The sequence below is a fragment of the Gordonia sp. PvP123 genome, from assembly GCF_040547295.1.
GTDB lineage: Bacteria > Actinomycetota > Actinomycetes > Mycobacteriales > Mycobacteriaceae > Gordonia > Gordonia terrae.
This window is the reverse complement of the sequence record NZ_JBEPPN010000003.1, coordinates 229435-287105: the sequence shown is the minus strand read 5'-3', so window position 1 is coordinate 287105 and position 57671 is coordinate 229435. Positions and strand designations below refer to the sequence as shown.

The window sequence follows — 57671 nt, the reverse complement described above, 5'->3', positions numbered from 1 at the left end:
CGCTCGCGGCGGGCCTGTTCGTCCTCGGCTTCACCGTCGTCTTCGTCGCCGCCACCGCCACCGTCCTCGGCGTGACGAGCACCTTCGTGCTGAATCGTGAACTGCTGCAACGCATCGGCGGTGTCGTCACCATCGCGATGGGCCTGGTGTTCATCGGTCTCATCCCGGCGCTGCAGCGCGAGGTCCGCTTCGAGCCGCGGCGGGTCTCGAACATCGTCGGGGCGCCGTTGCTCGGTGCGGTCTTCGCGCTCGGCTGGACACCGTGCCTCGGACCGACCCTGGCCGCGGTGATCGCCACCGTCAGCGGAACCGAGGGGTCGACGGCGGCCAAGGGTGTGACCCTCATCGTCGCGTACTGCCTCGGCCTGGGCCTGCCCTTCGTGGTGCTGGCGTTCTCCTCGGCGTGGGCCCTGCGCAGTCTCGGCTGGCTCCGTCGGAACGCCCGCGCGATCCAGGTGGTCGGCGGGGTCCTGCTGATCGGGGTCGGCGTCGCCCTGCTGACCGGCTGGTGGGACCAGTTCATCGTCTGGGTCCAGGTCCGCTTCGTCACCGACACCCAACTACCGATCTGAGTGCTGGACCCATGACCGATCTGACCGACCGCCCGCAGGTGGACACCCCCGAGCCGGCCCCGAAACCCCACTGGGCCCGTCGTCGTCTGCTGTGGCCGCTGCGCAACCTGTGGCGTTCGCTGACCTCGATGCGGACCGCGCTGATCCTGCTGTTCCTGCTCGCGCTCGCCGCGATCCCCGGTGCGCTGCTCCCGCAGCGTGAGCTCAACGAGCAGAAGACCCTCGAGTACATCGCCGCCCGCGGTCAGCTCGGTGTCTGGATGGACCGTCTGCAGCTGTTCGACGTCTTCTCCAGCGCCTGGTTCACCGCCATCTACGTGCTGTTGTTCATCTCGCTGGTCGGCTGTCTGACGCCGCGGATGGTCGAGCACTTCCACAGCCTGCGCGCGAAGCCCGTCGCCGCACCGCGCAACCTGTCCCGTCTGCCGCGGCACGTCACCCACACCGTCGACGGCGACCCCGAAACCGTCGCGCGCCGGATCGACGGCCGGTTGCGCGGCTGGCGACGCGAGGTCGTGGTCCGCGAGCCGAGCAAGGCATACCCGGACGGATGCGTCGAGGTGTCCGCCGAGAAGGGCTACCTCCGCGAGTTCGGCAACCTCGTCTTCCACTTCGCCCTGCTGGCGTTGCTGGTCTCGATCGCGCTGGGCAAGATGTACGGCTACGAGGGCACCCGCAGTCTCGTCGCCGACGGTGAGCAGGGGCTGTGCAACACCTCGACCGCCGTCTACGACTCGTTCCGCGCCGGCAACCTGGTCGACGGCACGGACCTGTCGCCCTTCTGCTTCCGCGTCGACGACTTCTCGGCGACCTTCTTGCCCAGCGGCCAGCCCGACATGTACGACGCCACCATCCGGTACGCCGCGGGCAGCGATGGCAGCGTGGGCAACCTCGGTGACCCCGCCGGCTGGGCGACCACCTCGGTGCGGGTCAACGAACCGCTGCGCGTCGCGGGTGATCGCGTCTACGTGCTGGGCAACGGCTTTGCACCGACGTTCACGGTGACCTTCCCCAACGGGGAGAAGCGCACGCAGACGACGCCGTTCGTCCCCGACGAACTCCAGACGATGCTGTCGTCGGGGGCTGCCCGCTTCGACACCCCGGCGGGCCTCTATCCCGACGCCGACACCCGTCGCAAGAACCAGATCGCCCTCGAGGGCCTGTTCGCGCCGACCGCGTCGTTCCACGGTTCGCTGCTGACCTCGTCGTCGCCGGAACCCGACGACCCCTTCGTCGCCATCCGGATCTTCAAGGGCGACACCGGTCTCGACACCGGCAAGCCCCAGAACGTCTACTCGCTCGACCAGGACCTCATCGAGCAGGGCCGTCTCCAGCGTCAGGCCCAGGTGAACCTCGGAGTCGGTCAGAGCCACACCCTGGCCGACGGCACGACGGTGACCTTCGACGGTTACGAGCGCTGGGTGTCGGTGCAGGTCTCGCACGATCCCGCCCAGGTCTGGGTGCTGGTGAGCTCGATCGTGATGCTCGGCGGCCTGCTGGTGTCGCTGCTGATCCGTCGCCGGCGCATCTGGGCGCGGCTGGTCCCGGTTCCGGCCGCGAGCTCGCAAGCCGACGGCGATGGTCGGGCCGATACGCAACGACGTACTGTAGTAGAGATTGCCGGGCTGGCGCGTACCGATCAGGCCGGCTGGGGTGAGGGCTTCGACGAGCAGGCGGCCGATCTCGTGGCTGGCGACGCCGACGCACCCGCCTCGCGGCGGACGACCCGGCGGCTCTAGCAGCCGGCGAAAGGAAGCACATGAACTCCGAAGCTCCGGCGATGCCGATCGACGAGACGCTCGCGCGGTACTCCGACCTGCTGTACGGCACCGCCATGACGGTCTATGTCGTCGCGGTCATCTTGTTCCTGGGTGCGCTCGCCGCGGTCCGGGGTCGGCGTCTCGAGCAGAAGCAACTGGTCAACGCCGGTGCGAGCGGGACGGAGGCCCGGATGCCGGGTCGCGTCGACGAGTCGTCGCGGCGGACTCTCGGTGAGAAGCTCGGCAACATGGGGCTGCCGGTCGTGGTCGTCGGACTCGTCGCCCACATCGGGTCGATCGTGCTGCGCGGTATCGCGACCGACCGCGCACCCTGGGGCAACATGTACGAGTTCATCTCGATGACGTGTGCCGCGGGCGTGCTCGCCGGACTGGTCATCCTGCGCAAGCGCGAACACCGTCCGCTGCTCTCGTTCGTGCTGTTGCCCGTGATCCTGCTGATGTTCATCGCCGGCCGGTGGCTCTACACCCAGGCGGCACCCGTCGTGCCCGCCTTGAAGTCGTACTGGCTCGCTGTACACGTGTCGATCATCTCGGTGTCGTCGGGCATCCTCTTGGTGTCGGGTGTCGCGAGCATCCTCTACCTGATCAAGATGCGCTGGGCGGCGAACTCGCCCGACGACTCCGCCGCGGTCTCCACCCGTCCGGGTCTCGCGGGTGCGGTCCGTCGTGTCGTCGAGCACCTGCCGTCGGCCGAACAGCTCGACCGGCTGGCCTACAAGTGCGTGGTGATCGGCTTCCCGCTCTTCGGACTCGGAGTCATCTGCGGTGCCATCTGGGCCGAGGCGGCCTGGGGCCGGTTCTGGGGCTGGGACCCCAAGGAGACGGTGTCCTTCATCGCGTGGGTGATCTACGCGGCCTACCTGCACGCGCGCGCGACAGCGGGCTGGCGCAACAACGCCGCGGCCTGGATCAACGTCGCCGGATTCGTGGCGATGCTGTTCAACCTGTTCATCATCAACCTGGTCGTGTCGGGCCTGCACTCCTACGCGGGTCTGTAGGAGGCCCGGGCGGCGCCGTCAGCCGGGGGTGTCGCTCGGGGTGTTCTCTTCGGCCTTCTTGGCCAACGCCTGCGCCTTGACCAGTTTGAGCAGATCGATGAGCGCGTCGATGGTGTCCGGGCAGAGCGAACCCATGTCGATCCCGGACAGATGGCTGCCGGTGACCTGGAGCATCTCGACGTAATTCTGTTGCTGCCGAACACGTTCGAGATCTTCGTCGGGGTTCGACAGGAAGTACGTGACGCTCACGTCGAAGGCGCGGGCGATGGCCTCGACCGTCCGGAACGACGGGGTGCGGGCCTTGCCGGTGCGTAGCTGGGAGATATAGGCGTCGGACAGCGAGTAGCCGAGCCGGTTGGCCTTCTCGGCGATCTTCTTGCCGGTATATCGAATGCCGTTCTCGTCACGACTGTGCTCGAACAGGTAACCGATCTTCTCGGCGAAGCTCAGGTCGTCGTCGGTCGACGTCCCTCGCGGAGATCGTCCCGGGTTCAACGGCGCCTTCTCTCGGATCAGCCATCGGGGAATCGATGGTGAAGTGGACGATACCCTACCCATGGGTATGTTCCGCAGAGGCGTTCTGAACCTGGTCTCAGCTTTTCTGCCGAGCGTCACGCCTCAGATCTCGTCCCCGTCGGTGCCGTTGGTGCCGCGGGTGCGATTGTCGAGGTCGCGGAGAAAATCGGGGTCGTCGTCGGGGCCGAGAGGGCCGCGCGGACGGGGGCGGCGGGGGCCGGACGAGGGGGTGTCACCGGACTCGTCGGAGTGGGGTCCGAAGGCGCGCCACATGAGGAAACCGATGGCGAGCAGACCCAGAACGGCGAACAGATAGATCATGACAACCTCCCGTCGTCCAGCGTACGTGAGATGCCTGCGAGGTCAGGGCGAACGCCCGGCGGCGAGCGGGCCGTACCCGCGGATCAGTGCGTGCGGCGGTTGAGCAGCGCGACGACGTCCTCTTCGCGAAAGCGTCGATGACCGCCCGGGGTGCGGATCGAGCCGAGGATGCCCGAGCTCGCCCAGCGCGCGACCGTCTTGGGGTTCACGTTGAACATCGCGGCGACCTGGCCGGGGGTCAGCGTGTGCTGGCTGGCGAGTCCCGGGGTGATGTAGGTGGCGGGCGGTGCGGTCTCGATGCTGGTCATGATTCCCCCTGGCGTGTTGGAGTGCTCGGTCGGTGCGCCGAAGCTGGCGAAGCGGCTCTGCACGTGGTGGATGAGTTCTTCATGAATACACGCAAATCGCCCAGGTACTCGAACCGTCAGCGGGAGGTAAAGAGCGTGCAAAGGCCCGCGACCTGCGGGAGCGCGACGACCGCCCAGTACGCTGAGGGGGTGAGTGAAGCGCACGACCCCACCCCAGGCAAGAAGGCCACGCCCGACGAGGCCACCCCCACATCGACCGCCGCGGACACCGCGCCTCAGGCGGGCGGGCGTCCGATGACCCTGGCGGTCGCACTGTTCCTGTACACGTTCGCGCGGCTGCTGCTCGTCACCGCGGTCGTCGTGATCATCATGGTCGGCGGCCGCCTGGTCGACGTCGAGGTGCCCTTCCTGGTGGCCGCGGTGTTCGGTGTGCTGATCGCTCTTCCGCTCGGCATGGTCCTGTTCAAGACCCTGCGTCTCAAGGTGAACAGCGAGATCGCGGCGCTCGAGGCCGGTCGCCGGTCCAAGCACGACGATCTGCAGGCACGGCTCCGCGGCGACAAGTGAGGCCGACGCGGCTCGTCGACCGCCGCGCCGACCGCGCCTGGACGCAGAACGCCATCCGCCTCATCGAGGCCGACGGCCGACGCAGTGCCGACACCCATCTGCTCCGCGTCGCGTTGCCCGCATGGTCGCGCTGGACCGAATCCGAGGACACCGGGCCCGCCGGGGACGCGGGTCGCGAGGTCGGCGTGGACCTCTACGTGAAGGACGAGTCGACCCATCCCACGGGATCGCTGAAGCACCGGTTGGCTCGCTCGCTGTTCCTCTATGCGCTGTGCAACGGGTGGGTCGTCGAGGGCACGCCGGTGATCGAGGCGTCGTCGGGGTCGACGGCGGTCAGCGAGGCCTATTTCGCCGAGCTGATCGGCGTGCCGTTCATCGCGGTCATGGCGCGCAGCACCTCGCCCGCGAAGACGGCGCTGATCGAACGCCACGGCGGGCGGTGCCATTTCGTCGACCATCCCGGTGAGGTCTACGCCGAGGCGCTGCGTCTCGAGGCCGAGCTCGGCGGCCACTTCATCGATCAGTTCACGATGGCCGAGCGTGCGACCGACTGGCGCGGCAACAACAACATCGCCGAGTCGATCTTCGCCCAGCTGGCCGAGGAAGAACACCCCGTGCCCACGTGGATCGTCGTCGGGGCCGGTACGGGTGGCACGTCGGCGACCCTGGGCCGATATGTGCGGTACCGACGCCACGACACCTGGCTGGCAGTCGTCGATCCGGAGAACTCGGTGTTCCTGCCGGCCTACGAGTCGGCCGACGGCACGCTGACCGCCGAGACCGGCTCGCGCATCGAGGGGATCGGGCGCCCGCGGGTCGAGCCGTCGTTCATCTCGCAGGTCATCGACCGCATGATCGGTGTGCCCGACGAGGCGTCCGTCGCGACCGCCCGCCGCGTGAGCGATCTCCTCGGCCGTCGCGTCGGCGGGTCCACCGGCACCAACATGTGGGGAGCCTTCTCGCTCGTGGCCGAGATGGTCGCGGCGCGTACGCCGGGCAGCATCGTCACGCTGCTCTGTGACTCCGGGGACCGGTACGCGACCACCTATTTCGACGACGACTGGCTGGCCGCCAACGCGTTCGCCCTCGGCCCCGCCGAGGCGGTGCTCGACGAGTTCTTCGCCACCGGTCGCTGGACCGCCTGAGACCCGGGCCGGACGCCGCGGGTGGGCTACGATCCGGGGGTGTCGAAGGAACCCGGGCGTACGCCCGGCACCGGAAGTGCCCTGGTGGAGGCGGTCGATCTGGTGCGCGAGTACCAGATGGGCGACGAACGGGTCCGCGCCCTGGACGGTCTGAACCTCTCGATCGACGGCGGACAGTTCGTGTCGGTGGTCGGCCCGTCGGGCGCGGGCAAGAGCACCCTGCTGCACGTGCTCGGAGCTCTCGACACCCCGACATCGGGGCGGATCAGCATCGACGGGGTCGACCTCGGCTCTCTCGACGACACCGCCGCCTCGGAGTTCCGGCGCAATCGCGTCGGGTTCATCTTCCAGTTCTTCAACCTCGTGCCGACGATGTCGGCGTGGGAGAACGTCGCGCTGCCGCGCCTGCTGGACAACCAGTCGTTGCGCAAGGCGAAACCTCTTGCGGTGGAACTGCTTCGGCGGGTCGGTCTCGGCGATCGGGTCGATCACCGGCCTTCGGAGCTGTCTGGCGGTCAGATGCAGCGAGTCGCGATCGCCCGCTCGCTCATCATGGACCCGACGATCCTGCTCGCCGACGAACCGACCGGCAACCTGGACTCCAAGACCGGTGAGGCGGTACTCGAACTGCTCTCCGAGGTCGCCCACGACACCCCCGACCGGTTGGTGGTGATGGTGACCCACGATCCGAAGGCGGCCGCGGTCGCCGATACCACCATCACGGTCCGCGACGGAAAGATCGCCTAGTGGCGGGACGGGGTTCCCCGGCGTCCGCCTTGGTCGCCGGCCTCACGCGGATCCGGCTGCTCAACCTCCGCGAGATCCGCACCCACCGGTTGCGCCTGCTCACCTCGCTGGCGGTGGTGGTCGTGTCGTCGGCGCTGCTGAACGCGGTGCTCGGGACGTACGGGTCGGCGTCGGAATCGGTGCGGGACTTCAACAATGCGGTGTCCGGGGTCGCCGACATCGAGGTCGCCGGCATCACCGACACCGGCATCGACGAGTCGCTGGCCGGCGAGATCCGACGCGATGTCGATGCGGCGGCCGCCGTCGTGCCGATGATCCGCGGGTCGGTCGTCGTCGACGGCTCCGCCGTACCGCTGCTCGGCTCCGATCAGCGCGTCACCCAGCTCTCGGGCAGCCTGCGAGGCGCCCTGCAGCAGGAGCGAGCCGGGGCCGGTCCGGGGACCGTCGATCTCGATCGCCTGCGAACCGGTGTCTTCGTCGGTCCCGGCCTCGGTCTCGAGCGCGGAGACCGGTTGACGGTCAACGGGATCGAGGTCGAGGTGCTCGAGGTCGTCGACAACGAGCAGGCCGCCGGTCTCAACAACGGCCGCTTCCTCTTCGCCTACGTCGATCTCGCGCAACGACTCGCCGGACTCGACGGCCGGCTCGACTCGATCCTCGTCGTGACCGAACCCGGCGCCGACGTGGGCGCGGTCCGCTCGCAGGTGCAGGGCATCGTGGACGGTCGCGCGGTGGTCGTCGATCCCGACTTCCGCGCCAAGCAGGCCGAGGTCGCGAGTTCGGTGACCCGCGATGCGACGCTGCTGGTCTCGCTGGTGTCACTGGTGATCGCCGCCTTCCTGGTGTTCAACACGATGAACATGGCGGTGGCCTCGCGGCGCCGGTCGCTCGCGATGATCCGTGCGCTGGGCGCCAAGCGATCTCACCTCGTCGGCGACATGCTCGGCGAGGCCGCGCTGATGGGTCTCGTCGGGGGCGTACTCGGCATCCCGCTCGGGATCCTGGCCGGGCGGGCCGTGATCAGCAGTCTGCCGGAACCACCCGCCGACTCCGTCGGCACCGTCATCGAGTATCACTTGCCCGGTTACGCGCCCGCGGCCGCGGTCATCGCCTGTGTGGTGGCGTGTGTCGCGGCCACGACGCTGGCCGCGCGGGCGGTGTTCGCGGTCTCACCGGTGGAGGCGATGGCTCCCGTCGAGGTGTCGGACTCCGCGTCGCGTCGTGGTCCCGCGGTGGTGATCGCCGCCGTGCTCGGCGTCGCCGGTCTCATCGCGTCGTGGGTGGTCGTGTCGACCGTGCCGGGGCGGCCGGCCATCGTCGCCGGGGTCTTCTATCTCGTCGGCGCACTGCTTCTGTGCTTCGCGTTGTCGAAACCGTTGGCCTGGGCGGTGGTTCGGGTCGCGCGCTGGTTCGGCGGTCCCGGACAGCTCGCCTCGGTGAACACCGAGCGTGCCCCGCGGCGCGCATGGGCGACCCTGATGACGGTCGCGGTGGCCATCGCCGTCGGGATGGGGACATCGGGAGCGCTGGACAACCTGGTCTCCTCGATGTCGAAATCGCTCGACGGGCTGGGGGATCCGGACTTCTACGTGTCGTCGACGTCGGCCGCGAGCCTGCCCCTCGGGCCGATCCTGCCGGCGGCGCTGGCCGAACGCGTGGCGGCGGTTCCTGGCGTGACCGAGGTGATCGGCGGTCAGTGGGCCGCGGTGAACATCGGCGAGAGCAAGGCGAATGTGCAAGGGCTCGAGCCGGGTTCGCGCGCGCCGTTCATGCGCAAGGCGTCGCCGGAAGCGGTGGCCGACGTGCTCGCCGGGGACGGCATCCTGATGTCGAACGTCCTCGCCCGTGCGCTGGACGTGACCACCGGCGAGACCGTGGAACTCGCGACACCCAATGGCCCACGGCAGACGGTCGTGCGCGACACCGTCGATTACGTCTCGCTCGACTCCGGGGTGGCGGCGATGTCCCAGGAATTGCTGGGGGAGTGGTTCGATCGCGACGGTGACACCTACCTGCAGGTGATCACCTCGCCCGATGCCGACCCCGATGTCGTCCGCCGGGACCTCGAGTCGTTGGTGGCAGGCGTCCCGACGACGGGCAACAAACCGATCAGTGTCTACAGCGGCGCCGAGGCCCTCGCGGCCACCCAGGCCACCGTCGAGCAGGCGGGCGCATTCGCGGTCGCGATCCAGTGGATCGTCGCCGGCGCGGCCGCGATCGCACTTCTCAACACGTTGCTGCTGTCGGTCCTCGAACGACGCCGCGAACTGGGCGTCCTACGGGCGATGGGCGCCTCTCGCAGGTTCGTCTCCCGCACGGTGCTCGCCGAGGCGGGCGCGGTCGCCCTGGTCGGGTCGATGGTCGGCGTCGTCCTCGGTGCCGCCATGCATCTGCTCAGCAACCAGATCCTGACCATCACGACGTCGCTGACCGTGCTGTACTCGCCACGACCGTCGGCCCTGCTCTTCGTGAGCATCGCGGTGGCGTTGTGCCTGGTCGGTGCGTTCGTTCCCGCGGTTCGTGCCGGTCGGATGAACATCAGCGAGTCGATTCAGAACGAGTAGTCGGGGTCCGCACACCCGACCGTGGCAGATCCCGCGCATCCCGCGTGTCAATAATTCTTGACATTGGCAAGATGTCAACATAACCTGACAACATGCACGACGACCACAGCACCGACACCGCACCCGACGCATCGAGCGCCGAGCTGGCCGGAGACGCCGCGAGCGGCGATCCGGCGAGGGGTCTGGCCGCGGTACGCGCCCTGCGCACCCTGGCCGACCGACTCGAGGACGTGCAGGTGGCCAACGCCCGTGCCAACGGGTGGAGCTGGCAGGCGATCGCCGAAGTGCTGCAGATCAGCCGACAGGCCGTGCATCAGAAGCACTCACAACGTGAGGCCCGCGCGAGCGGGCCAGAAGGAGACACAGATGTTCGAGCGAATCAGTCGCGATGACAAGATGCTGCTGGCTTTCGCCACGCAGGAGGCCGGCGACCTGGGTCACCGGCAACTCGGTAACGACCACCTGATCCTGGGCATGCTCTGCAACGCCCGCAGTCCGCTGTTCGCGCTGCTCGCCGACCAGGGGTTGGCGCTGTCGTCGGCCCGGGAAGCGGTGCGGAAGTACCACGACGAGCACGCCGATCGATCCGACACACCCGAGACCGGCGACGACGAGTCGGGTCGAGAACGCTACGAGGAGGACCGAGAGGCCCTGCGCAGCATCGGGATCGACCTGGACAAGGTCCGGGAGGCGGTGCGCGGGCGGTTCGGTGAGGACCTGTCCGACGGCTGGGGCGAGCGCGCCGAGCGCGGTCCCCGGGGTCGTGGTCACGGACGCGGTGGGGACGGACGACGGGGCCACGGGCACCGGCACGGCCATGGTCGCGGTCGCGGCCCCCGGCCCGACTGCGGTCCCGAGGGTTTCGGACCGGGCCCCTTCGGTCCCGGTCCCTGGGGCCAGGGTTTCGGCCCGGGTCCGGGCGGACCGTTCGCCGGGGAGGGACCGTGGGAGCCGGGTCGCGGCCGGCGCGGACCGCGGGGTCGGGGCTCCCGGCCGCGTTTCGCGACCGACACCCGGGACGCCTTCGGCCGAGCCATGGAGATCGCGCGCGAACGAGGTGACCGACGCCTCCGCGCCGAGTATCTCCTGCTCGGGATCATCGACACCGCCGACGACGCGTCACAGGCGCTGATCGGGTCCGCGACCACGGCCGCGGAACTCCGCGCCGCCGTCGTGGCGAGCCTGCCCGACGTCGAGGCCCAGGTCTGATCGCGGACAACGCATTCCGGATGTGCCCGTCGCACGAGAACTGGTGCGGCGGGCCCATCCGCGTCGCGGGCCCGGCCTAGGTGAGCGCGAGCGTGACCGCCGTGACGACCGCCCAGGCGAGCATCGCCTTGCCGGTCGTACCGATCGACGGGATCAGCCCGGGGCCGGCCGCGCCCGTGCGCACCGGTGTGTAGGCCTGCCAGAGCAGCGGGAACGTCACCAGGCCGAGCAGCGCCCAGGGGGTCGCGAACGCCAGGACCACGCTCATCGCGAGCGGGGTCAGGAGCAGTACGGCAAACAGGATGCGGGTCCGGGCGTCGCCGAGGCGGACGGCGAGCGTGATCTTGCCGGATTCGGTGTCGCTGGGGATGTCTCGGAGATTGTTGACGACCAGCACGCTGCTCGAGATCGCGCCGATGCCGACCGCGCAGGCGAGTCCGACCCAGTCGACGCGGCCCGAGGAGACGTACTGAGTGCCGAGGACGGCGACGAGCCCGAAGAAGGTGAACACCGCGACCTCACCCCACCCGGCGTACCCGTAAGGGCGTTTGCCGCCGGTGTAGAACCAGGCGCCGGCGATGCAGATCGCCCCGACCAGCACGAGCCACCAGGCGGTCGCGATCGCGAGGACCAGCCCGCAGACCGCGCCGATCCCGAAGCACAGGAACGCGGCGGTCTTCACCGCCTTCGGCGACGCCGCCCCCGACCCGACCAGGCGCATCGGGCCGACGCGGTCGTCGTCGGTTCCGCGCACACCGTCGGAGTAGTCGTTGGCGAAGTTCACGCCGATGATGAACGCGACGGCCACCGCAAGTGCGAGGACGGACTTCCACCACGTCACGTCGCCGGAGTGCAGCGCCGCGCCGACACCGGCCACGACCGGCGCGATCGCGTTGGGGAGCGTGCGTGGGCGAGCGCCCTGGATCCACTGCTGAGGGGTAGCCACGGAGTTCATCGTGTCACGGGGTCGGACGGGTGCGGCGGCGGCCCGGCAGGTGTAGAGCTTCGTTGCGTCTGGCGCGACGACACACTACATCTGCGAGGGGTCGTCGAGCGATGGAACCAGTTGCGGTGCCGGTGCGTCTGAGTTCCATGCGACTTCCGGCGGAATTTCGGAACCTGGCCCTCGGCCAGGATGGTGTGGTCACCGCGGCCGATGCCCGCGCGCATGGCATCGATCGGTCGACGGTGCACCGTCGGGTGCATGCCGGCGAGTGGATATCCGTGCATCGCAGCATCTACCGACTCGCCGACCATCCGGAGACCGACCGCTCGCGAATCCGGACCGCGACGCTGGCCGTCGGTGTCCACGCGGTCCTCTCGGGGCTCGCTGCGGCGTGGTGGCACGGGATCGTCGATGCCCCGCCCGTCACGCCGACGGTCACCGCACTCCGCGGACGTCACGGTGGTCCGGTGGCAGGAGTGCGAATCCTCAATCGTGCGCTCGACGACGCGGATGTTGCCGTTCGAGAGGGTCTTCCGGTCACCGGGGTGGCGCTGTCCGCCTTGGAGGGCGCGTTGGAGGGCGGCGTCGAGGTCATCGACTCGGCTCTCGTGAAGCGGCGAACGACGGTCGAGCGTCTCGTCGAGGCCTACGGGCGTCGACGACGCTGCATCGGCGCGGCCGACATGGGTGTCCTGATCGCGCTGCTCGAGACCGGTGCGCGGTCTGCTGCCGAGCGTCTCGCGGTGGAGGTGATGCGAGGCGCGGGTCTCAGCGGCTGGGCAGCCAACCATCCGAGTTGCGGGTACGAGATCGACTTCGCCTTCCCGGATCGGATGGTGGCGGTGGAGATCGACGGCTTCGCGTTTCACCGCGACGCCGCCACCTTCCAGCGTGACCGGACTCGACGCAACGCACTCATCGCGGCCGGCTGGACGGTGCTGAACTTCACGTGGGGTGACCTCTGCGACCGAGCCGAGTACGTGGTGACAACGATTCGGCACGCGACCTGCGGGTAGATGTAGTACTTCGTTGCGCCCAGCGCAACGACGCACTACGTCTGGGAACCGAAGCGGGTCCGCAACGCGCGACGGTCGTACTTGCCGGGCCCGCGGAGGGGGAGCGCGTCGAGTTCGACGATCCGCCGGGGTGCCGCGTAGCGGTCGAGTCGTTCGGTGACCGATCCGCGAATACGGTTGACGTCGAGCCGTTCTCCGGGACGGACCACCACGAACGCGGTCACCGCCTCGCCGAGCCGATCGTCGGGGAGCCCGACGACGACGCATTCGGCGACCGCCGGGTCGTCGGCGATCACGGCCTCGACGACCTGCGGTACGACGGTCAGCCCGCCGGTCGAGATGGCCTCGTCGGCCCGGCCGACGATGCTGAGCAGCCCGGCCTCGTCGAGGACCCCGAGATCGTCGGTCCGGAACCAGCCCGGCTCGGCGAAGGCCGGATGGTCGGGCAGATTGCGGTATCCGCGGGCCACGACGGGACCACCGAGCAGGACCCGTCCCACCCCGTCGGGTGCCGGATCGGCGATGCGGACCGCGACGCCGTCGAGGGGGTGCCCGTCGTAGACGCAACCGCCTGCGGTCTCGCTCATCCCGTACGTCGCGACGATCGGCAGCCCCTCGTCGACTGCTCTGTCCCACAACGGCTTCGGGGTCGCCGCGCCACCGACGAGGATCGCGTCGAGCGCCCGCGAGGCGGATGTGGCGTCGGGATGGTCGAGAACCTTGACGAGCTGGGTGGGAACCAGCGAGGTGTATCGCCGCGGGCCGTCGAAGTCGCGTACGGCACGGGCGTACACATCGGGGTCGAAACCGGCGCGCATGTCCAGGACAACCGGCGTCTGCCCGGCCGTCAGCGCGCGGAGGAGGACCTGCAGACCGGCGATGTGGTGAGGTGCGAGCGCCAGCAACCAGTTCCCGGGCCCGCCCAGGTGGTCGGCGGTGGCCCGCGACGACGCGGCGAGGGTCGCGGGGGAGTGCTGCGCACCCTTGGGGGTGCCCGTCGATCCCGATGTCGAGACGACGAGGGACACGGGATCGTCGATCGGTGTGTCCGCGTGCAGGGCCGACCCCAGTTCGGAAGCGGCGCGGGCGTCGTCGGGTACGGGTAGGAAGGCCGACGAGCCGTCGAGGATCGCCCGCAGATCGTCGACGCGGTCGAGGACCGCGGGTGTCGACGGCAGGGGCAGCGGTCGCAGGGTTCTCACGACGGTTCCCCGTCGGTCGAACCAGGATCGTCGCTGAACGGCCACCCGCGGGCGACGAGGTGTGCGCGCACCCGCGAGATGTCGTCCTCATGCGGTAGTTCGTGCGTGTAATGGGTGATCTTGACCCCGGCGTCGACCCGGGAGATCGGTTCGGGCGGAGGGGCGGACTCGCGGACCAGCTCCGCGGAGACCTGCGTCACCTCGTCGTCGGTGAGCTGGCGGCGCAGCAATGCCACGAGGGGTATGTAGTCGGTCTGTGGGACGCCGTCGGGGTAGCCGGCGCGCAACCACTCCATGACCTTCTGCAGAAGCGTCGGGCGGTCCACGGGTGTCTCCGATCAGAAGCGGGGACGGTCACTTGTAGCCGAACGGGAAGATCTTCACGCCGGTGTAGTAGAAGATCGTCTGCCGGGTGATCCAGAGGATTCCGACGACGATCACCAGGATGACGACGCCGAAGATCACATACGCCAGGGGCTTCAGCGCAGGATGCGGGCCGGAGGTGGTGCCGTCGGCCTCGACGGACCCGTTGCTCAGCGTCTGCAGGCGCAGTCCGACGGCGAACAGGGCGGGAAGACCGGCTCCCAGCACCAGTCCGACGAGAAGGACCTTACCGATGGCCTCGACGGTCTCCATTTCTCAGGTGCTCCTCTCCGGGTCGTGCTGGACGATGATCTCGGCCGGGATGACCGGCGGCAACGGGAGTCCGGTGTCGCCCTCCTCGGCCGCGACCGCTTCCTCCCATTCCTCTCCGACGCGGGCCTCCCCCTCCCAGGCGTCGTTGACGTTCTCGTGGTCGACCTTGTTCTCCTGCGCGCGCCAGTACATGTAGCCCGATGCGACGACCAGGATCGCGAAGATGATGAGCGCGCCGGTGACGTCCCCGAACAGGTGCGCGATGAAGTAGCACGCGGCACCGACCGCGCCGGCGGCGGGCAGCGTCGTCACCCAGGCGACGGCCATCCGGCCGGCCACCGACCAGCGGACCTGGGCGCCCTTGCGGCCCACCCCCGAGCCGAGGATCGAGCCGGTGGCGACCTGGGTGGTCGAGAGCGCCATACCCGCCGCACTCGAGGTGAGGATGATTGCGGCCGACGACGCCTCGGCGGCCATGCCCTGCGGCGAGGTGATCTCCACGAGCCCCTTGCCCAGGGTGCGGATGATCCGCCAACCGCCCAGATAGGTGCCGATCGCGATGGCCGCCGCACAGCTGAAGACCACCCAGACGGGGAGTCCGTGGCTCACGCTGGACGCGTCGAGGTGCCCGGTCGCGATGAGCGCCATCGCGATCACACCCATCGTCTTCTGGGCGTCGCCGGTGCCGTGCGCGAGGGAGACGAGCGACGCGGTGGCGACCTGTCCGTAGCGGAAGCCGGTCTCTTTCTCCCGATCAACGATCCGGCGGGTGATGGCGAAGACAAACCAGGTCCCGCAGGCCGCGACGAGGCATGCGATCACGGGCGCGAAGAGTGCCGGGATGAGGATCTTGGAGGTGATCCCGGACCAGTTGATGCCGCTCACCCCGATCGCCGCCAGGCCCGAGCCGATCAGCCCGCCGAACAGGGCATGGGACGAACTCGACGGCAGGCCGAACAGCCACGTGACGAGGTTCCACAGGATGCCGCCGATGAGTCCGGCGAAGATGATCAGCAACGCCGTGGGCGCCGACAGCCCGGGCACCAGTTCGCCTGCCTCCGATCCGGAGGTCTGCTGGATCTTCAGCACGTCCTTGGTGATCGTCGCCGCGACCTCCACGGACAGGAAGGCGCCGACCAGGTTGAGTACGGCCGACAGCCCGACGGCGACCTTGGGCTTGAGGGCGCCGGTGGCGATCGAGGTCGCCATCGCGTTGCCGGTGTCGTGGAAGCCGTTGGTGAAGTCGAAGCCGAGGGCTGTGATCACCAACAGCACCAGGATCAGCATCTCGCCGCTCATGGTGACGATTGTGAGTCCTGACGCCCTCGTTCACCTAAAAACCCGGCACACTTCCGGTGAACGAGACCGGGACCGCGGGCGGGCCTATCGAACGTTCAACAGACCCTCGGAAACCGGTCGTCGCTGTGGAAGAATCCGACGGCATGACACCGATGAAGCTGGGCATGCCGATCAACTACGCGGGCGACTTCCGCGAGACCATCAACAACCTCGCGGACTTCGAGGCCGCGGGTGTGCAGCGCATCGCGGTTCCGGAGGCCTACAGTTTCGACGCCGTCTCCCAGCTCGGGTACATCGCGGCCAAGACCGAGACGATGGAACTGCAGACCGCGATCCTGCCCATGTACTCGCGGACGCCCACCAACCTGGCGATGACCGCGGCGGGCCTGGACTACATCAGCGGCGGCCGCGCGGTGCTCGGCATCGGCGCATCGGGCCCCCAGGTCATCGAGGGGTTCCACGGGGTCAAGTACGACTACCCGCTCGGTCGCGCCCGCGAGCACGCCGAGATCTGCCGAATGGTCTGGCGTCGCGAGAAGCTGGACTACCAGGGCAAGCACTACACACTGCCGCTCGACGAAGAGCACGGCGGCTCGGGTCTCGGCAAGTCACTGAAGATCATCAATCATCCGGTGCGCGACAACATCCCGCTGCTCCTCGCCGCCATCGGCCCGAAGAACATCGAGCTGGCCGCCGAGATGTTCGACGAGCTGCAGCCGATCCTGTTCCACCCGGAGCAGATCGATGCGGCCTTCGGCGAATCGCTCGCGGCGGGTAAGGCCAAGCGGGACGCGTCGCTGGGCGATCTCGGCATTGTCGTCCAGGCGACCGCACGCATCTCCGAGGACGCCGAACAGATCGACAACGCCAAGCAGCTCGTGCGCCATCACGCCGCCCTGTACATCGGCGGGATGGGCGCGCGCGGCAAGAACTTCTACAACCAGCTGGCCATCCGGTACGGCTACGCCGACGAGGCGAAGTTGATCCAGGATCTCTACCTCGACGGCAAGAAGATGGAGGCCGCCGCCGCCGTTCCCGAGGACCTCGTCACGTCCATGTCGCTGATCGGGTCCAAGACACAGGTCGCCGAGCGGGTCGCGGCGTTCCGTGAGGCCGGCGTCACCTGCATCCTCGCCTCGCCCACCGCACCGACCCACGCCGAGCGGGTCGCCGAGGTCGAGCACCTGCGCGACGTCTTCGGCGGCTGATCTCCCTCGACGAGTTTCACCGATCACGGCGGCCTGTCCTGTACAGGCCGCCGTTTTTCGTTTGTCACCGTCATTCGTCGTGTGTGCAATTCCGAGACATTTCATTACCCTTCGACGGTGGTCCGAGAACGTGAATTCCGCAGGCTATTCAAAGCGTTTCTCGAGATTCGTCGCAGGTTGCGGGAAATGGATTTCCGTTTCCTCGAATGGCGTCCGTACCAGTGCTCGCCCCCGAGTTGTGAGCCGCCAACCCGTCCCATAGGCTCTTGTCATCCGCTCGGCGCGCATCGGTTTCGGCCGAGGGTGGCCGATGTGATGGCAGTGTCGGGAAATGACCGTTCGTCCCGGTGAGCGTTGATGTCGACAATTCATGACGCGACACCGCGAGCGGTGTGACAAGAGGACGGCACATGGTGAGTGGTGAGGCAAGGCGTTGAATTCGACGACGCCCGTGTTTCGATCTCGTGGCCGGCGCATGTCATTTTCGTGCACGCCGGGGTGTGGCGGTGTGCGCGTTTCTGCTCGAGTGGATCGATTGACAGTGCTGTTCATGACAGTTCCGGGACCGGGGGGATCAGACGGTCGGCCCGGCCCGTGAGCCCGGGTCTGCCCGGCCGTCGTCGTGAACGCCGGGACGTCGAATGAGCGACTCGTCCAACCCGGAGATCGTGGTGCCGGACGGCCCACGACAGTTCGCGCTCAGCGCGGCCCAGCGTTCGCTGTGGTTCACCCAGCAGGCAGCGCTCGATGTGCCGATCAACGTCGCCCAGTATGTCGAGATCGACGGGCCCATCGACGCCGAACTCTTCGTCGCCGCGACGAGCGCGGTGGTGCAACACGCGCAGTTCACCCAGCTCCGGTTCGTCGACACCGAGGACGGGCTCGTCGGCGTCTACGACCCCGGCCTGCACTACTGGGCCGACATCATCGATCTCCGTGACCGGCCCGACCCCCGCGCCGTCGCCGAGGAGATGATGGCGCAGGACTATTCGCGTCCGCTCGATCCACGCGTCGACCGGACGGCACGCGGTTGCCTGTTCCGGCTGTCCGACACCAAATCCCTGGTCTACAACCGGGGCCATCACCTGCTCTCGGACGGGATGGGTGGCAAGGACCGGATGGTCGAGGCCCTCGCCGCCTATCACGCCGCGGCGACCGGGGAGCCCGCTCCGGCGCAGAAACCGGTCGACCTGGACCTCCCCGCCCGGGCCGACGCCGAGTACCGCGCGTCGAAACGGTTCGGCACCGACCGCGCGTACTGGCGGGACAACATGGCGGGCGTCGGCATCGCGGCGACCCTGGCGCATCGTCCGGGGCGTCCCGCGGCGGTGGCCCGTCGAGTCGCGTCGGCGGTGCCCCCGGCCACCATGGCGAGGCTGCACGAGGCCGCGCACCGCGGTTCGACGATGCTGCCCAACGTGCTGGTCGCCGCCTTCGCCGCCTACCTCGGCCGGGCGGCCGCGCAGGGCGACGAGGTCATCTTCCAGTTCCCGGTCGCCGCACGGACGACCGCGGCGCTGCGGGCCACCCCGCTGCCGGTGGCCAACATCGTGCCGCTGCGCACCGGGGTCACCGGTGCGGGCACCGTCGCCGACGCCCTCCGGACCACCCAGACCGCGCTCATGGGTGCGCTGCGCCACCAGCGGTATCGCGGGGAGGACATCTGGGCCGACGTCGCCGGAGACGAGTCCTCGGGGGCGACGCCGCGGACGGCGGCCCAGGAACGTTCGGGTCCGATGCTCAACCTGATGCTGTTCGACCGGGAATTCCCCTGCGGCGACGCGCGCGCCACGTTCCACATCCTCACCGTGGGCCCGGCCGACGATCTGACGATCAACATCTACCCCGTACCCGGCGAGGACCAGGATTCCTCGCTGATGATCGGCGTCGAGGCGAATCCCAACCGGTACGACGATGCCGAGGTGGCCGCACACCACGGTCAGTTCCTGTCGATGCTCGACACGTTCGCCGATGCGTTCCTCCGCGAGCCGGACACCCGGGTGGACGACCTGCCGTTGCGATTCCCCGAGATCGACACCGACGCCGGCACCGAGACCGACACCGGCGCGAGGCAGCCGGGCAGCCTCTGGGAGGCCCTGACCGACGCCGCAGCCCGGCGGCGGCACGAGCCCGCGGTGGAGTACCCCAGGACGTCCGTACCCGCGCTGCTCACCTTCGAGCAGCTGCACGCCCGTGCGGGCCGACTCGGGGCGCAACTGCGCACGGTCGGGGCGCGGCCCGGTGTCACGGTCGCCATCGCGGTGGCGTCGGATGCGGACCGGTTGCTCGCCTGGTGGGCCGTCGCCGCGTCGGGAGCCGCCGCGCTCCTGGTCGATCCCGCAGCGCCGCAATCGATTCCGCACGCCGTGAGCGGCGCGCCCGGCGCCCTGCTGGTGATCGCGGACGACGCCACCGATCCGCCCGCCGGCGTCTCCGCCGGTGAGGTGTGGACACTTGCCGGACTGGCCGACGTCGCGCCGGCGCCGGGATCGGCGGCGTCCCGCCCGGACGACACCGCGTGTGTCGTCCACGGAGTCGTCGGAGCTCTCGGGGCCGCGGACGTCGTCGCGATCCCGCAGCATGCCGTCGCGACACTCATCGTCGACGGGGTGTTCGCCCCGGCGGCGTCCGGCCCGGGCTACGGACGACTCGCGTGTATGGCGCCGAAGGCCTCCTGGGCGTCGCATCTCGAGATGGCCGCGTGCGCCGCTCACGGGCTGCGCCTCGTCGACCCGGACACCGACCTCGCGACGCACGCCGTCGTCCCTGCCGGACCGCTCGACGAGACCTCGGCCGGCGCGGCGACGACCGTGCTGGTCGTCGACTCGGGCACCATGCCGGCGCCGACCGTGCGGTTCGCGTTCGGGCGGGACGTACGGACCGCCTACAGCCCGGGTGGCGTGCTGGGGCCCTACACCATCACGGACCGCATCCGCCCGGATCGGCCGATCGACCGACCGTTGCCGAGTGGACGGCCGCGACGCGGCGTCGATGTCGCGATCCTCGACCACCGGCTGCGTCCGCTGCCCCCGGGGATCACCGGTGACATCTACATCGCGGGAATCGGTGCGCCACAGTACGTTGTCGGAGACGGCGCCCGGACCGCGACGATGATGGTTGCGTGCCCGTGGCAGCCCGGCCGACGGATGGTGGCCACCGGGGACCGTGGCCATCGCGAGCCGGGAACGGGCGACGTGGTCATCGACCACCGTGCCGGGGACATCGTCGAGATCGACGGGGTCCGGGTCGATCTCGCACTCCTCGAGCGTGCCGCCACCGAGGTGTCCGGTGTCGCCGTGGCGCGCGCGGCAGTGCTCGGCGACGGTGTCGGGATCGCTCTGTGCCTGTCCCCGGCCGGACGCCGAACGGCCGGGGAATCCGAAGACAGTGATCCACACCATGTTCGGGCCTCGGTGCGACGCCGGGTCAATGCGGAACTGCCGACGGTGCTCTGGTTGCGCCGGGTGGCCATCCTGGAGTCGGTGCCGCTCGACGCGGTCGGTGTCGCCGACCGTGCCGACGTCGCCGAGCTGATCGCGGCGGCACCGGAATCCCGGGCCGCGCAACGACGCCCGTCGACGCCGCTCGAACACGCCGTCGCCGACGCGGTGACGCACGTTCTCGGTGTTCCCGATCCCTCGATGGACGACGAACTCGTCCAACTCGGTGCCACGTCACTGGGATTCATGCAGCTCGCAACGCACCTCGGTGACTCCCTCCGGGTCGTCGTGAGCATGCGTGATCTCGGCGAGGTCACCACTCTCGCCGAACTCGCGGCGGTACTGGAGGCGGCGGAGCAAGGTCGTTCCGGGCCGGGGGAGTCGCCGGGAAACCCGGGGGTCACCCGCTATCGCCCGACCCGTGCGCAGCAGGAGATCTGGCTGCTCAACCGCGCCGACAGGCATGCGACCGTCTACCACCTCCCGGTGCGACTGGTTCTCGCCGAGGGGGTCGCGGCCGACGTCGTCCGTGCCGCGCTCGTCGATGTCGCGGCCCGGCACGAGGCGCTGCGGACGGTCTATCCCGACACCGGCGGGGAACCGGTGGCGGTCGTCCGCGGAGTCGGCGACGCGCGGATACCGGTTCCCATCACCACCGGCACACTCGATGCCACCGGCGTCGAACTCGCGGTCTCGGCGCCCTTCGACCTGACCGTGGACATGCCCTGGCGTGCAGTTGTCGACGAGACCGGCGCACAGACCGAACTCGTGCTCGTCGCGCACCACATCGCGGTCGACGAGTGGTCCCTGCACATCGTGGTCGACGACTTCGCGCATGCACTGCGCGCCCGTCTCGACGGCGGGGAGCCGGTGTGGACCGAGGATGCGGTGGGCTTCGGGGCAGCGCTGAACGCGCGGTCGCACGCGATCGATCCGACCGCAGAGGTCCACTGGGCGAAGGTCATGCGCGAGGCTCCCATGCGCCTCGCGTTGCCCGAGCCGGCGCGGGCACTGCCGGCGGGACTCACCTCCGGTCCGGCGACGACCCTTCGTCGGACGATCGGTCGCGACGCCCGCGATCGGGCCTCCGTCCGAGCGCGGAACGCCGGGACGACTCTGAACACCCTTCTGTGCGTGTCTCTCTCGGCCACCATGGCCGAGTACTCGGACACCGACGACATCGTGATGTCGGTGCCCGTGTCGGGGCGGTTCACCACCGAGGAACTCCGGCCGGTCGGCATGTTCGTCGAGACGGTGCCGGTGCGTACCATCGGCGTTCGGCACAGCGGCGTCGCCGAGGCCCTCGCCCGCGTCGGAGCAGATCTCACGGCTGCGATCACCCACGCCGATGCGGCGCCGACCGGACTCGCCGACGTCATCTTCGCCTACCACGCCTCCCGGCCGGATCTCCCCGGCGCCGCCGTCTTCGCCGATGTCGAGACGCTGCCGACCGGCCAGGCACGAACCGCGCTGGAACTCACCGTCTTCGACGACCCGGAGGGGCTGTCGGTCGCGCTGACCGTCGCCGGGCGACGCGTCGACACCGTCGCGGCCGAGCACCTGCTCGATCGTTTCGTGGAGACGGTCGTCGCGCTCGGTGTCGCGTCCCCGGAGTCGGTCATCGCCCGATGCCTCCCGGTACCGACCGCTCGGACGAGAAGCGGCGGGGTCCGCCGGACCACGCCCGTCGACCCCATCGCCGCGCTGCGGCGTCAGGCAGACACCCGGCCGGACGCGCCCGCGGTGGTCGCCGGCGACGCGACCCTGACCTACCGGGAACTACGCGACCGGGCCGAAGCCGTCGCGATCAGGCTGCGCGAGAACGGGGTCCGGCCGGGTGATCGGGTCGCACTGATCCTGCCGCGCAGCGCGGACACCGTGGTCGCCATCGTCGCGGTGCTGATGGCCGACGCGGTGTACGTGCCGATCGAACCCGGTGACCCGCCGTCCCGCACGGAGCTGATCCTGGCCGCGACCGCACCCGCCGCGTTCATCGAGGACGGAACCGAGGTCCGTCCGATTGTGGACGGGGTTCGGGCACAGCCGGTTCCGGGCGGGGCGTATGTGATCCACACGTCTGGTTCCACCGGCGTCCCGAAGGCCGTGATGGCGACCCGGGCGAACCTGGCGGCGATGCTCGGAGCGGCGCTGGACACCATCGAGGCGACCGAACGCGACGTGTGGAGTTGGGTCCATTCCTACGCCTTCGACTTCTCGGTCTGGGAGATCCTGGGCCCGTTGGCCTCCGGCGGCCAAGTCGTCGTGCTGCAGCGCGAGACGGTCCTCGACCCGGGGTTGCTGTCCGCGGCGTTGGACCGGTACGGGGTCACCGTCTGCTCGCAGACCCCGACGGCCTTCGGCAACCTCATCGACCCGGCGGTGTCCGCCACCGGTGTGCAACCGGGACCGCGGACGCTGCGGACCGTCGTCTTCGGCGGAGAACCGTTGTCGCCGAGTTCGTTACGGAACTGGGCGGTCGCACATCCCGAGGTCGGGCTGGTGAACATGTACGGCATCACCGAGACGACCGTGCACCTGACGGCCACCGAGGTCGACGTCGACGACGAGCGAAGCGACATCGGAATCCCGCTCGACGGGGTCGCGACGGCCATCCTGGGCCGGGATCTGCGTCCGGTCCCGGTCGGCGCCGTCGGCGAACTGTATGCGAGCGGCGATCAGGTCACCCTCGGTTACCACAACGCGCCGGGAGTCACCGCGACGCGATTCGTCGCGGACCCGAACGGTTCCGGACGCCGGATGTACCGCACCGGTGATCGCGTGCGCGAACTCGCCGGTGGTCGGATGGTCTATCTCGACCGCACCGACGACCAGGTCCAGATCCGCGGCCACCGTATCGAACTCGGCGAGATCGTGGCCGCGCTCCGCGACGTGCCCGGGGTCGGTGACGCGCGTGTGCTGGTCGATCCGGGGAGCCGTCCCGGCGACGAACGGCTTCTCGCCTTCGTCACCGAGGACGGTCTCGCCGACTTCGACGTCCTGGACGCCCTCGACGAGGACCACCTCCGCACCGCCTGCGCGAACCGGCTTCCGGGCCACATGGTTCCGGTTCGGGTCGCGATCGTCGACGGCTGGCCGATGACGTCGACCGGCAAGCTCGACCGCCGTCGGCTGACCGGCCTGCTACCGCAGGTTCCGGGGACGTCGCCGCGGGCGCTCACGGCGACCGAGCAGTCCATCGTGGGCGCCATGCGGACGGTGATCGGAACCGAGGCCGTGCTCGACGCGGACACCAACTTCTTCGCAGCCGGGGGAACCTCACTGTCGGCGGCGCGGCTCGCGGCCGCGCTCGCCGGAACGGGCGATCACGTCGCCGTCGCCGATGTCTTCGAGTACCCGACGGTGGCCGCCCTCGCCGCGCACATCGAGGCCACGGCGCACACCGTACGTCCGGTCGACGGCGTCCACCCCGGTCTCGCGCCGCTCGCGGCCGGGGCAGACCTGACCCTCACACCCGAGCAGATGGACCTGTGGCTCCGGTGGCGGACCGAACCGGACTTCACCGGCTACCTCATGCCCCTCGCGCTTCCCGTCGACGCCCGCCCCGACGCGCTCCGCCGTGCCCTCGTCGAAGTCGTGACGCGGCACGACGCGCTGTGCACCGTGTTCCCGGTCGGAGCCGACGGGCCGGTGCAACGCCGCCTCCGCGACGAGTACGTCGTGGAAGTCCTGGAAGAAGCACTGGCGGCGACGATCCCGGTCGCCGACGCCGAGTCGGTGGCGGCGACGCTGGGAACACTGCACGCACCCATCGACCTGGCTGCCGAGCTGCCGTGGCGGGTCCGCATCGGCGAGATGGGCGGTCAGAGCTGGCTTCTCGTCGTCGCGCACCACATCGCCGTCGACGGCGAGTCGTTCCCCATCCTGTTCGCGGAACTGGGTTCGGCGTTGGCCGGCACACTCTCCGCACGCGGCGAGATCGACTACCGGGAGTACTCGGCGTGGCGATCGCGGACGCTGGCCGCGCGGCACGCCGAGCTGGTCGCCCACTGGGTCTCGGCGTTCGACCGCGCCGTGGAGCCACTGCGGCTCCCGGAACTCACTCCGGGGAACCAACACCCCTCCGTCCCCGAGGAGCACTCCCCAGACCCGCACTCCCCGGACCGGACAGTGGTGCACCGTACGCACCGAAGCCTCGACCGATCCGAGACCGCGAGCCTCGACGAACTCGCCGTGACGAGACGGAGCACGCCGTTCATCGTCGTGCACACCGCACTCGCGGCGGTGCTGGCGAGACAGGCCGGGACCGACGTCGTCACGGTCGGCACGGCACTGTCCGGACGGCTCGATCCGCGACTGCTCGCCGTACCGGGACTATTCGCCCGCGCCGTGCCGCTGCACACCCCGATCGACCTCGATCTCCGCTTCGTCGACCTCCTGGCGACGGTCACCGCGGTCGATCTCGGCGCGTTCGCGCACGCGGATCTCCCGCTCACCGAGATCACCGAGATCGCCGATCCCGAACGGGTGAAGGCCGGGACCCCGCTCTTCGAGGTCTCGTTCGGCGCCGTCCCGGACGAGCTCGTGGCGGCCGGCGGTGACGGCGGAGGCGCGGGCATGGCGCCCGGCGGCCCTGCGCTGTGGGGTGTTCCGCTCTTCGGTGTGGATGTGTCGATGTTCCGCCGGGACGGTGCACTTCACCTGACCATGGCGTGCACGGGTGCGGTGGCGAGCGCGGCGCGGCTGGATGCGTTGTGCGACCTCGTCATCGAGACGATCCGAGGCGGCGTGCGGGAACCGCTCCGCCCGGTCGCGGCCCTGCTCGCCCCCGCGGTCTCGCCCCCGGACCTCCACGCGCAGAGCCGAACCCGGGGCCCCGAGACGCTCGACGAGCTGCTGACCGGACGTCTCGCCGCCGAACCGGACGCGATCGCGGTCGTCGACCGCCGCCATCTCGGCCCGGGACCCGGTTCCGCACTGACCAACGCCGACCTCGACCGGTCGGCGACGCGTGTCGCCCGCGAGCTCATCGCCTCGGGGATCGGTCCGGGTGACGTCGTGGTCGCCCTGCTGCCGCGTTCGGTCTTCGGCGTCATCGCGACCGTCGCGGCGGCGCGCGCGGGAGCGGCCTTCGTCAACGTCGATCCCGCGGATCCGGCAGGTCGGAAGCAGATGATCGTCGAGCGGTGCCGGCCGCGTGCGGTCCTCACCCTCGCCGCGGAGTCCGTGCCCGCGGGGGTCCGGGCGATCGCGCTCGACGAGATTCTCGCCCGCGACCCCGATCCCAGCGCGCGCACGCCGGGCCCGGCGCCGTTCGACACCACCGAGCGGGTGCGGCCGTTGTCGGTGGACGACGTCGCCTACATCACCTTCACGTCGGGAACCACCGGACGGCCCAAGGGGGTCCAGGTGACCCATCGCGGCCTGTCCGGCTGGGCGCGAGACACCGTGACCCGCCTTCGGCTCGATCCGCCGGACAGGGTGTTGCACACGTACGCAACCGGATTCGACGCCCACCTGATGGGTGTCGTGCCGCCTATGGTCGCCGGCGCGACCATCGTCATGTGCCCGCCCGACGTCATCGCGGCCGACGAACTGACCGGGTTCGTCGACGCCGAGCGGGTGAGCGTCCTGCTGACCACACCGTCGGTGCTCGCGACCATGCGTTCGCCCGAACTCCCCGGTGTCCGGCACGTGGCGGTCGGCGGTGAGCCGCTCGGCGCGGGGCTGGTCCGCGACTGGACCGTCGGGCACACGCTGAGCAACGAGTACGGTCCGACCGAGGCCACCGTCGCGGTGAGCAGTGCGCGGTTCACCACGGACCCCAGCGGGCCGATCTCCATCGGCTCTCCGCTGCGGGGAGTCGGCATGTACGTGTTGGATTCCGCGCTGCGGCCGGTCCCGGACCACACCGTCGGTGAGCTCTACCTCGCCGGAAACTGTCTGGCGCGGGGCTATCTCGGCGACCCGTCGGCCACGGCGCGCGGGTTCGTCGCCGATCCCCACGGCGACGGCGGCCGGATGTACCGGACCGGCGACCTCGTCCACCGCCGCCCGGACGGCACCTTCGTGATCCACGGTCGCACCGATGATCAGGTGAAGATCCGCGGCGTGCGTCTCGAACCGGGCGAGGTCGACGCGGCGCTGTCGGGGCTGCCCGGCGTCGCGACATCGGTGACCGCGACGCGGACCACCCCGGCGGGGGAGAAGATCCTGGTGTCGTGGGTGGTGGCCGAGGACGGCGCACAGGCCGCGGACCTCTCCCGACAACTGGCACACCTGTTGCCCCGCAGCATGATCCCGAGCGCATTCGTGTCGGTGTCGGCGCTGCCGATCGGGCGGAACGGGAAGATCGACGTGGCCGCGTTGCCCGATCCCGACTTCGCCGGCGCCGCGACCGCTCCCGCTGCCCGCGCCGGCCGCCCGCCCGCCGGCGCCACCGAAGAACTGGTGTCGGCGGTATGGGCCGAGGTCCTCGGACGTCCGGTGGCGTCCATGGATGCCGGGTCCGACTTCTTCACCGAGGGTGGCACCTCGCTGTCGGCCACTCAGGTGACGTCGAGGCTCGCCGCGGCGACCGGCGCGGACATCGGGGTCCGCGTGATCTTCGAGGCGCGCACGGTGGCGGGTGTCGCCCGGCGCGTCGATGAGCTGCTCGCCGGCGCCGGCGGCGTTGCCGTGAGCGCAGCGCCCGCACGACTCCCGGTGCCGGAGGTGCTGCCACTGGCATATCCGCAGCGCCGCATGTGGATTCATCACCACGTCGAGCCGCTCTCGACGGCATACCATGTTCCGGTCGTGCTCCGGATCCGCGGACGCGTCGATCTCGCACGCCTGCGAAAGGCCGTCGACGAGGTCGTGGCGGCCCACGCCGTTCTCCGGACGGTCTATCCCGATTCGCCGTCCGGGCCGCGACAGCGGCGTATCGAGCATCGGAGTCCGGTGCTGCGGCATCGCCTCGTCGACGCGGCGGCCGGTCCCGAGGGCCTTCGTCGGGAGATCGAGGGCTTCCTTCGCCTGCCCTTCGACCTCGAGTCCGAGTCGGGGTTCCGGGCCACGGTTTTCGAGCTCGACGCGGCCGACGATCCGCACACCCATCTGGCGGCGGTGTTGCACCACATCGCGATCGACGGATGGTCGACCCGGGTGTTGCTCGCGGACCTGCTCCGCGCATACGACGGCCAGCGGCTCTCGGTGGCGGCCGACGAGGCGTTCACCTACGCCGACTTCACCCAGTGGCAGATCACGCGGCTCGGTGATCCAGCCGATCCACACAGCAGATACGCGCGAGAACTGCGGTACTGGGCCTCGACGCTCGCCGATGCGCCGGGTCCCCTCCGGTTGCCGGGCAGCGTCGATCCCGGCGGCCCGGACACCGGCCGGAATGCGGCGGCCGGCCGCGTCGTCGGGCGGTTGTCGACCTCCATCGTCGGCACCGAAACCCTGCACCAGACCGCGAAGACGCTGTCGGCGAGCGTCTTCCAGGTCGCGCATGCCGCGCTCGCCGCGCTGCTCGGACAGTGGACCGGCGAACGGGACCTGCTCATCGGTGTGCCGGTGCACGGCCGGCATGCGCCGGAATGGGAGTCGGTGGTCGGCATGTTCGTCAACACCGTCGCGCTGCGGACCGATCTGCACCCGGGGTCGACGATCCGCGAAACCGTCGAGCGGGCACGGGATGCCGCCCTGGCCGCACAACTGCACAGCGAGGTCCCGTACGAGGACGTCGCTCGCATGGTTCGCCCTGATGACCGGGCGGCGGGGGACCCGCTGATCTCGGTGTTGCTGGTCAACCAGGACGTCGTGCCCCAGTCGTCGGGCGAGGTCGTGCTCGCCGGGCCGTCGTCGAATGACCGAGGACCCGGCGCGGACTCGGTGGTGGCGACCCTGGTGCCGGAGTTCACGGCCACGGTGGACGCGAAGTACGACCTCGAAGTCGTTCTCGCCGAACAGGACGACGAGTTGCACATCACCGTCGTGCACTCCGCATCCGTGCCGACCGAGGTCGCGCGTGCTCTGCTCGACGACTTCCGCGGATTCCTGCTGGCCGCGGCCGGCGATCCGGGGCAACCGTTCCCCGTCGCCGGTGCGCCGGTCGCCGACGATGTGGCGGCCCACCAGGTGCCGGGAGCACGGTCGGTCGGTGAGCCGGTACCCGTGGCGTCCGTTCGCCCGGCGTCATCGGCTCCACTCGTCCGGGCGATCACCGAGGTGATGTCCGAGGTGCTCGAGGTGCCGCCGGGATCGGTGGGGGAGGCCGACGACTTCTTCACGCTGGGCGGTACCTCGCTGTCGGCCACCCGGGTGACCTCCGCGCTCGGCCGTCGTCTCGGTGTGCGGGTACCGACCCGCGTGCTCTTCGAGAACCCCACCCCGATCGCACTGGCGCAGGCGCTGACCGAACTCCCCGACGAGCCGGCCGACGCCGACCCCGCCCGGGATGCCGTCGCCGTGCCGACGGTGGGCCCGGCCGAAGGCGAGGCCGACCACGGCGATCTGCCGCTCGCCCCGACGCAGCGTCGGATGTGGGTGGGCGCGCAGATGCTCGGTGCCGTGCCGATCTACGCGGTGCCCGTGGTGGTACCCGTTCCCACCGGGGTCGGCGAGCCCGCGGTCGTCACCGCGGTGGAGACGCTGATCGACCGTCATCCGGCCCTGCGCACCCGGTACCTCGCCTCACCGGACGGACCTCGGCAGCGGGTTCTGGGTGCGTGGCGGCCGCCCATCCGGCGGGTGGGCACGGCCCGGCTCGCGACCGGCGACGGGATCGGGATGCTCGGGGAGGCCTTCGATCTCAGCGGCGAACCGCCGGTCCGGGTGTGGCTGATCACCGGCGACGACGAGGTGACGCCGGTGGCGACGGTGCTGATCGCGCACCACATCGCGATGGACGGCGAGTCGGCCGCGATCGTGGAGCGCGAACTCACCGCGCTTCTCGCCGGCACCGACCTCGGCCCGGCGCCGACCGGTTTCCCGGTGGTCGCCCGGCAGATGGTGGCCGACGAAGAGCGATCCCGGGGAGATCTGCTGGACTTCTGGCGTCGTGCCCTCGAGGGGTACAGCGGTGAACTCGACCTCGCGCAGCGACGCCCCGCCGTTCGTGACCTCCGGACCGCCACGATCGAGTACCCACTCGAAGCGGTTGTGGGGCAGGCGGTGTCATCAGCCGCTCGGCGGTCGCAGGCAAGCGAGTTCCACATCCTGCACGCGGCGGTGGTACTCGCCCTCGCGGTGCAATCAGGGTCCGACGACATCGCGCTGGCCACCCCCGCGTCCATGCGTCGCGACACCGGCACCGCCGGCACGGTGGGCATGCTCATCTCCACCGTCGTGTTGCGTACCCGGGTCGCCCCCGGCATGACGGTCGGCGACCTGATCACGCGTGTCCGCGACCAAGACCTCGCGGCGCTCGATCATGCCGCCATCGCCTTCGATGATGTCGTCGCGCTGATCGATCCGCCGCGCGTACCCGGACGCCATCCGCTGGTGCAGGTCGCGTTCTCGCTCGCGGACCCGGCCGGCGGGCCGAATCCGGTTGCGAACGAGCCTGATTCCGCGGGCGCCGATGCCGACACCGATTCCGCCGACGCCTGGACCGTGCCGCGCAGCGAGTTCGATCTCCACATCGTGGCGGTGCCCGACGCCGGAGGCTGGCGGTTGCGCGTCCACCATGGCCGGGAACTGTTCGACGAAGCCATGATCCGAGCGCTCGGTGAGCGGCTGGTGGCCGCGGTGACGGCGGTGGTCGGGGAGCCGTCGCACCGCCTCGCGGCGGTCGAACCGCTCACCGGCGCGGAGCGGGGATTCGTCGCAGGCCGGGCGCGGTCGTCGTCGCCGACGGGGGCCGAACCGCTGCTGGCCGAACTCCTCACCGAGGCCGTCGCGGCGTTCGGCGACCGGCCCGGCATCGCCGACGAGAACCGGTCGCTCTCCTACCGCGAGCTCGACGCCTGGGTGTCGGTGACCGCGCGCGCGCTGCGGCGGCGCGGTCTCGGTGCAGGCGACGCCGTGGCCGTGGTGGTGCCGCGATCGATCGAGTCGGTGGTCGCGATCTGGGCGGTGAGCCGGATCGGTGGCGTGTGCGTACCGGTCGACGTCACGTACCCCGCGGCGCGGATCGACCACGTGGTCGCCGGCGCCCGGGCGAGTGTGATCACGTCCGCCGACATCCCCGCACAACCCACGGAACCGGTGATGTCCGAACCGGTCACACCGGTGTCGTGCGATGCGCTGGCCTACATCATCACGACGTCGGGCACCACCGGGACCCCGAATGTCGTCGGGGTGACCCATCGGGGGGTCCACCGGGTGGCCGCGCTCGCCGACGTCGAATCGACGGACCGGGTCGGGATGGCCATCAGTCCCGGATTCGACGCGACGTTCCACGACATGTTGCTGCCGCTCGCCGCGGGTGCAACGCTCGTGGTGGTCCCCGCCGGGATCGCGGGCGGGGACGACCTGACGAGGTTCCTCGACGACACACGCGTCAGCGTGTTCACGGCCACCCCGTCGGTCGTCCGCACGCTACGGCCGGCGGCGATCGGTGCGCTGCGTCTGGTGTACATCGGAGGTGAGGCGCTGTCGGCCGACCTCGCCGCGACGTGGTCCGAGCACGCACAGGTCCGCAACATCTACGGCCCCACCGAGACGACGGTGACGGTGTCCACCTCCGCCTACCGTCGCGGCGACCCGATCCGGCTGGGACATCCGCGCCCCGGCATCGGCGCCGAGGTGCTCGACGCGCAGTTGCGCCACGTCCCGCCGGGCGTCGTGGGAGAGCTGTACATCGGCGGAACCGGGGTTGCCCGAGGCTATCTCGGCGATCCGGCGCTCACCGCGGCGAGTTTCGTCGCCGCCCCCGACGGCAGTCGCCGCTATCGGACCGGCGACCTGGTGCGGTGGGATCGCGACACCGGCGAACTGGTCTACGTCGGGCGGGCGGACCGCCAGGTCAAGATCCGCGGGCAGCGGGTGGAACCCGCCGAGATCGACGCGGTGATCGTGCGGGCGGGTGCCGACCGGTCGGCGACGGTACTACGGCGGGGACCGGTGGGGCCCGCCCTCGTGTCGTACGTGGTGTCACCGTCGGTGCCGGTCGCCGAACTCCAGGCCGAGTGCCGGTCGTCGCTGCCGCGGCACATGGTGCCGAGCCGGATCGTCGCGCTCGATGACCTGCCCCTCAGCGGTGCGGGCAAGATCGACACACGGCGACTGCCCGAACCCGTCTGGTCGGAGTCGGTGCGCGAACCCGGGACCGACACCGAGGCAGCGGTTCTGGATGCCTTCCGTACCGTCCTCGGCGAGCCGACACCCGAGCATGGCGCGGGCCGCCATGCCGACGGGAGCGCCACCGGGATACACGTCGGCATGGATGACGACTTCTTCGCCGCCGGCGGGCACTCGCTCGCCCTGCTGCAGTTGCGCGACGAGCTGGCGACCCGGACCGGGCGGGTCCTCGACGCGGCGGACCTGTTCGGCCACCGCACGCCGGCCGAGGTCGCCCGATTGCTGGACGGGATCGCGGCAGTGGATCTCCCGGCGCGACGCGTGTTGCCACTGTCCCCGGGCCCCGCCGAGCGGCGCCCGGAGATCTGGTGTGTGCACACAGCAGCAGGCATCGTCGAACCGTTCCGGGTGCTGGGCGACTCCCTGCGATCGGCCTCCGTGTTCGGGCTGCAGCTGCCCGAACTCGTGCTCGCCGGCCGGGAACTCCCGTCGACGGTCGAGGGCATCGCGGCACTGCACGTCGAGGCCATCCGGTCGACCCAGCCGCAGGGACCGTACCGGCTCGTCGGCTGGTCTGTCGGTGGTGTCATCGCCCACGAGATCGCCCGCCGGCTCGTCGAACTCGGTGCGGAGGTCGCGCTGCTGGTGCTGCTCGACCCCCGGACGCCCGCCGAACTCGCAACGGTCGACGACGAGGAACTGCGCGCCGCCGATCACCCGCTGCGAGAGCTCGCCGAGCGGCATGACCCCGAGGCACTGCGCCGTTTCGACGAACGGACGCGGAGTCTGGCCGGCGCGGCTCGTTCCTACGACCTGGGCCCGGTCGCCGTCGACAAGGTCGTCTACGTTGCGGCGCAGGACAACCCGGACCCGCAGGAGTGGGCACGGGTGGTCGATCCCGGCGGGCGGGGCGTCGTCGACGTGATGTACACCGACGCGACACATGCGCAGTTGGGTAATTCGGACGTGATGGCGCGGGTGGCCCGCAGAATCGAGGAGGAATGGTGACCGTATCCGATCAGGCGGCGACGCCGCAGATGTCGATCCTGTTCGTGTGTACGGGCAACATCTGCCGTTCGCCGATCGGCGAACGCGTGCTGGCCGGTCTCGCCGGCCGGGCCGGTGTCCCCGTGACGTCGACCAGTGCCGGTGTAGGGGCACTCAACGGCCAGCCCATCCACCCGCACGCCTCGGCCGTGCTGGTCGAGAACGGCTACGACGCAGCGGGTTTCGAGTCCCGGTATCTGCGGCCGCCGATGCTCGCGGAGTTCGACCTCGTGCTGTGCATGAGTCGCGAACACCGCGCCGCAGCGCAGCAGATGGCGCCGGCTCGGTGGAAGCGGGTCTTCACGCTGACCGAGTTCGCCGCGCTCTGCGACCTCGGTGCGCTGCCGGAGATCATCGCCGGGCGCGGGCGTCTCGACCCCAACGCGGAGCAGCTCGACATCGTGGACCCGATGGGCCGGCCGCGTGAGGACTTCGATCGCGTGTTCGCCGAGGTCGAGCCGAAGGTGGAGGCGGTGGTCGGGTGGTTGGCGGCGAATGCCGGCTTGGCGCCGGCGCCGGGAGCGGGGGAGGTCCGATGATCCGGCGTCTCGCGGGCAACCGCGTCGTTCAGGTCGTCGCGGTCCTGCTGGTCCTCACCGCGGCGGCCACGGTCTGGCTGGCGTATTCGGCGTTCCAGGTGCGCGACGACCTGGAGTCGGTGCGCACGGACGCGAGCCGAGCCCGGACCCTGATGCTCGACGGCGATCAGGCCGGTGCCCGGCAGGCGGCCGAGGCGGCGTCGGCGCGCGCCCGGGACGCCGAGGACCGGTCCTCGGGCTTCCTGTGGTCGGCGGCAGCGGCCGTGCCGGTCGTCGGTTCGCCGCTGAAGTCGGTACAGCAGATGAGCGATGCCGTCGCGGTGCTCTCGGCCGACGTGCTGGTGCCGGCGGCCGACCTCGCCACCGTCCTCGACCCGAATCGATTGCGTACCGGCAACACCGTCAACCTCGCGTTGCTGCGTGACGCCCAACCCGCACTCAAGTCGGTGGCCGAGAAGTCGGCCGAGGTGGCCGAGCAGGTGTCGGCGATCGAGCCGAGCTGGCTGGGCGTGGTTGCCGATGCCCGCGACCAGCTCGCCGAGCAGGTCGATGCCGCCGATTCGACGGTGCAGGCCACGAGCATCGCCGCCGAACTCGTCCCGGCGATGCTGGGCGCCGACGGTCCCCGGAACTACTTCATGGCATTCCAGACGCCGTCGGAGGCACGCGGAACCGGCGGTCTCGTCGGCGGTTTCGCGGTGCTGAACGCGACCGGCGGGCGGGTGACCATCCCGGAGCTCGGCGCCAACTCGGAGTTCCGTGATCCGGCCACCCCGCAGATCGACCTGGGTCCCGAGTACGACGCGATCTACTCGTACTACCGGCCGTACACCGACTTCCGGAACGGCAATCTGAGCGCCCACTTCCCCGACGCCGCGCAGATCTGGCTCGCGAACTGGCGGGCGCAGACCGGCAGGCAGCTCGACGGGGCGATCGCGCTGGACCCGATCGCGCTGAAGTACGTGCTCGAGGTCGTCGGGCCGGTGACGGTGGGCCGCGAGAAGATCACCGCCGACAACGTCGTCCCGATCACGCTGTCGACGGCCTACCAGCGCTTCGCCGACGACAACCAGGCCCGCAAGGACTACCTGCAGTCGATCTCCCAGGCCGTCGTGAACAAGCTCGTCACGTCCGGTGGGAGCACCCGCAACCTGCTCGAGGCGCTCGGTCGTGGCGTCCACGAGCGACGGATCATGATCTACAGCACCGACGACGAGAACCAGCGGATCCTCGAGTCGACCAAGCTGGGGCACCAGATCTCGGACACCTCCTCGCCCTACCTGCAGGTGGCCGTCGGCAACGCGTCCGGGACCAAGCTGGACTACTACCTGCGCCGCGAGATCAGCTATACCTCCGGCGGATGCGACGGTGACACAAGGGAATCGACGATCACGGTGAAGCTCACCAACACCCTCGACACCGCCGACAGGACCGACTACGTCGCCGGAAACCTCGGCACCGAACTCTCGGTGAAGAAGGGCACCAACCTCGCCAACGTCGAGTTCCTCGCGACCAAGGGTGCGGTCCTGAAGGAGATGACCCTCGGCGAGGGCGGGGCGTTCTATGTGGAGCAGGCCCTGCACGGCCGCCCGTACTACTCGACGCGCGTCGGCATCGCCCCGGGGCAGACCGCCACCATCGTCCTGACGATCGACGAGCCCACCTCCGCGCACGGCGACGCCGAGGTCCCGATCCAACCGCTCGTCGACGACCCCACCGTGAACGTCGACGTCCCCGCGTGCGGCCCGGAGGACTAGCTGAAGAAATGGGTGAGGTCGTCAACGCCTCGGCGTTCGATCGGTTGAGTACGCCGGTACCGTGTGGGAGCGGCGTCACTGTGGAGTTGTCAAGGGACGGATGCGGTCCCGGCCATCGGACGGGTGCAAAGGTGCTACGCGAGAACTGTTGTCGGAAGGTCGGTCAGGCGGCGTCGTCGAGGCGCATGGTGCGGCGGTTGTAGGCGGGTAGTGGACGTCGCTGCGGGTCGATGGTGGCAGGCGGAACGAGCCAGGGGTGGCGGTCGAAGCCCATCACGACGTCCCAGCCGTGATGGTGGACTTGGGTGTGGCACCGTTGGCAGAGCAGGCATCCGTTGTCGAGGTCGGTGGGACCGCCGTCGGCCCAGTGCGCGATGTGGTGCACCTGCGTATGTGACGGTGGTGCACCGCATTTGACGCAGCATTGGTCGCGCACGATGACCGCCTTGCGTAAATGCGGCGGGTACAGTCGGTGGGTGTGCCCCATCTGCAGCGGTACGCCTTCGCCGTCAAGGACGATCTCCGTCAGCGAACCGTCGCACGACACCTGTTTGGCGACGGCCTCACTGACCGTTCCGGTCCACGGCAGGGACGCGGGATCAGCGCCGGTGGCAGGGATCGTCACCAACAGTTGCGTCCGTGGTGAACCGACCGAGTCGAGGGTGGCGCCGAGTGCGGCTTGGTCGAGGATCAACTCGAACGCATCGGCGCGCCGTTGCTCAGCGGAGCGTCGATCATCGGCGCCGTCGGGTTCGGGCCTCGGGCAGGCTCGTTCGTCGATCATCGAGAGGAACTTCTCGCCGACCACCTGAGTGAGGTCGGCGCGGATGTCGACCCGTCCGTCGTCGGTGGTGTGGACGTTGACGGTGTTCAGCGTCGAATCATCGGCGGCTGACACACCGGTGTCGGTGGTGTCGGCAATGGTGTTGCCGATGGCTCGGGCGTACTTGTCTACTTCTGTCGGTGTTGCACCTGACAGCGCTTGACCGAGCAGGACAGTCTCGTAACCGGCACGCTCCTCGTCGGAAAGCGCTGTCGGCGAGCGCTTGTCGATCTGTGCCATGCCGCGGATGATGGCGTCGGTGACTTCGCTCGACAGGCGTCCGTCGGCGGCGTGACGGGCCAGGGTGGGCAGTGTGGGGAGAGCGTCGACGCTTCGCATGGCACGTAGAGCCGCAGCGGGTGCGTAACCGATCTCGATCAACACCTTCCTGGTGGTCCCACCGGCCTTCTGCGCGACGCCCAGTTCATCGAGTTGCACTGCGTGCGTGACGATCTGGTGATCGATGGTGTTGCGGAGCAACCGCAAGGTGTTGAGAGCGTCGAATGTCTTTCTGCCAGTAGGGTCGTCGGCGGGCGGGGTGGTCTCGATGAGCTGGTCGAGGAGGGTGGTGAGCTCTGGCATGACTCCAAGGTACCGGAACATTCATTCGATGACGAGGTGTTTCCACAGCCTGATCATCGCGAAATATGTTGCTGTTGAGTCATATTCAGGAACTCTAGACGCGTCTGGCAACAACAGTGAACAGAAGTCACGCCCGTTTCAGATGCGGCCGCTCGCACGCCCCTGGGCTCGTTCGCAGGCAAAGGGTTCGGTTCTGGTGGAGCGGTCTCGGTCCGTGCTGTCGGTGGCGGCTGGTAAGGGGCACGTCGGAGGCGGTGCGGAGCTGGCGGTACCGAGGATGTCGGGAGGTGTGATCCGTCTGTCGCGCAAGGGTTAAAGGACTTCATTGCGAGTGCGTGTCCGCCGGTCGAAACCTATTGATTGCGCCGAGGTATCGTCGCGGTTGTGGAGCCGCCGTCAGTCAGGTTGCGGTGACGCACTGGACCACACGGTTGCGCGCGGCACAAGTCGGTGACGGTGATGCCACCGTGGCGGCGGCAAACGTTCACGTTCTCCGCAGATCCCGAGTTGGGGAGTAGCCAAGTCCAAGCTGAGCCGGACGCCACCGATCTTGCCGATGCGACTGGGGGGGAGCCGCAGAGGCGACTCGCGACCGCAAGCGAAACGGCACCACGATGCTGTTCGCGGCACTGGAGGTAGCCAAGGGCATCGTGGCTGATCGATGCTACAAGCCGTCACGGCTGCGCCGATCTCCTCGACGTCATAAAACGGTTGCAAGGGCACATCCGCGCAAGATGGCATCGTGTGCGACGTCCGAAGGCATCCACGCCCACGCCAGGACCCCACCGACTTGAGGCGCGCGACACGAAGCACAGTCGCGTGGTGAGTCGAGCATCTGGGCGGTCACAACACCCGATGGATGCGCCGGCACCAGCGCACGTGGGTGTCGGTGAACCGTTGACAGACAACGTATTTCACCCGGACCCGACCCCGGATGCCTGGCCGACGGGGTCCAATCGAGGGTTTGCCCGCCGATGTCCGATGAATCCGGTCAAGGCGGTCGACGCAACTATCGACGTACCCGCCGGCCGCGTTCCGCGGCGAATTCGCGGCCTGCAGCCGGCGGACGCTCGGGCACCCGCCTCGGTAGTAGTTCAGTAGTGGTGGCTCAGTAGTAGTACGGGTAATCATCCCAGCGCGGGTCGCGCTTCTCGAGGAAGGCGTCGCGGCCCTCGACCGCCTCGTCGGTCATGTAGGCCAGGCGGGTTGCCTCGCCCGCGAACACCTGCTGGCCCATGAGGCCGTCGTCGGTGAGGTTGAACGCGAACTTCAGCATGCGTTGCGCCGTCGGCGATTTGCTGTTGATCCGACGCGCCCACTCGATGGCGGTGGTCTCCAGGTCGGCGTGCGGTGCGACGCGGTTGACCGCACCCATCCGGTGCATGGTCTCGGCGTCGTAGGCCTCCCCGAGGAAGAAGATCTCGCGCGCGAACTTCTGCCCGACCTGCTTGGCGAGGTAGGCGCTGCCGTACCCGGCGTCGAAGGAGCCCACATCGGCGTCGGTCTGCTTGAACCGGGCGTGTTCGGCGGACGCGAGGGTCAGGTCGCACACGACGTGCAGGGAGTGCCCACCGCCGGCGGCCCAGCCGTTGACGACGGCGATGACGATCTTGGGCATGGTGCGGATGAGTCGCTGGACCTCGAGGATGTGCAGCCGCCCACCCTCGGCCTTCACCCGCGCCGCGTCGACGGTGTCGGCGCCGGCCGCTGCGACGTCGTCGTCGTGCGAGGTGGCGTACTGGTAGCCCGAACGTCCGCGGATGCGCTGGTCGCCGCCGCTGCAGAACGCCCACCCGCCGTCCTTGGGGCTCGGGCCGTTTCCGGTCAGCAGGATGGTGCCGACATCGGGAGTCCGGCGCGCATGGTCGAGGACGCGATAAAGCTCGTCGACGGTGTGCGGTCGGAAGGCGTTGCGGACCTCGGGGCGGTCGAACGCGACGCGCACGATGCCGTGCTCGCGCCCCTCGCCGACATGGCGGTGATACGTGATGTCGGTCAGGTCGTCGAAGCCGGGCACCGCGGCCCACGACGCCGGGTCGAAGGGCTGGTCGGCGGAGTCCTGGGTGCCTGGCGTCCCCGTGGTTTCTGGCGTGGCAGTCATGGAATCAGCCTATCGACGCCACGTCCGGGGAGTTCCCCGCGGCCGACGCCGCGTGGATTGGTGAGCAGAGGTCACGAAGTCGACACAACTCCGACGCGGATTGCATTCAAGTACTGGACTGTGGTCGGCCGTCGCCCCAACATCACCGAAATCTCAGTTTTGGGTGCTTAGCTGTTCGTATGGCTGTATGGGGGTGGATTCTGATCGTCGGGGGCGCGTGGTGTGTGCTGTCCGCGGCGGTCGCGGTGATCGTCGGGAGGGCGGTCCGAATCCGAGACGAGAAAGAGCGCGGACCGCGCGGGGTTCCGGACTACATCCCGGAGTCCACGCGACGGCTGGCCCGCGGAGGGGTCTGCGTGGATCTGGCCGACCGCCGACGAACCGGGCGGAAGACCGACACCGGCTAGGCTCCGACGTCGCTGCCTCTTATACGGTTGATCGGTGAGTGAAGCGAACGATCGCGCCGTCGAGGCCGTCGAAGAGGACCCGCACGAAGGTGGTTTCCGGGCGCACACGGCCGTCACCACCGAGCGCGGCGGCCCACGCTACGGAGAGTTCAGCGAGCAGGTTCGGCTGCTCATGGACAACGCTCGGTACGCCTGCCCCGACGACGCGCTCGTGGACGAACTCATCGACCACCTCACAGCCGTCAACGAGAAGCTGGCGAAGGTCCGGATCGACGAATGGCATTCACCGGCCGGGACCCGGATCGACCTGCCGTCGCGGGGCAACATCACCCTGCCGCCGTACGAGGTCAAGGAGTTGACCGAGACCGGGGTCATCGCCGAGCTGACGTTCCGTGATTTCCACCTCGGCGGGAACAACGCCGCACACGGCGGGCACGTGGCGGTCGCATTCGACGACGTCGGCGGCTTCGCGTCGGCGGTCGCGATCCAGGCCGTCAGCCGGACCGCCTACCTGAACGTGCAGTACCGGTCCATCACGCCGCTGAACACGCCGCTGCGTATCCACGCGTGGGCCGACCGCATCGAGGGCCGCAAGGTGTTCATCAAGGGCACCCTCCACGACGGTGACCGCCTCTGCGCCGAGATGGACGCGCTGTTCATCAAGCTCAACCCCGGGCAGGCCTAGCTCACCCGCGCACGGGCAACCGCCGGCTGACCTCCACGGGCGAGTCCGCGCGCGAGAGCCGCATCACGATGGTCGGCGCCTCGTCGGCGTCGAGCGGCCACGTCTCGAGCATCTCGCGACGCAGGGCGGCCAGTTCGTCGCCGTGATTGCTCGACAGCGCGCGGGCGGTCTCGTCGTCGTCGGCATAGAGGAATGTCGGCGTCATGGGATGGACCGCGTAGCCGAGTCGCTCGGCGGCCACCCACAACTGTTCCGCGACGATCCCCCCGCGCAGATAGTCCACCGCTGCCGTGCCCCGCTGCACCAACACGAGGACCGCGGACGACGACGCGACCCGTGAGCCGGCGTCGGCGCCGAGCGCGGTGCCGCCGCCCCATTCGTCGAGCAGGGCCATCACGTCGGCACGGCGCAGCACGTCGAGCATGCCCGCCATCGCCGGTGGCAGGTCCAGCGAGGCGACGTCGATGCCTTCGGCGGCAGCCGGGTCGGTGGTGAGCTCCAGGAACATCTCGCGGTGCAGTTCGGGCGTCAGGAACCGGGCGCGGTCCGACCGGGAGATGATCGAGGCGTAGCGGTCGATGTCCCTGCGGTCGGTGAGGGCGAGCAGGCGCGTGCGGTCACTCGAGGCGGCGGCATGCAGCCGACTGCGGTCCGCCTCCGACAGCGGTGACCCGTCCCCGACGCCGCGTCGGGTCCCGCGGGCGAGCAGCGCGCTCAGTTCCGCCTCCGCGTCCGGCGACCGTGAGCCGGTGTCGAGGCCCTTCAACCGTGCCCGACCGGCCAGCGTGCCTGCGTCGTCGATGATCTCGATGTCGTCGAGCACCCCGCGTGCCGTCGCCGCCACGCGGGCGTTGTACAGCGCCGCACCGACCGCCACCGCCGATGCCCGGTGCTCGACATCGAGGGTCGAGGTGCGCGTGCGGTCGAGGGTGATGGTGACGGTGTCGTCGTCGGAGGTGATCTCCCACGGTTGCTGGTTGCCCGCGGACGGCGCACGCCTCGCGGCGTGCACGACGAGTTCGCGGTCGCCCATCGCCTCGACGCGCGAGTCCTCACACGGCGACGCGAGCGGTTCGGTGCTGCGCGCCGCCTGCGGACCGTCGTCGGCGACGGCTGTGCCGATCGGGTCCTCGAGACCGTCGAGCCAGGAGTCACGATCGAAGCGGACGCGTCCCGAACGCAGCGACTTGCCCTGGACGAGGCGGCGAACCGCCGCCGCCACCGTCGCACCGCCCAGCAGGACATCGCCGCCGAGTTGCGGCCAGGCGGTCACCGTGTGGCCCAGTTCGATGGCCGACGCCGCCATCGGTGCGGTCACCTTCGTCGGCTCGAGCACCCGGACGGCCAGCGGGGTGAGGGCCGCGCGGTCGAGTCCGACGAGATCCTCGATCTGCAGATCGCCCGCCAGACCGTGGAAAAGCGGCCGCTCCGGTTCGAGGTCGAACCTCTCGACATCGAGTGTTCCGCCGTCGCTGGTTTCCATCAGGACCGGAATTCCGCGCGACCGACACTTCTCGCGGACGAGCACCTTCACATCGAAGGAATCGCATTCTTCGACGACAATATCCAGCCCGTCGAGGAATTGATCGATGTTCTCGGTTGTTATTCCCCCCGAGTACACGACGGTGGTGAGATATGGATCGATCTCGGAAATGCGCCGCGCGGCGACCACGGCCTTGTTGTCGTGAATATCCATGAGGGTCGCCGGAATTCGATTCATATTGGTCAGTTCGAGTTCGTCGAAATCGGCCAGACGCATTTCGCCCGCGAGCCCTTCGAGTGCCAGTGTGAGCGATATCGCATGTCCCACACTCAATCCGACGACACCGATGCGGAGGTCGCCGGCGGCGGCCTGCTGAGCCGCGGTCAGCTTGTGCCGGTTGCGGTCGAGTCGGAGGCGCCGGAACGTGCGCGGACCGGGGATCTTGACGAGAGCGTTGCGCCAGGGGAAGTGCGCGAAACGCGGGCTCTCGTCCCGCAGCGCCGGCTCCGCGGGCGGGAGGAGTTCGTCGAGCGCGCGGCTCGTGCGCCCGGTGATGTCGGACACGATCAGGGCGGGTTCCGCGGTCAACTCGACGGGTAGTTCGTCCGGTGAGTAGAGGGTGGCGGCAGTGTCCGGCGGCGTGTTCATACACCCATCGTGTCGCACGGGATTGCACGACGCCAACCGTCAATGCGGCGGTTCGGGGAAAAGAAGTGTGCTTGTCGGAGTGCATAAATGCGCCCCTGTGGCAGCATTACACGCGGGGTCGGGGGAGATCTCGTCTCTAAATTTCCTAATTACCGGAAGGCAATACTGCGATGAAAAAGATGTCAGCCACCAATGATCAGGTTCGTACCGGCATGCTGCGAGCGGTCGCGCCCGAAACCGGGACGGAGTACTCGGTGGTCGTGGCGAGCCCGCGGTCCGAACCCGAACTCTGGCACGAGTACCTGTCCGGCGCGGACCTGTCCTACCACCGCCACGGGTGCGCGGCCGCGCTCGAGTACGACGAGGTCGCCGGTGGCGACGGCACGGCGATGTTCTTCGCGGTGCTCGACGTCGAGGGCAAGGTCGTCGGCGGCCTGCGGGTCCAGCCCCGTTTCGACGCGGCCGCGCAGTCCCATGCGCTGGTCGAATGGGCCGGCCAGCCTGGTCAGGTGCAGCTCGTCAACGCCATCGAAGAGCGTCTGCACGGCGGCATCGTCGAGGTCAAGACGGCCTGGGTCGACGAGCGTTCGCCGATCGCCGGCTCGGTTGCGGGGCAGCTGTCGCGGCTGGGACTGGTCATCATGGAGCTGTCCGGGGTCGACGCCATGATGGCGACCGCGGCCGACCACGTACTGCGACGCTGGCAGTCCGGCGGTGGACGCGTCGACGAGTCGGTGCCGGCGACGCCGTTTCCGGACGACCGCTACCGCACCCGGCTCATGTGGTGGGATCGTGCCCGGCTGAGCGGCCTCACCAGTCCGGAGACCTGGCGCCGCATGCGGCGGGAGGCCGACGAGCTCCAGGCGGTGACGACTCAACGCCCGCTGGTGCGGCTGTCGATGTCGACGAAGTCGGCCGGCCGGCGGTAGAACACCTCGTAGAGGCTCGCCGACGGCGGTGACACCGTTCGTTCCGCGTCGGCGGCATGCGCGCTCGGTGCCCCGTCGTTCCAGATCACCTCGTCGATGGACTTGATCACGGTGGTGTCGCGGCCGTTCTCCTTCGCCTGATACACGCAGTCGTCGGCCTGTCCGAGGAGATTGCCGATCACGTCGTCGGTGGAGAAGGCGGTCTCGAAGTGACCGGAGACCAGGTGGTCGCCCGCGACGCGCAGCGGCGCGCAGACACCGCCGACGCTGATGGTCACCGGTGCGGCGGCGGCCACGGCGGCACGTAGGCGTTCGGCGCTGAGCCACAGCTCGTCCGCATCGTGGACGACGTGGAACATGAGGAACTCCTCGCCGCCGTAGCGACACACCTCCGAACCGACGGGGGCGTGTTCCCGGATCGCGGCCGATGCTGCCAGCAACACCCCGTCACCGGCGAGATGGCCGTACTGGTCGTTGATCCGCTTGAAGTGGTCGACATCGAGCAGCAGGATGCCGATCCAGCCCGTGGACGAGCGTGCGGCAGAAAGCAGTTGCGACGCACGGATCAGGAATCCTCGGCGATTGAGCAGGCCCGTCAGCGGATCGATCCCGACGAGGCGGGTCTGCTGGTCGAGCACGGCTTCCATCGATTTCCGTAAGGCGACCACGAGGAAGACCGGCACCACGATCAGGCCGAGCATCGCGCCGAAGCTGATCAGGTATTCCGGAACGGACGACGTGGTCACGCCCAGGACCACCGACGCGCACACCACCGCGAGCGCCAGGTGGGACAAGATGAGCCGGGTCGTGGCGGAGATCGCGCCGATCGCGGGGATGACCGCGACGATCGCCAGGACAAGGGTCGAAGAACGTGGCGAGGCGAGGATCATCGAGGTGCCGCAGATCCCGACGATGCCCAGACCGCCGAGGAACGCGAACTCGAGATCGGTCAGCCGGGCGCGAATCGCCGTCACCGCGAAGACGACCGCGATGAACGACCAGATGGTGAGCAGGATCGGCATCCCGCCCGGGTAGAGGGTCTCGGGCGCGAGCACGCTGATGACCGGGAGTGGGATGACACCGCCGGTGCTGATCAGCGTCGCCATCGACCGGGCGTCGTAGCGACGGAGCACCCTCCTGATCAACGCCATCAACCACGACCGCTTTCCGTCGGCGGCTGTGGAGTCAACCGCTTGTTCGCCGAACTTCGCTTAAATGCAACTGAGAATCCCTTGGCGAAAATCGCACCGCGGTGTCCTATGCATAGGCAATGAAAGTACCTTACCAGCAGTTTTGGGGCTTCTCCCGGAATCGTTAGCAGAGTTGTCGAAATGAGTCGCGAATCGGCGCTGGGGCCGGTCCCGGCTTTCTTGAACTCCTGATTAGAAAGCAATGTGTCAACCCTTGTCGGACCCGACGGGTCACTTTTGTCACCGGATTGGCGACCGGCGCCGGCGAGGAATGTGAGAACGGTCATATCGGTCGCACGGGCCGCACACCGGTACCGGGTCGTCTTCTTCCCGGGAGCGGGCCGGCTGAGTAGTATCTCCGCGGTAGAGAACTGCGGCGCCCCGGCGCCGCCCGGGGGATCGGACGGTGGCACGTGGAGCGTGCTCAGCGAATGACGTCGTGTTGACGCTCGGTAGCTCGGTGATCGCGGTGTCGGTCGACCCGTACCACCGAGCCGTGGTGGCCTACGGTTACGAGGCCGCGGCCTCGGCGTCCGAGCGATTCATCGAGCAGGTGCTGATGCCCATCAGTCCGCAGGCCCGATTCCATCGACGGTCGTATTTCTACTGGCTCATCTACCTTCCGTGGACCGGCGCCGGTGCCGACGAACTCGGGCGCAACGCGCTGATCGAGGCCGCTCGCACCAAACTCGGCGCCCACACCGTGAGCGACGGCGATCGGAGTTGGTTCCTCGACGTGTGCATGGGTGTCGCCGTCGGTGACGAGCAGCTCGCGGCGAGTTCCGAGGACGATCTGGTCCGCCATGCCGACGCCGCGCTGTGTATCGCGCTCAGCAGCCGACGGGCTGTCGCATTCGCGACACCCACCATGCAGCGCCACATCCGGGCCGAGGTCGATCTGGCCGGCTGGTTGACCAGGTCGGTCGAGCGCGACTTCTCGGTCTTCTACCAGCCGATCGTCGCGGTGCCCGACCGGCGCGTCGTCGGCTACGAGTCACTGCTCCGCTGGCACACCGAGTCCGGCGTTCTGGCTCCGGACGCGTTTCTCTCGGTGGCCGAGGGGATCTCGCTGCTCGCTCCCATCGGGCGGCATGCCATCGGGGAAGCCATCCGGGACCTGTCGGGGACGATCTCCGACAAGGTCGGCCCGGGTACGTTCGTCTCGTTGAACCTGTCCGGGCAGCAGCTGTGGGACGACGGGCTCGTCTCCTACGTGCACGGTCTGATCGACGGGCACGGTGTGGAGCCGTCGAGGGTGTGGGTCGAGGTGCGGGAGGACCAGGCGATCCGGGTCGACACGTCGGCCTCCCGGGCGATCGACGCACTCCACGATCTCGGCTGCACCATCTGCATCGACGACCTCGGTGCCGGCTTCTCGGCACTCCGCTACGTCCGCGATCTCCCGGTCGACGTCCTCAAGGTCGACCGGACCCTGATCGCGCAACTCGCCGACAGCTCCCCGGACCGCGCGGTGGTCCGTGCGATCGGCGAGATGGCCGCCGCGACCGGGGTGAAGATGGTGGCCGAGGGCATCGAATCGGAAGAGGTGCTCCCGATCCTGGAGGAGTTCGGGTTCGACTACGCCCAGGGCTACCTGTTCGGACGGCCCGCGCCGCTGGTGGACCTGTTCGGATCGGATCGCTGAGCAGCCCGAACATGTTGTGGCCGAGCGAATCTGATCGCAGATCAGCCCGAATATGCTGTGGCCGAGCGAATCTGATCCTGCTCCCTGAGGTGCGAGCGAAGCGAGCCTCGAAGGGCGTGGTGACTTTTCTCGCCAGGCCCTTCGAGGCTCGTCGCTATCGCTCCTCGCACCTCAGGGAGCGAAAGGCTGTCGCTATCGCTCCTCCTACCTCAGGGAGCGGAATGAATCGTCGTCGATGGCACCTCCCGGTCAGCTCGCGGTTGCCGTGCGAAAAGTGTTGTCGGCAAACAAGATCGACTTATGTGACCGTTCCGGTCTCGATCGCCTGTGGTCGGCCGGAACTCTCGACCTCGATCCGTCGCGGCTTGGCCTTCTCGGCGACCGGGATCGTCACGGTGAGCACGCCGTTGTCGTAGCGCGCCGAGATGGCCGAGCTGTCGATGGCGTCGCCGAGGGTCAGTTGGCGGCGATACGTCCCGGAGAAGCGCTCGCTGGTCAACCACTGCACGCCCTCGTCGGATGGCGTACTGCGCTGGGCGGACAACGTGAGGACGCCGTTGTCGACGCTCACGTCGATGGAGCCGGGATCGGCGCCGGGTAGATCGGCGACGAGCAGATAGTGGTCCTCGACCTTGTACAGGTCCAGGGGCATGAATCGCGGAGTGCGGGCGGTTCCGGCCGCTGAACCGGTCATCATGCCTCGTGTCCAGGCATCCATGTCGGAAAAGGGATCGAAACGAAGCACAGCAGTTCACCTCCTGTTCTCAAGGCTGCTCGCCACCCGTCAGACGAGCAGTTCATCGCTGTACTGCCAACGAAGATAGCACCGGATCCGTGGCTCGTCTAGCACTCTGGAGGGGAGAGTGCCAGAAATTTTCCGGACCCGGAAACGACGGCACCCGACCGCGAGTCCTGCTGTGCCGGAGAAGATCCGGACGGCTGCGGAGAACACGATCGGGTGGCGTCTGGGTGGATCGGGGTCAGCGGTGCGTGGGATGCGGCCCGCTCGCTACGCTCCCGGCGCCGAGTCGGTGAGCTCGGTCGCGTCGATGCTGAACCCGGCGTTGCGCAGGCGGTCGATGAGGGCGTCGCCCATCGCCACGGCCGTCGTCAGGACCCCGGAGCGCTTGGGTAGGCGGTCGCGATCGAGGGCCAGTGCCAGCGCGCTCTCGGCGAGCATCACCGCGGTGGCCTTGTATCCGGGGTCGCCCTGGGCGCGCATCCGGGCCCGGTAGCGCCGGCCGGTGGTGGTCCGGGTGAACGTTCCGACCACGAAATAGCCGTTCTCGCGGGCCTTTTCGCTCGGCCCGTCGCCGGGCTTCGGGAGCACGCGGTCGAGGACTCGACGCGTGGGACCGAAACTCATCGCTCCCATGAACGCGCCGGTGCCGACCGCGACCGCACCGGCGAGCAGTGTCGAGACCGCGGGGACGCTGCCGACGCTCATCGTCTCCGCGTAATGGAAGTTCTTGCCATAGGCGTTGTCCAGCAGAGCATTCGAGCGTCGGACGATTCGCGTGTTGTGCGCCGCCATGAAGAAGGGGGCGAGTGTGCCGCGCAGCGACGGGTCGACCTTCTTGGCGTTGATGATGGACAGGTCGCTGGGTTCGTCGGACAGGCTGACCCGGGGCACGTCGCCCGGCCCGCTGGACAGCGCCTGTGGGTTCAGCATGAGTCGTCGGGACTGCGCGTTGCGGGCCTCCTCGGCGATCACTCGCATGGAATCGATTGTCCCGCCGGAGATTCCGCCGCGGAACGACTCGACGACGAGGGTGGTGTCGGTCATCTCGCCCGCGGCGTCGTCGGCGATCTTCTTGAACAGTGCGTAGGTGGTGATGTCGGACGGTACGGAATCGAAGCCGCAGGAGTGGACGATGCGGGCCCCCGAGGCGGCGGCGACATCGTGGACCTTGTCGATGGAGTAGCGCACGAAGGGCACCTCGCCGGTCAGGTCGACGTAGTCGGTGCCTGCGGTCGCCGCCGCCACCACGAGGGCCTCGCCGTACTTCAGGTAGGGACCCACCGTGGTGCAGACGACCTGCGTGCGCGCGACCATGGCGTCGAGTGCGGCGGGTGACTCCGCGTCGGCGATGATCAGGGGCCAGTCGTGCGCGCGTAAGGGCAGACGCTCGCGCGCGGCGGTCAACTTCGACTCGTTGCGTCCCGCCAGCGCGATCTTGGTGCCGATGGGTGCGTGGTCGGCCAGATACCGGGCCGTGAGTTCGCCGACGAAGCCGCTGGCGCCGTAGACCACGACGTCGAATTCGCGACCGTGCCCGCCGGGCCGGCCGTTCGGAGTCGGTTCTGGAGTGGATGTGGTGTCGGTGTTCGATTCCCCGCTCATCTTCCCGACTTTACGTGGGACGCGGGTCACACGTAACCGCCGAGTCGGATGGAACGGTCATGGTGAGCGCCGCGCCGCGAGACTGGCGGCGAAGGGCGCGACGAACAGCATGAGCAGCACGCGCAGGATCTGGGCGGCGACCACGAAGGCGACGTTGCCGCCGGCGCCGGTCGCGGCCGCGAGCACCGCATAGATGCCGCCCGGTGTGGTCGCGAGATAACAGTCGAACATCGACTCGCCGGTCCAGGCGGACAGCGCCACCCCGAGCAGGGCGCAGCCGGCGCCGATGACGAGGATCAGCACCAGCGCGAGGGGCAGGACGCGGCCGATCGCCCGCAGCCGCGGCATCGTGAAACCGAGTCCCGCCTGCCAGCCGATCACGGCGTAGGCGACGGCGAGCAGGGCGGGGGAGACCTCGGCCGAGCCGGCGATCCCGGTCAGCTCGGCCACGGTGGCCAGCGCCAGCGGACCGAGCAGTCCGGCGGCGGGCATGCGCAGCAACCGGCCGAGCGGAATCCCGACGCCGAGGCACACCGCGAGGAGCAGCAGGCCCCAGGCTTGCCCCTGCAGGGTCTCCGCCGACCACGCGTCGGCACCCGGTGCGACGGCATCCCCGTCGGCGCCGAACACGAGCGAGGCGACCAGCGGGATGGTGACGGTGACCAGGGCGACGCGCAGGTATTGGATGACCGCGACCATCCGTTCGTCGCCACCGAACTCGCGGGCCAGCGCGACCAGCCCGGACGCCCCGCCTGCGACGAGTGCGAGGGAGCCGGTCAGCGGGTCGACGTGGCGGTGCAGGCCGAGCAGGGCGCCGCAGGCGATCGAGATGACCAGGGTGCCCACGCCGATGACGAGAACCGGGAACCACGACGAGCCGAGGCCGCTGACGGTCTCGGGCTCGGCCATCGTGCCGATGAAGACACCGAGGACACCCTGCGACGCCACGAACGCCCACCGCGGGACGATCGGTTCGTCGGCATCGGCCGGTGTTCGGGCGGTTCCGGATTCGGTGCCCGTCCGGCCTGGGGCGCGGCCGGCGATGGCGAGGGCCCCCGCGACCACGAGGCCCGCGAACAGGGCGGCGGCGTCGACGTCGAAGACCTCGAGTACCAGCGTCGCGACCGCGGTGAGGAGTACCAGCAGAATCCAGCGACGCACTGGCTCCACAGTAAGGCCCGCCGCCGGGAGCGGAGCGAGCGGGGCGAATGGTGCCCGCCGCCGGGAGCGGAGCGAGTGGGGCGAGCGGGGCGAATGGTGGCCGCCGCCGGGAGCGAGGTGAGCGGAGCGAGTGGGGCGTCAGGCCGGGCGCGCGGTCCCGAGGCTCAGTGCGCCGAAGGGTTTCGGGACGCCGGGCTGATAGAACGCGTCGACGGGCCCGAGCGCGAAGCCGGCGGCGGTCAGCTCGGCGCGGACGTCGCGGGTGAGGTGGCAGCCGCCCGCGACCCGCTTCTGGATCGGCTCGAGGCGCCGCTGCCATCGACGGACCCGCGCGTCCGGGGCGGATCCGTGCTCGAGGAACGCCAGCTGTCCGTCCGGGCGCAACACGCGACGAAGTTCGCCGAGGGCCGCCCGCACATCGGGGATGGTGCACAGGGTGAAGGTGGTGAGCGCGGCGTCGAAGGAATCGTCGTCGAACTCCAGCCGCTGGCCGTCGAGTCCGGCGCGTTCGATGGGCACCGCGGATGTGGCGACGCGATCGGTGGCCATCGACCATCCGACCGCGGAGGGTTCGACCGCGGCGACCTCGGTGAGAGTGGGCGGGTAGACGCCGACGTTGAGTCCCGAGCCGAATCCGATCTCGATCATCCGACCGGACAGGGGTGCGCAGGCCCGTGCTCGCAGCGGGGTCAATGCGGCCATCCCGCAGGTGCGTTCGATGAGGTGCGGCAGGACCCGGTCGTCGTAAAAGCCCACGTGACGAGGGTAACGCCGCTCCCCGCCGTGATGTCGGGACTCGGGAGTACCCGGTAGTGGTCCCCGGCCCCACCACTAGGCTTGTGGGATGAACCGACCGGCCCAGAACGCCCCGGGGCCCAATCCGTCCACGCTGCAGGCCCGGGTCATCGTCGACGAGATGATCCGCGGCGGTGTCCGTGAGGCCGTTCTGTGTCCGGGGTCGCGCAACGCGCCGCTCGCCTTCGCCCTCCACGCCGCCGACGCCACCGGCCGGTTGCGGTTGCACGTGCGGATCGATGAGCGTTCGGCGGGTTACCTCGCGCTCGGTCTCGCGGTGTCGTCGGGACAGCCCGTGCCCATCGTGATGACCAGTGGCACCGCGGTGGCGAACATGGGGCCTGCGGTCTTCGAGGCGAACTATGCCCGGGTGCCGCTCGTCGTCGTCAGCGCCAACCGTCCGTACGAGCTCCTCGGTTCCGGTGCCAATCAGACCGTCGAGCAGTTCGGCATCTTCGGGACCCAGGTGCGTGCGGCGATCAGCCTCGGCCTCGCCGAACAGGACCTCGACACCAACAGCCAGTGGCGGTCGGCGGTCGGCCGCGTGCTGGCCGCGGCCCGGGGCGCGCGTACCGGCAACGCCGGCCCGGTGCAGTTCGACATCCCGCTGCGCGAACCGCTCGTGCCCGACCCGGACGAGCTCGCGGGCCCCGACCCGACGGCCGATCTCGGAGCGTTCTCGGGCCGGCCGGGCGGGCTGCCCTGGACCCAGGCACCGGTCGGCAAGCTCGACGTCCCGCTGCCCATCGACCTGTCCCTGGACACCGTGGTCGTGTCGGGACACGGGTCGGGTGTCCATCCGGGCCTCGCCGGCGTACCCACGGTCGCCGAACCGACAGCACCGCGGCCGGCGACACCGCTGCATCCGCTGGGCCTGAACTCGGTCCGACCCCAGCAGGCGATCATCTGTGGCCGGCCGACGTTGCATCGCGGGGTGGCCCGCCTGCTCGCCGACCCCGAGGTCCGTGTCTACGCACTCACCACGGGGCCGCGGTGGCCCGATGTGTCGGGCAACGTCTACGCGACCGGCACCCGCATCGAGGTCGTCGGCGAGCCGCGGGAGGACTGGCTCAAGGAATGCGCGGCGGTACAGGAGCGGGTGGCGTTCGCCGTGACCGCCGAACTGGACGAACCGGGCGCGGCCACCGGACTCCATGTCGCCCGCGCGGTCGGCGACGCCATGGCCGCGGGTGACCAGCTCGTCGTCGGGGCCAGCAACCCCATCCGCGACATCGCGCTGGCCGGCCGGATCACCGACGGTGTGCGGGTGCTCTCCAACCGCGGGGTCGCGGGCATCGACGGGACCAACTCGACGGCGATCGGGGCCGCGATGGCCCTCGACCGGGATCGGGCCGGCGCGCGGACCATCGCGTTGATGGGCGACCTGACGTTCGTGCACGACGCGACCGGCCTGGTCGTCGGCCCGGGGGAGCCGCGCCCGTCGTCGCTGCGGATCGTCGTGGCCAATGACGACGGCGGCGGCATCTTCGGCCTGCTGGAACAGGGTGACCCGCGGTACAACACCGGCCTGTACGCCGGGGCGTACGAACGGGTCTTCGGCACACCTCATCGCACCGACATCGCATCGATGTGCGCGGGTTTCCACATCCCGCATCGGCGGGCGACGGTCGCCGAACTGGGCGGGGTGCTCGCGGAGGAGCCTGCTCCCGGCGGGATCGAGGTCGTCGAGGTCGCCACCGACCGCGAGCGGCTACGGGCAGTGCACGCGGCGATCGCCGCACGTCTCCGGTAGCGCGGCACCGGCCGGGCCGCGAACTCCTCGGGGCGCACCACTAGGCTGAACGGCATGAATCCGGTGATCCAGCGACGCGTGCAGCTCGGTTTGCTCGTCGTCGGCGTCACGATCACCTTCATGGCGCTGACCCTCATCGCCGGGTGCTTCAAGAACGATTCGACGATCGAGGCCAGCAAGGCGACCGTGATGGCCGAGGTCGTCTCGGTGGACAGCCTGCACGCCGCGGTGAACTTCCAGACACCGGACGGCTCGTTCCACAGTCCCCGCTTCGGGCTGCTGTACCCGACGGAACTGAGCGAGGGGCAGCGGATCAGCGTCGACTACGCGGTCTACAACCCCGATCTGGCCCGGCCGACCGGCCGCACCGCGGTGCTGTCGATCATCCCGGCACTGTCGGTGATGGTCGGGGCATGGCTGGTCGTCGGCCTGCTGATGGTCGCGGTCGCGGAGTTCAGCCGCCGTCGGCGACGACGCGACGATGCCGGTGAGAACACGGACGGCCGGGACGCGGACGAGCAAAACGCGGCCGAGCGGGACGAGACGGTCAGCCCGGGATCACCCTGAGCGTGTCGCCGTCGACGACGATCGCCTCGTCGTCACGCAAGAGATGCAGCCGATGGGTCGCGCCGAAGCGTTCCCGCGTCGCCTCGACCGGGCCGCGCCCGCCGACCGTGCCCTCCGCGTGCGGGATCACCGTGGCGTCGATGAGTCCGAGACCGTCGGTCGAGGTCAGGGGCGCGGCCTCCGCGGGATCGTCGAGCAGTGCCAGAGGTGCGATGTCGGGACCGACCACCGCGGCGCCGGCACTGACCCCGATGTAGGGGAGGCCGGCTCGCACCGCATCGACGAGCACACGGTCGGCGCCCGCCAGTCGCAGCGCGCCGAGCAGGTGGAAGGTGTTGCCGCCGGCGACGACGACGGCGTCGACGTCACCGAGTCCCCCGGCGAAGGCGGCGGCCCCGATCAGTTCCGGGTCGAGGTCGGTGACCTCGAAGCCCTGGTGTCGCAGCGTGTCCCGCTCCAGGTCGAGCCAGGCGTGGTCGGGATAGATCGACGACGCGGTGGGGACGTAGGCGATGCGACGGCCCGGTCCGGTGAGCGGCGCGAGGAAAGCCGGGACGGGGGTGAGCCAGCGACTCAGCAGCAGGAGATGGATGTCGGCCACCCCTCCACTCTCCCCGGTGCGCGGGCCACGGACCGTTCATCCCGAATTGGGCGGTCCGACATGTTCCGGGGTGGAGCCCGGTCAAGTCCCCGGGGGACGATCTCGATCATGCGCGTCGCGATCGTCGCCGAGAGCTTCCTGCCCCAGATGAACGGGGTGGTCAACTCCGTCCTCCGGGTTGTCGACCACCTCGAGTCCACCGGGCACACCGCCGTCGTCATCGCACCCGACACCCCGCGCGGGGTGCCGGGTGGGCCGCGGCTGATCGGCCGCCGGACCCCGGTGCATCTGCTGCCCGCCGTGCAGGTGCCGCGGGTGACCTCGCTGCCGGTGGGCGTGCCGTCGCCGCTGCTGTACCGCACCCTGCGCGACTTCGAGCCGGATGTGGTGCACCTCGCGTCGCCCTTCGTGGTGGGTGCCGCGGGCGCCGTCGCCGCCCGAGCGCTCGGGGTGCCGGTGGTGGCCGTGTTCCAGACCGACGTCGCCGGGTTCGCCGCCGCGTACCGGCTGGGTGCGGTCGAGAAGCTCGCCTGGCGCTACACGCGTCGCCTGCACGAGATGTGCGATCTCACGCTTGCGCCGTCGACGGCGACTCTCGAGGTCCTCGCCGCGCACGGTGTACCCCGGCTCGCACGATGGGGCCGCGGGGTCGACGTCGGGCTCTTCTCCCCGGACAAGCGCGACCTGTCGTTGCGGGCGGACTGGCTGGGTACCGCCGACGACAAACTGGTGGTCGGATTCGTCGGCAGGCTCGCGCCGGAGAAGCACGTCGAGCGGCTCGCCGGACTGTGGGGCGACCCGCGGGTGCAGCTGGTGATCGTGGGCAACGGACCCGAACGGGACCGGCTCGAGCGGTTGATGCCGGATGCGGTGTTCACCGGCGAGCTGCGCGGTGAGGCCCTCGCCCGTGCGTACGCGAGCTTCGACGTGTTCGTGCACGCCGGCGAACACGAGACGTTCTGTCAGGCCATCCAGGAGGCGATGGCCAGCGGACTGCCGGTGATCGGCCCCGACGCGGGCGGCCCCCGCGACCTGGTGTCGGCGTTCCGCACCGGATATCTGCTGGAGGTCGAGGCCTTCGCCGCGAAGCTGCCCGCGATCGTCGAGTCCCTGCACGACGAGTCGGTGCGGTCGGCGTTCGGCCGCGCGGCGGTGCAGGCCGTTCGGGCGAGGACCTGGCCATCGGTCTGCGCGGAACTGGTGAACCACTACGCCGCGGTGACCGGCGGCGGGGTCGTGACCGAGGTGGGGCGACCGGCCTGAGGTGCGGGACCGGCGTCTGGGGCGACCCACCTCACGGCAGTCGGACGCGCATCGCCCGGTAGCGTGATCGGCATGGCATCGACGGGCGCGACACCACCGGAACAAGCGGATCTGGGCGGGACGAGTGTGGGCCGGGCGAGCCTGGAGAAGGACCCGGCCGAGGTCGCCGCGATGTTCGACGGCGTCGCCCGCCGCTACGACCTCACCAACACGGTCCTGTCGTTCGGCCGGGATCGCGGTTGGCGCAAGAAGACCCGTCGGGCCCTCGATCTACACCCGGGCGACATCGTCCTGGACCTCGCGGCGGGCACCGCGGTGTCGACGGTCGAGCTGGCCTCGTCGGGTGCGCACTGTATCGCCGCGGACTTCTCGCTCGGCATGCTCAAGGCCGGAGCCCACCGGGACGTGCCGAAGGTCGCCGCCGACGCCCTGTCGCTCCCGTTCGCCGACGATTCGTTCGACGCCGCGACCATCTCGTTCGGACTCCGCAACGTCAATGATGTGCCCACCGCGCTGGCCGAACTCCGGCGCGTGCTGAAACCCGGTGGGCGGCTAGTGATCTGCGAGTTCTCGACGCCGACGCTGAAACCGTTCCGCACGGTGTACATGGAGTACCTGATGAAGGCGCTGCCCGCGGTCGCCACCAAGGTGTCGAGCAGCCCGGCGGCGTATGTCTATCTCGCCGAGTCGATTCGGGCCTGGCCGGACCAGTTCGCGCTCGGCGACCTGATCCGCGAGGCCGGGTTCTCCGGGGTGCGGTGGGAGAACATGACCGGTGGCATCGCCGCAATCCACTCGGCGCGGGCCTAGGAGTTCGCGGCCCGCGGTGTCCCGGCGTCGTGCGACACCGGGCATCCCGGTGCGAACGTGCCCAGGTCGTCGACGCGGAAACCGTCGGGGTAGCTGCGGACCTGCTTCGTCTGGCGCCCGAAGAGCGGTTCGGTCCGCGGTGAGGCGAACAGGCGGATGGCGAGCCCGCGTGCCTTGAGTCCGCCCCGCACCAGCACCCGTTCGACCGCCGTCGGCTTCGGGTATCCGAACGCCCCCAGGAGCCGATCGTCCATGAGCGCGAACGACATCCGGCGCACCACCGCACGTGGAAGCAGCTTGTACGGCATGAACGTGCCCAATAGATCCAAGGTGGCGTCGGCGACCGCGAGGGAGTCGGGACTGAACGCGAAATGGGCGGTCTCGTACTCGTCGTAGAACTTCTTGAAGTCGTCGTAGGTCTCGGGGATGTCCTTGATGCCCATCAACTGGCCGAGCCGACGGTAGTAGTTGGTGAGGCCGAGGATCTCGTGGTTGGTCAGTGAACGCCATTCGTAGGAGTTCACCCACTCGACCGGGCAGACGACGAAAGTGGCGAGCACGTAGACGAAGTCGTCGTTCGGGATGTCGTACATGCCGTGCATCTGGTTGATGCGCCGGATGCCCGCGCGGCCGGCCGGGCTGTCGACCCCGTGCTCGATCGGGGCGTCGAGCAGCAGCACGGTGTCGTCGTAGCGCTTCTGGGTCGACTCGGTGAACTGGCTGGTCTTGTAGAGGAGGTCGCCGATCGAGGGCACCGCGTAGGTGCGGAAGAGGGCGAAACTCAACGCCTGCGTGATGCCCCAGGGGAACTCCTGGGTGCCGAGTGCGCGGGCGATGGCGGTCGGATCGCCGACGGCATCCATGCGGTCGATCTCGCCGCGCAGGTGATAGCGCTGGGCCAGTCGGTTCTGGAGGGCGTGCTTGGTTCGGGTGGCGAGAGTGGATGCGGCGGACATCTTCCATCTCCTGGGTCGACTGGTGGCCTGATTCTGTCACAGGTGTGGCAGCGACCACACGGTTGGAACATTATAGCGCGAACGTTCCAACGTGCACATCGGCGGATCCGCGGCGCTCAGGAGAACGGCGGACGCGGGTCGATCTGCCGGGAGATGCGTCCGGCGGTGCGCCACGCGCGGGCCACCAGGTCGGCGTCCTCGGCGGTGATCAGGTTGCCCATGACCCGCACCACCATCGACATCAGTTGGGGGGATCGAATGCCGGGCCGTCCGAGCGTGGGCACGGTCTTGGGCATGGTGAGCAGGCCGGCGAGGCGTCGGGCGGCGGAGAACGCGAGTCCGTAGTGCCCCACCAGGACATCACGCCACCGTTCGGTGTAGTCGTCGGTGCCCAGGAGTTCGACGGCGAGTCGTGCGGTCTCCAGGGCGTAGTCGATGCCCTCGCCGTTGAGTGGATTGACGCATGCGGCGGCGTCGCCGATCAGCATCCAGTTGCGGCCGGCGACGCCGGAGACGGCACCGCCCATCGGCAGCAGGGCCGAGGTGATGCGGACGGGCGGCCCGTCGAGGGCCCACTCGTCGGTCACCATCGCGGCGTAATGTTCGAGGATCGGTCGAAGTGCCATGTGCGCCGGGCGTTTCGACGTCGCGAGGGCGCCGACGCCGACGTTGACCTGCCCGCCGCCGGCCGTGCCGAGGGGGAACACCCAGCCGTACCCGGGCAGCAGTCCGCCGTCGGGTCCGCGGAGTTCGAGGTGGGAGCCCATCCAATGTGAATCGGCCCGCGCGGACGGCGCATATGCGCGGGCGGCCACCCCGTAGGCGGTGTCCCGATGCCATTGCCGTCCCAGTGATTTCCCGATCCCGGACCGGACGCCGTCGGCGACGACGAGGTCGGTCACCCGCATGGTATGGGTGCCCGAGGGGGTCGCGAAGGTGACCGAACCCACCCGGTCACCGTCCATCTCGACGCCAACGGCCTTGACGCCCTGCACCATTCGCGCGCCCGTCGACACCGCGTGTTCGCGGATGGCGTCGTCGAACTCCGTTCGCGCCACCGCGCTCCCGTAGGCCGGGAACCGGCCCGAGGGCCACCGGACCTGTTGGCGTGCACCCCATCCGTTGAGCAGCAGCCCGTCGATGCGCGGACGATCGGCGAGAAGTGTGCCGAGCCCGAGTGCGTCGAGTTCGGCGACGGCGCGCGGGGTGAGTCCGTCGCCACACGTCTTGTCGCGCGGGAACACCGCGGCGTCGGCGAGGACCACGTCCCGGCCGGCGGCGACGGCGTGGGCGGCCGCCGCCGATCCGCCCGGTCCGGCGCCGACGACGAGGACGTCGGCGGAATCGGGGAAAGTGGGGGTCGTGTCCGTGCTCACCCGACCAGTATGTCCGGACCCCCGACGGGATAGGCTCGCAGCAGGTGGGGTCTACGCGGCAATCGCGTGTCCGCCGTCGAGTATTTGCCGGATCAGACGAGATGGGGCCGCGTTTCCGTGAAGTCCACATTCGCCGGGGTTGACCTGGTGTCGGATGAGTTCGCCGACACGGTGCGCTCCTCGCTGCAGCGGGTCGAGGATCTGCTGCTCGCCGAACTCTCGTCGGGTGACGAGGTCATGACCGAGGCGGCGACCCACCTCGCGAAAGCCGGGGGAAAACGTTTCCGGCCGATGTTCGCGATCCTGGCCGCCCAGTTCGGTCCGCGCCCGGACTCCGACGACGTCATCACCTCGGCGACGGTGGTGGAGATGATCCACCTCGCCACGCTCTACCACGACGACGTGATGGACGAGGCCGCCATGCGGCGCGGTGCGGCGAGTGCCAACGCACGCTGGACCAACAGCGTGGCCATCCTCTCCGGCGACTTCCTGTTCGCACGCGCCTCACGCCTCGTCTCGACGCTGGGTCCCGAAGCGGTGCGCATCATCG

At 69.5% G+C, this 57671-nt stretch carries 42 protein-coding genes (2 of these 42 only partly in view); 23 read left to right on the top strand and 19 right to left on the bottom strand.

All coding sequences use genetic code 11. The annotated features are described in order from the left end of the window. The 3 genes in view from ABIC25_RS06720 to ccsB are tightly spaced (at most 20 nt apart) and all read left to right on the top strand, a layout consistent with a single transcriptional unit that may run on beyond the window. On the top strand, positions 1–572 hold the 3' portion of the coding sequence (locus ABIC25_RS06720; protein ID WP_064569633.1) for a cytochrome c biogenesis CcdA family protein. It extends 271 nt beyond the left edge of the window; 572 of the gene's 843 nt are visible here — the last part of the coding sequence; its start codon lies off the left edge, out of view; its stop codon occupies positions 570–572. Positions 573–583: 11 nt separating this feature from the next. Continuing rightward, entirely contained in the window at positions 584–2311 is a 1728-nt protein-coding gene (gene resB, locus ABIC25_RS06715) for a cytochrome c biogenesis protein ResB (RefSeq protein WP_354560557.1), read from the top strand. Positions 2312–2331: 20 nt separating this feature from the next. Next, the gene (gene ccsB, locus ABIC25_RS06710) at positions 2332–3351 is read left to right on the top strand and encodes a c-type cytochrome biogenesis protein CcsB (protein ID WP_354560555.1); all 1020 of its coding nucleotides are present in this window, start codon (positions 2332–2334) and stop codon (positions 3349–3351) included. 18 nt (positions 3352–3369) lie between these two features. Here ccsB and ABIC25_RS06705 read toward each other — a convergent pair whose 3' ends face one another. The 3 genes from ABIC25_RS06705 to ABIC25_RS06695 all read right to left on the bottom strand — a co-directional run bounded on the left by ABIC25_RS06705 (position 3370) and on the right by ABIC25_RS06695 (position 4496). Next, positions 3370–3846 (bottom strand): helix-turn-helix domain-containing protein, encoded by a 477-nt coding sequence (locus ABIC25_RS06705; RefSeq protein WP_004019934.1) that lies wholly within the window; start codon positions 3844–3846, stop codon positions 3370–3372. Between the two features lie 123 nt (positions 3847–3969). Continuing rightward, positions 3970–4188: a hypothetical protein gene (locus ABIC25_RS06700; RefSeq protein WP_064569605.1), complete on the bottom strand. Its 219-nt coding sequence runs from the start codon at positions 4186–4188 to the stop codon at positions 3970–3972. Between the two features lie 83 nt (positions 4189–4271). Further along, positions 4272–4496, bottom strand: coding sequence for a BldC family transcriptional regulator (locus ABIC25_RS06695; RefSeq protein WP_010842012.1), 225 nt, complete (start codon positions 4494–4496; stop codon positions 4272–4274). Positions 4497–4685: 189 nt separating this feature from the next. Between ABIC25_RS06695 and ABIC25_RS06690 the strand changes: the two genes are divergently transcribed. The 6 genes from ABIC25_RS06690 to ABIC25_RS06665 all read left to right on the top strand — a co-directional run bounded on the left by ABIC25_RS06690 (position 4686) and on the right by ABIC25_RS06665 (position 10728). Further along, positions 4686–5063 carry a DUF4229 domain-containing protein gene (locus tag ABIC25_RS06690; RefSeq protein ID WP_004019931.1) on the top strand — a complete coding sequence of 126 codons (378 nt, stop codon included), beginning with the start codon at positions 4686–4688 and terminating at the stop codon, positions 5061–5063. Further along, positions 5060–6208, top strand: coding sequence for an L-cysteine desulfhydrase Cds1 (gene cds1 / locus ABIC25_RS06685; protein ID WP_354560553.1), 1149 nt, complete (start codon positions 5060–5062; stop codon positions 6206–6208). The genes ABIC25_RS06690 and cds1 overlap by 4 nt, the downstream gene beginning before the upstream one ends. Before the next feature lie 117 nt (positions 6209–6325). Next, the gene (locus tag ABIC25_RS06680; protein ID WP_354560832.1) at positions 6326–6955 is read left to right on the top strand and encodes an ABC transporter ATP-binding protein; all 630 of its coding nucleotides are present in this window, start codon (positions 6326–6328) and stop codon (positions 6953–6955) included. Beyond that, complete coding sequence (locus ABIC25_RS06675) at positions 6955–9519, top strand: FtsX-like permease family protein (RefSeq protein ID WP_354560552.1); 2565 nt, start codon at positions 6955–6957, stop codon at positions 9517–9519. Before ABIC25_RS06680 ends, ABIC25_RS06675 begins: the two co-directional genes overlap by 1 nt. A 92-nt stretch (positions 9520–9611) precedes the next feature. Continuing rightward, positions 9612–9911, top strand: coding sequence for a hypothetical protein (locus ABIC25_RS06670; protein ID WP_064569601.1), 300 nt, complete (start codon positions 9612–9614; stop codon positions 9909–9911). Continuing rightward, a complete protein-coding gene (locus ABIC25_RS06665; protein WP_354560550.1) occupies positions 9886–10728 on the top strand; it encodes a Clp protease N-terminal domain-containing protein in 843 nt (280 codons plus the stop codon). The genes ABIC25_RS06670 and ABIC25_RS06665 overlap by 26 nt, the downstream gene beginning before the upstream one ends. A 76-nt stretch (positions 10729–10804) precedes the next feature. On the opposite strand, the gene ABIC25_RS06660 is transcribed toward ABIC25_RS06665, so the two are convergent. Beyond that, positions 10805–11674 carry a 1,4-dihydroxy-2-naphthoate polyprenyltransferase gene (locus tag ABIC25_RS06660; RefSeq protein ID WP_248645534.1) on the bottom strand — a complete coding sequence of 290 codons (870 nt, stop codon included), beginning with the start codon at positions 11672–11674 and terminating at the stop codon, positions 10805–10807. A gap of 146 nt (positions 11675–11820) precedes the next feature. Between ABIC25_RS06660 and ABIC25_RS06655 the strand changes: the two genes are divergently transcribed. Next, positions 11821–12690 carry a type IV toxin-antitoxin system AbiEi family antitoxin domain-containing protein gene (locus ABIC25_RS06655; RefSeq protein WP_354560830.1) on the top strand — a complete coding sequence of 290 codons (870 nt, stop codon included), beginning with the start codon at positions 11821–11823 and terminating at the stop codon, positions 12688–12690. Between the two features lie 35 nt (positions 12691–12725). Here ABIC25_RS06655 and menE read toward each other — a convergent pair whose 3' ends face one another. Genes menE through ABIC25_RS06635 form a run of 4 tightly spaced genes read right to left on the bottom strand, consistent with a single transcriptional unit; the run spans position 12726 to position 15827 of the window. Next, positions 12726–13892 carry an o-succinylbenzoate--CoA ligase gene (gene menE, locus ABIC25_RS06650; protein ID WP_354560548.1) on the bottom strand — a complete coding sequence of 389 codons (1167 nt, stop codon included), beginning with the start codon at positions 13890–13892 and terminating at the stop codon, positions 12726–12728. Beyond that, positions 13889–14218, bottom strand: a complete 330-nt coding sequence (locus ABIC25_RS06645; protein ID WP_004019921.1) for a DUF3349 domain-containing protein — start codon at positions 14216–14218, stop codon at positions 13889–13891. Before ABIC25_RS06645 ends, menE begins: the two co-directional genes overlap by 4 nt. A 28-nt stretch (positions 14219–14246) precedes the next feature. Next, a complete protein-coding gene (locus ABIC25_RS06640; RefSeq protein WP_004019919.1) occupies positions 14247–14528 on the bottom strand; it encodes a hypothetical protein in 282 nt (93 codons plus the stop codon). A gap of 3 nt (positions 14529–14531) precedes the next feature. Then, on the bottom strand, positions 14532–15827 hold the full coding sequence (locus tag ABIC25_RS06635; protein ID WP_248644762.1) for an inorganic phosphate transporter: 1296 nt from the start codon (positions 15825–15827) through the stop codon (positions 14532–14534). Positions 15828–15970: 143 nt separating this feature from the next. On the opposite strand from ABIC25_RS06635, the gene ABIC25_RS06630 reads away from it, so the two are divergent. From ABIC25_RS06630 to ABIC25_RS06615, 4 genes are all read left to right on the top strand, one after another. Further along, positions 15971–17035 (top strand): LLM class F420-dependent oxidoreductase, encoded by a 1065-nt coding sequence (locus tag ABIC25_RS06630; protein WP_004019916.1) that lies wholly within the window; start codon positions 15971–15973, stop codon positions 17033–17035. 641 nt (positions 17036–17676) lie between these two features. Beyond that, positions 17677–32667, top strand: a complete 14991-nt coding sequence (locus ABIC25_RS06625; RefSeq protein ID WP_354560547.1) for a non-ribosomal peptide synthetase — start codon at positions 17677–17679, stop codon at positions 32665–32667. Then, positions 32661–33245, top strand: coding sequence for a low molecular weight protein-tyrosine-phosphatase (locus ABIC25_RS06620; RefSeq protein ID WP_354560545.1), 585 nt, complete (start codon positions 32661–32663; stop codon positions 33243–33245). Before ABIC25_RS06625 ends, ABIC25_RS06620 begins: the two co-directional genes overlap by 7 nt. Then, positions 33242–35002 (top strand): DUF4012 domain-containing protein, encoded by a 1761-nt coding sequence (locus tag ABIC25_RS06615; protein WP_354560543.1) that lies wholly within the window; start codon positions 33242–33244, stop codon positions 35000–35002. Before ABIC25_RS06620 ends, ABIC25_RS06615 begins: the two co-directional genes overlap by 4 nt. Before the next feature lie 163 nt (positions 35003–35165). Here the strand turns inward: ABIC25_RS06615 and ABIC25_RS06610 are convergent, their stop codons facing one another. Both ABIC25_RS06610 and ABIC25_RS06605 read right to left on the bottom strand, forming a co-directional pair. Continuing rightward, the gene (locus ABIC25_RS06610) at positions 35166–36428 is read right to left on the bottom strand and encodes an HNH endonuclease (RefSeq protein WP_354560541.1); all 1263 of its coding nucleotides are present in this window, start codon (positions 36426–36428) and stop codon (positions 35166–35168) included. Between the two features lie 1087 nt (positions 36429–37515). Further along, positions 37516–38508, bottom strand: a complete 993-nt coding sequence (locus ABIC25_RS06605) for a 1,4-dihydroxy-2-naphthoyl-CoA synthase (protein ID WP_248644767.1) — start codon at positions 38506–38508, stop codon at positions 37516–37518. A 179-nt stretch (positions 38509–38687) separates the two neighbouring features. Between ABIC25_RS06605 and ABIC25_RS06600 the strand changes: the two genes are divergently transcribed. Both ABIC25_RS06600 and ABIC25_RS06595 read left to right on the top strand, forming a co-directional pair. Beyond that, positions 38688–38915, top strand: coding sequence for a hypothetical protein (locus tag ABIC25_RS06600; RefSeq protein ID WP_180819350.1), 228 nt, complete (start codon positions 38688–38690; stop codon positions 38913–38915). 34 nt (positions 38916–38949) lie between these two features. Next, a complete protein-coding gene (locus tag ABIC25_RS06595; RefSeq protein WP_064569585.1) occupies positions 38950–39600 on the top strand; it encodes a PaaI family thioesterase in 651 nt (216 codons plus the stop codon). Between the two features lies 1 nt (position 39601). On the opposite strand, the gene ABIC25_RS06590 is transcribed toward ABIC25_RS06595, so the two are convergent. Then, the gene (locus ABIC25_RS06590) at positions 39602–41731 is read right to left on the bottom strand and encodes an Rv1355c family protein (RefSeq protein ID WP_354560539.1); all 2130 of its coding nucleotides are present in this window, start codon (positions 41729–41731) and stop codon (positions 39602–39604) included. A 170-nt stretch (positions 41732–41901) separates the two neighbouring features. Between ABIC25_RS06590 and ABIC25_RS06585 the strand changes: the two genes are divergently transcribed. Continuing rightward, a complete protein-coding gene (locus ABIC25_RS06585; RefSeq protein ID WP_420871521.1) occupies positions 41902–42660 on the top strand; it encodes a hypothetical protein in 759 nt (252 codons plus the stop codon). Here ABIC25_RS06585 and ABIC25_RS06580 read toward each other — a convergent pair. Then, positions 42606–43811, bottom strand: coding sequence for a GGDEF domain-containing protein (locus ABIC25_RS06580; RefSeq protein ID WP_239450666.1), 1206 nt, complete (start codon positions 43809–43811; stop codon positions 42606–42608). The genes ABIC25_RS06585 and ABIC25_RS06580 overlap by 55 nt on opposite strands. 478 nt (positions 43812–44289) lie before the next feature. On the opposite strand from ABIC25_RS06580, the gene ABIC25_RS06575 reads away from it, so the two are divergent. Then, complete coding sequence (locus ABIC25_RS06575; protein ID WP_354560538.1) at positions 44290–45495, top strand: EAL domain-containing protein; 1206 nt, start codon at positions 44290–44292, stop codon at positions 45493–45495. Positions 45496–45793: 298 nt separating this feature from the next. Here the strand turns inward: ABIC25_RS06575 and ABIC25_RS06570 are convergent, their stop codons facing one another. From ABIC25_RS06570 to ABIC25_RS06555, 4 genes are all read right to left on the bottom strand, one after another. Further along, on the bottom strand, positions 45794–46240 hold the full coding sequence (locus ABIC25_RS06570) for an Hsp20/alpha crystallin family protein (protein WP_014925585.1): 447 nt from the start codon (positions 46238–46240) through the stop codon (positions 45794–45796). Positions 46241–46504: 264 nt separating this feature from the next. Further along, the gene (locus ABIC25_RS06565; RefSeq protein ID WP_354560537.1) at positions 46505–47839 is read right to left on the bottom strand and encodes a saccharopine dehydrogenase family protein; all 1335 of its coding nucleotides are present in this window, start codon (positions 47837–47839) and stop codon (positions 46505–46507) included. A gap of 57 nt (positions 47840–47896) precedes the next feature. Continuing rightward, a complete protein-coding gene (locus ABIC25_RS06560; protein WP_354560536.1) occupies positions 47897–49000 on the bottom strand; it encodes an AbrB family transcriptional regulator in 1104 nt (367 codons plus the stop codon). A 138-nt stretch (positions 49001–49138) separates the two neighbouring features. After that, entirely contained in the window at positions 49139–49756 is a 618-nt protein-coding gene (locus tag ABIC25_RS06555) for a class I SAM-dependent methyltransferase (protein WP_354560534.1), read from the bottom strand. An 88-nt stretch (positions 49757–49844) separates the two neighbouring features. On the opposite strand from ABIC25_RS06555, the gene menD reads away from it, so the two are divergent. Both menD and ABIC25_RS06545 read left to right on the top strand, forming a co-directional pair. Then, positions 49845–51548 (top strand): 2-succinyl-5-enolpyruvyl-6-hydroxy-3-cyclohexene-1-carboxylic-acid synthase, encoded by a 1704-nt coding sequence (gene menD / locus ABIC25_RS06550; protein ID WP_354560533.1) that lies wholly within the window; start codon positions 49845–49847, stop codon positions 51546–51548. A gap of 54 nt (positions 51549–51602) precedes the next feature. Beyond that, positions 51603–52115 carry a hypothetical protein gene (locus ABIC25_RS06545; RefSeq protein ID WP_004021749.1) on the top strand — a complete coding sequence of 171 codons (513 nt, stop codon included), beginning with the start codon at positions 51603–51605 and terminating at the stop codon, positions 52113–52115. Here the strand turns inward: ABIC25_RS06545 and ABIC25_RS06540 are convergent. Continuing rightward, a complete protein-coding gene (locus ABIC25_RS06540) occupies positions 52096–52716 on the bottom strand; it encodes a Type 1 glutamine amidotransferase-like domain-containing protein (protein WP_354560531.1) in 621 nt (206 codons plus the stop codon). The two genes, ABIC25_RS06545 and ABIC25_RS06540, sit on opposite strands and share 20 nt — an antisense overlap. A 108-nt stretch (positions 52717–52824) precedes the next feature. On the opposite strand from ABIC25_RS06540, the gene ABIC25_RS06535 reads away from it, so the two are divergent. After that, on the top strand, positions 52825–53979 hold the full coding sequence (locus ABIC25_RS06535) for a glycosyltransferase family 4 protein (protein ID WP_354560529.1): 1155 nt from the start codon (positions 52825–52827) through the stop codon (positions 53977–53979). A 72-nt stretch (positions 53980–54051) separates the two neighbouring features. Next, entirely contained in the window at positions 54052–54789 is a 738-nt protein-coding gene (locus tag ABIC25_RS06530; RefSeq protein ID WP_101820238.1) for a demethylmenaquinone methyltransferase, read from the top strand. On the opposite strand, the gene ABIC25_RS06525 is transcribed toward ABIC25_RS06530, so the two are convergent. After that, positions 54786–55745, bottom strand: a complete 960-nt coding sequence (locus ABIC25_RS06525) for an oxygenase MpaB family protein (RefSeq protein WP_004021745.1) — start codon at positions 55743–55745, stop codon at positions 54786–54788. The two genes, ABIC25_RS06530 and ABIC25_RS06525, sit on opposite strands and share 4 nt — an antisense overlap. A gap of 116 nt (positions 55746–55861) precedes the next feature. Next, entirely contained in the window at positions 55862–57121 is a 1260-nt protein-coding gene (locus ABIC25_RS06520) for a geranylgeranyl reductase family protein (RefSeq protein WP_239399920.1), read from the bottom strand. Between the two features lie 117 nt (positions 57122–57238). Here ABIC25_RS06520 and ABIC25_RS06515 point away from each other — a divergent pair, with 117 nt between their 5' ends. Next, positions 57239–57671, top strand: the 5' portion of a protein-coding gene (locus ABIC25_RS06515) for a polyprenyl synthetase family protein (RefSeq protein WP_248644777.1). Its footprint extends 584 nt past the window's final position; 433 of the gene's 1017 nt are visible here — the first part of the coding sequence; its start codon is at positions 57239–57241; the stop codon falls past the right edge of the window.

Coding starts and splice junctions, on each gene's coding strand:
- resB (WP_354560557.1), top strand. CDS start 584: ATGACCGATCTGACCGACCGCCCGCAGGTGGACACCCCCGAGCCGGCC.
- ccsB (WP_354560555.1), top strand. CDS start 2,332: ATGAACTCCGAAGCTCCGGCGATGCCGATCGACGAGACGCTCGCGCGG.
- ABIC25_RS06700 (WP_064569605.1), bottom strand. CDS start 4,188: ATGATCTATCTGTTCGCCGTTCTGGGTCTGCTCGCCATCGGTTTCCTC.
- ABIC25_RS06695 (WP_010842012.1), bottom strand. CDS start 4,496: ATGACCAGCATCGAGACCGCACCGCCCGCCACCTACATCACCCCGGGA.
- ABIC25_RS06680 (WP_354560832.1), top strand. CDS start 6,326: ATGGGCGACGAACGGGTCCGCGCCCTGGACGGTCTGAACCTCTCGATC.
- ABIC25_RS06670 (WP_064569601.1), top strand. CDS start 9,612: ATGCACGACGACCACAGCACCGACACCGCACCCGACGCATCGAGCGCC.
- ABIC25_RS06665 (WP_354560550.1), top strand. CDS start 9,886: ATGTTCGAGCGAATCAGTCGCGATGACAAGATGCTGCTGGCTTTCGCC.
- ABIC25_RS06655 (WP_354560830.1), top strand. CDS start 11,821: ATGCGACTTCCGGCGGAATTTCGGAACCTGGCCCTCGGCCAGGATGGT.
- ABIC25_RS06640 (WP_004019919.1), bottom strand. CDS start 14,528: ATGGAGACCGTCGAGGCCATCGGTAAGGTCCTTCTCGTCGGACTGGTG.
- ABIC25_RS06635 (WP_248644762.1), bottom strand. CDS start 15,827: ATGAGCGGCGAGATGCTGATCCTGGTGCTGTTGGTGATCACAGCCCTC.
- ABIC25_RS06630 (WP_004019916.1), top strand. CDS start 15,971: ATGACACCGATGAAGCTGGGCATGCCGATCAACTACGCGGGCGACTTC.
- ABIC25_RS06625 (WP_354560547.1), top strand. CDS start 17,677: ATGAGCGACTCGTCCAACCCGGAGATCGTGGTGCCGGACGGCCCACGA.
- ABIC25_RS06620 (WP_354560545.1), top strand. CDS start 32,661: ATGGTGACCGTATCCGATCAGGCGGCGACGCCGCAGATGTCGATCCTG.
- ABIC25_RS06615 (WP_354560543.1), top strand. CDS start 33,242: ATGATCCGGCGTCTCGCGGGCAACCGCGTCGTTCAGGTCGTCGCGGTC.
- ABIC25_RS06610 (WP_354560541.1), bottom strand. CDS start 36,428: ATGTTCCGGTACCTTGGAGTCATGCCAGAGCTCACCACCCTCCTCGAC.
- ABIC25_RS06605 (WP_248644767.1), bottom strand. CDS start 38,508: ATGACTGCCACGCCAGAAACCACGGGGACGCCAGGCACCCAGGACTCC.
- ABIC25_RS06600 (WP_180819350.1), top strand. CDS start 38,688: ATGGCTGTATGGGGGTGGATTCTGATCGTCGGGGGCGCGTGGTGTGTG.
- ABIC25_RS06590 (WP_354560539.1), bottom strand. CDS start 41,731: ATGAACACGCCGCCGGACACTGCCGCCACCCTCTACTCACCGGACGAA.
- ABIC25_RS06585 (WP_420871521.1), top strand. CDS start 41,902: ATGAAAAAGATGTCAGCCACCAATGATCAGGTTCGTACCGGCATGCTG.
- ABIC25_RS06580 (WP_239450666.1), bottom strand. CDS start 43,811: ATGGCGTTGATCAGGAGGGTGCTCCGTCGCTACGACGCCCGGTCGATG.
- ABIC25_RS06565 (WP_354560537.1), bottom strand. CDS start 47,839: ATGAGCGGGGAATCGAACACCGACACCACATCCACTCCAGAACCGACT.
- menD (WP_354560533.1), top strand. CDS start 49,845: ATGAACCGACCGGCCCAGAACGCCCCGGGGCCCAATCCGTCCACGCTG.
- ABIC25_RS06545 (WP_004021749.1), top strand. CDS start 51,603: ATGAATCCGGTGATCCAGCGACGCGTGCAGCTCGGTTTGCTCGTCGTC.
- ABIC25_RS06535 (WP_354560529.1), top strand. CDS start 52,825: ATGCGCGTCGCGATCGTCGCCGAGAGCTTCCTGCCCCAGATGAACGGG.
- ABIC25_RS06530 (WP_101820238.1), top strand. CDS start 54,052: ATGGCATCGACGGGCGCGACACCACCGGAACAAGCGGATCTGGGCGGG.
- ABIC25_RS06525 (WP_004021745.1), bottom strand. CDS start 55,745: ATGTCCGCCGCATCCACTCTCGCCACCCGAACCAAGCACGCCCTCCAG.